The sequence below is a fragment of the Serratia entomophila genome, from assembly GCF_021462285.1.
GTDB lineage: Bacteria > Pseudomonadota > Gammaproteobacteria > Enterobacterales > Enterobacteriaceae > Serratia > Serratia entomophila.
On sequence record NZ_CP082787.1, the window covers coordinates 3,464,653 to 3,520,170 of the forward strand.

57 protein-coding genes (2 of these 57 cut by a window edge) are annotated in these 55,518 nt (G+C 61.2%); 14 read left to right on the forward strand and 43 right to left on the reverse strand.

Annotated features, from left to right (window positions below):
- Positions 1-524, forward strand: the 3' portion of a protein-coding gene (locus tag KHA73_RS16770) for a TIGR01777 family oxidoreductase (protein ID WP_234585515.1). 394 nt of this gene lie to the left of the window's left edge; the window shows 524 of its 918 coding nt (coding positions 395-918); its start codon lies beyond the left edge, outside the window; the stop codon is at positions 522-524.
- A 3-nt stretch (positions 525-527) separates the two neighbouring features.
- Here KHA73_RS16770 and hisP read toward each other — a convergent pair whose 3' ends face one another.
- The 7 genes from hisP to cvpA form a co-directional block, all read right to left on the reverse strand.
- Positions 528-1,301: a histidine ABC transporter ATP-binding protein HisP gene (hisP, locus tag KHA73_RS16775; RefSeq protein WP_234585516.1), complete on the reverse strand. Its 774-nt coding sequence runs from the start codon at positions 1,299-1,301 to the stop codon at positions 528-530.
- A 20-nt stretch (positions 1,302-1,321) separates the two neighbouring features.
- A complete protein-coding gene (locus tag KHA73_RS16780; protein WP_234585517.1) occupies positions 1,322-2,026 on the reverse strand; it encodes an ABC transporter permease in 705 nt (234 codons plus the stop codon).
- Positions 2,023-2,709, reverse strand: a complete 687-nt coding sequence (locus tag KHA73_RS16785; RefSeq protein ID WP_234585518.1) for a histidine ABC transporter permease HisQ — start codon at positions 2,707-2,709, stop codon at positions 2,023-2,025. Before KHA73_RS16785 ends, KHA73_RS16780 begins: the two co-directional genes overlap by 4 nt.
- An 81-nt stretch (positions 2,710-2,790) precedes the next feature.
- On the reverse strand, positions 2,791-3,573 hold the full coding sequence (gene hisJ / locus KHA73_RS16790) for a histidine ABC transporter substrate-binding protein HisJ (protein ID WP_234585519.1): 783 nt from the start codon (positions 3,571-3,573) through the stop codon (positions 2,791-2,793).
- 304 nt (positions 3,574-3,877) lie between these two features.
- Positions 3,878-4,450, reverse strand: a complete 573-nt coding sequence (locus KHA73_RS16795) for a UbiX family flavin prenyltransferase (protein ID WP_234585520.1) — start codon at positions 4,448-4,450, stop codon at positions 3,878-3,880.
- A gap of 131 nt (positions 4,451-4,581) precedes the next feature.
- A complete protein-coding gene (gene purF / locus KHA73_RS16800) occupies positions 4,582-6,099 on the reverse strand; it encodes an amidophosphoribosyltransferase (RefSeq protein WP_234585521.1) in 1,518 nt (505 codons plus the stop codon).
- A gap of 21 nt (positions 6,100-6,120) precedes the next feature.
- Positions 6,121-6,621 carry a colicin V production protein gene (gene cvpA / locus KHA73_RS16805; RefSeq protein WP_234585523.1) on the reverse strand — a complete coding sequence of 167 codons (501 nt, stop codon included), beginning with the start codon at positions 6,619-6,621 and terminating at the stop codon, positions 6,121-6,123.
- Between cvpA and KHA73_RS16810 the strand changes: the two genes are divergently transcribed.
- On the forward strand, positions 6,620-6,943 hold the full coding sequence (locus tag KHA73_RS16810; RefSeq protein WP_234585525.1) for a hypothetical protein: 324 nt from the start codon (positions 6,620-6,622) through the stop codon (positions 6,941-6,943). The two genes, cvpA and KHA73_RS16810, sit on opposite strands and share 2 nt — an antisense overlap.
- Before the next feature lie 33 nt (positions 6,944-6,976).
- Here the strand turns inward: KHA73_RS16810 and dedD are convergent, their stop codons facing one another.
- From dedD to KHA73_RS16850, 8 genes are all read right to left on the reverse strand, one after another.
- Positions 6,977-7,744: a cell division protein DedD gene (gene dedD, locus KHA73_RS16815; RefSeq protein ID WP_234585526.1), complete on the reverse strand. Its 768-nt coding sequence runs from the start codon at positions 7,742-7,744 to the stop codon at positions 6,977-6,979.
- Entirely contained in the window at positions 7,745-9,010 is a 1,266-nt protein-coding gene (gene folC / locus KHA73_RS16820) for a bifunctional tetrahydrofolate synthase/dihydrofolate synthase (protein ID WP_234585528.1), read from the reverse strand.
- A 216-nt stretch (positions 9,011-9,226) separates the two neighbouring features.
- The gene (accD, locus tag KHA73_RS16825; protein ID WP_234585530.1) at positions 9,227-10,135 is read right to left on the reverse strand and encodes an acetyl-CoA carboxylase, carboxyltransferase subunit beta; all 909 of its coding nucleotides are present in this window, start codon (positions 10,133-10,135) and stop codon (positions 9,227-9,229) included.
- Positions 10,136-10,368: 233 nt separating this feature from the next.
- A complete protein-coding gene (locus KHA73_RS16830; RefSeq protein ID WP_234585531.1) occupies positions 10,369-11,031 on the reverse strand; it encodes a DedA family protein in 663 nt (220 codons plus the stop codon).
- Positions 11,032-11,109: 78 nt separating this feature from the next.
- On the reverse strand, positions 11,110-11,931 hold the full coding sequence (truA, locus tag KHA73_RS16835; RefSeq protein ID WP_234585532.1) for a tRNA pseudouridine(38-40) synthase TruA: 822 nt from the start codon (positions 11,929-11,931) through the stop codon (positions 11,110-11,112).
- A complete protein-coding gene (locus KHA73_RS16840) occupies positions 11,931-12,941 on the reverse strand; it encodes an aspartate-semialdehyde dehydrogenase (protein ID WP_234585533.1) in 1,011 nt (336 codons plus the stop codon). Before KHA73_RS16840 ends, truA begins: the two co-directional genes overlap by 1 nt.
- Positions 12,942-13,065: 124 nt before the next feature.
- Positions 13,066-14,187 carry a 4-phosphoerythronate dehydrogenase PdxB gene (gene pdxB / locus KHA73_RS16845; RefSeq protein ID WP_234585534.1) on the reverse strand — a complete coding sequence of 374 codons (1,122 nt, stop codon included), beginning with the start codon at positions 14,185-14,187 and terminating at the stop codon, positions 13,066-13,068.
- A gap of 98 nt (positions 14,188-14,285) precedes the next feature.
- Entirely contained in the window at positions 14,286-15,059 is a 774-nt protein-coding gene (locus tag KHA73_RS16850) for an AraC family transcriptional regulator (protein WP_234585535.1), read from the reverse strand.
- Between the two features lie 117 nt (positions 15,060-15,176).
- Between KHA73_RS16850 and KHA73_RS16855 the strand changes: the two genes are divergently transcribed.
- Entirely contained in the window at positions 15,177-16,091 is a 915-nt protein-coding gene (locus tag KHA73_RS16855) for a DMT family transporter (RefSeq protein WP_234585536.1), read from the forward strand.
- Here the strand turns inward: KHA73_RS16855 and KHA73_RS16860 are convergent.
- The 3 genes from KHA73_RS16860 to KHA73_RS16870 all read right to left on the reverse strand — a co-directional run bounded on the left by KHA73_RS16860 (position 16,088) and on the right by KHA73_RS16870 (position 18,660).
- Positions 16,088-17,506: a sensor histidine kinase gene (locus KHA73_RS16860; protein ID WP_234585537.1), complete on the reverse strand. Its 1,419-nt coding sequence runs from the start codon at positions 17,504-17,506 to the stop codon at positions 16,088-16,090. The two genes, KHA73_RS16855 and KHA73_RS16860, sit on opposite strands and share 4 nt — an antisense overlap.
- Positions 17,493-18,167: a transcriptional regulator TctD gene (gene tctD, locus KHA73_RS16865; protein ID WP_234585538.1), complete on the reverse strand. Its 675-nt coding sequence runs from the start codon at positions 18,165-18,167 to the stop codon at positions 17,493-17,495. The genes KHA73_RS16860 and tctD overlap by 14 nt, the downstream gene beginning before the upstream one ends.
- Before the next feature lie 163 nt (positions 18,168-18,330).
- On the reverse strand, positions 18,331-18,660 hold the full coding sequence (locus KHA73_RS16870) for a hypothetical protein (protein ID WP_234585539.1): 330 nt from the start codon (positions 18,658-18,660) through the stop codon (positions 18,331-18,333).
- Positions 18,661-18,951: 291 nt separating this feature from the next.
- Here KHA73_RS16870 and KHA73_RS16875 point away from each other — a divergent pair, with 291 nt between their 5' ends.
- The 3 genes from KHA73_RS16875 to KHA73_RS16885 are packed head-to-tail and all read left to right on the forward strand — an operon-like array spanning position 18,952 to position 21,908.
- Positions 18,952-19,932 (forward strand): Bug family tripartite tricarboxylate transporter substrate binding protein, encoded by a 981-nt coding sequence (locus KHA73_RS16875; protein ID WP_234585540.1) that lies wholly within the window; start codon positions 18,952-18,954, stop codon positions 19,930-19,932.
- 15 nt (positions 19,933-19,947) lie between these two features.
- Positions 19,948-20,379: a tripartite tricarboxylate transporter TctB family protein gene (locus KHA73_RS16880; protein ID WP_234585541.1), complete on the forward strand. Its 432-nt coding sequence runs from the start codon at positions 19,948-19,950 to the stop codon at positions 20,377-20,379.
- Between the two features lie 11 nt (positions 20,380-20,390).
- Positions 20,391-21,908, forward strand: a complete 1,518-nt coding sequence (locus KHA73_RS16885) for a tripartite tricarboxylate transporter permease (protein ID WP_234585543.1) — start codon at positions 20,391-20,393, stop codon at positions 21,906-21,908.
- Between the two features lie 34 nt (positions 21,909-21,942).
- Here the strand turns inward: KHA73_RS16885 and KHA73_RS16890 are convergent, their stop codons facing one another.
- The gene (locus tag KHA73_RS16890; protein WP_234585544.1) at positions 21,943-22,572 is read right to left on the reverse strand and encodes a CatB-related O-acetyltransferase; all 630 of its coding nucleotides are present in this window, start codon (positions 22,570-22,572) and stop codon (positions 21,943-21,945) included.
- A gap of 157 nt (positions 22,573-22,729) precedes the next feature.
- Entirely contained in the window at positions 22,730-23,725 is a 996-nt protein-coding gene (locus tag KHA73_RS16895; protein WP_234585546.1) for a DMT family transporter, read from the reverse strand.
- 168 nt (positions 23,726-23,893) lie between these two features.
- On the opposite strand from KHA73_RS16895, the gene pdxR (KHA73_RS16900) reads away from it, so the two are divergent.
- The gene (gene pdxR, locus KHA73_RS16900) at positions 23,894-25,360 is read left to right on the forward strand and encodes a MocR-like pyridoxine biosynthesis transcription factor PdxR (RefSeq protein ID WP_234585547.1); all 1,467 of its coding nucleotides are present in this window, start codon (positions 23,894-23,896) and stop codon (positions 25,358-25,360) included.
- Here the strand turns inward: pdxR (KHA73_RS16900) and KHA73_RS16905 are convergent.
- Genes KHA73_RS16905 through KHA73_RS16920 form a run of 4 tightly spaced genes read right to left on the reverse strand, consistent with a single transcriptional unit; the run spans position 25,357 to position 29,011 of the window.
- Positions 25,357-25,857, reverse strand: coding sequence for a protein disulfide oxidoreductase (locus KHA73_RS16905; protein WP_234585549.1), 501 nt, complete (start codon positions 25,855-25,857; stop codon positions 25,357-25,359). The two genes, pdxR (KHA73_RS16900) and KHA73_RS16905, sit on opposite strands and share 4 nt — an antisense overlap.
- On the reverse strand, positions 25,850-26,566 hold the full coding sequence (locus KHA73_RS16910) for a DsbA family protein (RefSeq protein WP_234585550.1): 717 nt from the start codon (positions 26,564-26,566) through the stop codon (positions 25,850-25,852). Before KHA73_RS16910 ends, KHA73_RS16905 begins: the two co-directional genes overlap by 8 nt.
- On the reverse strand, positions 26,563-28,599 hold the full coding sequence (locus KHA73_RS16915; RefSeq protein ID WP_234585551.1) for a protein-disulfide reductase DsbD family protein: 2,037 nt from the start codon (positions 28,597-28,599) through the stop codon (positions 26,563-26,565). Before KHA73_RS16915 ends, KHA73_RS16910 begins: the two co-directional genes overlap by 4 nt.
- A 49-nt stretch (positions 28,600-28,648) precedes the next feature.
- Complete coding sequence (locus KHA73_RS16920) at positions 28,649-29,011, reverse strand: copper resistance protein (protein ID WP_234585552.1); 363 nt, start codon at positions 29,009-29,011, stop codon at positions 28,649-28,651.
- Between the two features lie 206 nt (positions 29,012-29,217).
- Between KHA73_RS16920 and flk the strand changes: the two genes are divergently transcribed.
- Positions 29,218-30,246 (forward strand): flagella biosynthesis regulator Flk, encoded by a 1,029-nt coding sequence (gene flk / locus KHA73_RS16925; protein ID WP_234585553.1) that lies wholly within the window; start codon positions 29,218-29,220, stop codon positions 30,244-30,246.
- A 3-nt stretch (positions 30,247-30,249) separates the two neighbouring features.
- Here flk and KHA73_RS16930 read toward each other — a convergent pair whose 3' ends face one another.
- Positions 30,250-30,705, reverse strand: a complete 456-nt coding sequence (locus tag KHA73_RS16930) for a rhodanese-like domain-containing protein (protein ID WP_234585554.1) — start codon at positions 30,703-30,705, stop codon at positions 30,250-30,252.
- A gap of 93 nt (positions 30,706-30,798) precedes the next feature.
- Here KHA73_RS16930 and pdxR (KHA73_RS16935) point away from each other — a divergent pair, with 93 nt between their 5' ends.
- Entirely contained in the window at positions 30,799-32,232 is a 1,434-nt protein-coding gene (gene pdxR, locus KHA73_RS16935) for a MocR-like pyridoxine biosynthesis transcription factor PdxR (RefSeq protein ID WP_234585555.1), read from the forward strand.
- A gap of 1 nt (position 32,233) precedes the next feature.
- On the opposite strand, the gene KHA73_RS16940 is transcribed toward pdxR (KHA73_RS16935), so the two are convergent.
- Positions 32,234-33,130, reverse strand: coding sequence for an endonuclease/exonuclease/phosphatase family protein (locus KHA73_RS16940; protein ID WP_234585556.1), 897 nt, complete (start codon positions 33,128-33,130; stop codon positions 32,234-32,236).
- Between the two features lie 216 nt (positions 33,131-33,346).
- On the opposite strand from KHA73_RS16940, the gene pepT reads away from it, so the two are divergent.
- Positions 33,347-34,579, forward strand: a complete 1,233-nt coding sequence (gene pepT, locus KHA73_RS16945) for a peptidase T (RefSeq protein WP_234585557.1) — start codon at positions 33,347-33,349, stop codon at positions 34,577-34,579.
- A 3-nt stretch (positions 34,580-34,582) separates the two neighbouring features.
- On the opposite strand, the gene KHA73_RS16950 is transcribed toward pepT, so the two are convergent.
- Positions 34,583-35,695, reverse strand: a complete 1,113-nt coding sequence (locus KHA73_RS16950; protein ID WP_234585558.1) for an SLC13 family permease — start codon at positions 35,693-35,695, stop codon at positions 34,583-34,585.
- Between the two features lie 157 nt (positions 35,696-35,852).
- On the opposite strand from KHA73_RS16950, the gene apbE reads away from it, so the two are divergent.
- On the forward strand, positions 35,853-36,884 hold the full coding sequence (gene apbE / locus KHA73_RS16955) for an FAD:protein FMN transferase ApbE (protein ID WP_234585559.1): 1,032 nt from the start codon (positions 35,853-35,855) through the stop codon (positions 36,882-36,884).
- Between the two features lie 55 nt (positions 36,885-36,939).
- Here apbE and KHA73_RS16960 read toward each other — a convergent pair whose 3' ends face one another.
- Together KHA73_RS16960 and fabB are read right to left on the reverse strand one after the other, a co-directional pair.
- Positions 36,940-37,161 (reverse strand): putative periplasmic lipoprotein, encoded by a 222-nt coding sequence (locus KHA73_RS16960; RefSeq protein WP_004936201.1) that lies wholly within the window; start codon positions 37,159-37,161, stop codon positions 36,940-36,942.
- A gap of 209 nt (positions 37,162-37,370) precedes the next feature.
- On the reverse strand, positions 37,371-38,585 hold the full coding sequence (gene fabB / locus KHA73_RS16965) for a beta-ketoacyl-ACP synthase I (protein ID WP_234585560.1): 1,215 nt from the start codon (positions 38,583-38,585) through the stop codon (positions 37,371-37,373).
- A gap of 171 nt (positions 38,586-38,756) precedes the next feature.
- Between fabB and mnmC the strand changes: the two genes are divergently transcribed.
- A complete protein-coding gene (gene mnmC, locus KHA73_RS16970) occupies positions 38,757-40,778 on the forward strand; it encodes a bifunctional tRNA (5-methylaminomethyl-2-thiouridine)(34)-methyltransferase MnmD/FAD-dependent 5-carboxymethylaminomethyl-2-thiouridine(34) oxidoreductase MnmC (protein WP_234585561.1) in 2,022 nt (673 codons plus the stop codon).
- Between the two features lie 43 nt (positions 40,779-40,821).
- On the opposite strand, the gene KHA73_RS16975 is transcribed toward mnmC, so the two are convergent.
- From KHA73_RS16975 to prmB, 6 genes are all read right to left on the reverse strand, one after another.
- Positions 40,822-41,103 carry a YfcL family protein gene (locus tag KHA73_RS16975; protein WP_234585562.1) on the reverse strand — a complete coding sequence of 94 codons (282 nt, stop codon included), beginning with the start codon at positions 41,101-41,103 and terminating at the stop codon, positions 40,822-40,824.
- Between the two features lie 32 nt (positions 41,104-41,135).
- Positions 41,136-41,693, reverse strand: a complete 558-nt coding sequence (locus KHA73_RS16980) for an elongation factor P hydroxylase (protein WP_234585564.1) — start codon at positions 41,691-41,693, stop codon at positions 41,136-41,138.
- Positions 41,694-41,761: 68 nt separating this feature from the next.
- Positions 41,762-42,562, reverse strand: coding sequence for a sulfite exporter TauE/SafE family protein (locus KHA73_RS16985; protein ID WP_234585566.1), 801 nt, complete (start codon positions 42,560-42,562; stop codon positions 41,762-41,764).
- 3 nt (positions 42,563-42,565) lie between these two features.
- On the reverse strand, positions 42,566-43,393 hold the full coding sequence (gene mepA / locus KHA73_RS16990; RefSeq protein ID WP_234585568.1) for a penicillin-insensitive murein endopeptidase: 828 nt from the start codon (positions 43,391-43,393) through the stop codon (positions 42,566-42,568).
- Between the two features lie 5 nt (positions 43,394-43,398).
- Positions 43,399-44,484, reverse strand: coding sequence for a chorismate synthase (gene aroC / locus KHA73_RS16995; RefSeq protein WP_234585569.1), 1,086 nt, complete (start codon positions 44,482-44,484; stop codon positions 43,399-43,401).
- Positions 44,485-44,547: 63 nt separating this feature from the next.
- Positions 44,548-45,480: a 50S ribosomal protein L3 N(5)-glutamine methyltransferase gene (prmB, locus tag KHA73_RS17000; RefSeq protein ID WP_234585570.1), complete on the reverse strand. Its 933-nt coding sequence runs from the start codon at positions 45,478-45,480 to the stop codon at positions 44,548-44,550.
- A 170-nt stretch (positions 45,481-45,650) separates the two neighbouring features.
- Between prmB and smrB the strand changes: the two genes are divergently transcribed.
- Entirely contained in the window at positions 45,651-46,181 is a 531-nt protein-coding gene (gene smrB, locus KHA73_RS17005; protein WP_234585571.1) for an endonuclease SmrB, read from the forward strand.
- A 64-nt stretch (positions 46,182-46,245) separates the two neighbouring features.
- Here smrB and sixA read toward each other — a convergent pair whose 3' ends face one another.
- The 4 genes from sixA to KHA73_RS17025 form a co-directional block, all read right to left on the reverse strand.
- On the reverse strand, positions 46,246-46,728 hold the full coding sequence (gene sixA, locus KHA73_RS17010; protein WP_234585572.1) for a phosphohistidine phosphatase SixA: 483 nt from the start codon (positions 46,726-46,728) through the stop codon (positions 46,246-46,248).
- A gap of 405 nt (positions 46,729-47,133) precedes the next feature.
- Entirely contained in the window at positions 47,134-49,299 is a 2,166-nt protein-coding gene (fadJ, locus tag KHA73_RS17015; protein WP_234591311.1) for a fatty acid oxidation complex subunit alpha FadJ, read from the reverse strand.
- Entirely contained in the window at positions 49,299-50,609 is a 1,311-nt protein-coding gene (fadI, locus tag KHA73_RS17020) for an acetyl-CoA C-acyltransferase FadI (protein ID WP_234585573.1), read from the reverse strand. Before fadI ends, fadJ begins: the two co-directional genes overlap by 1 nt.
- A 178-nt stretch (positions 50,610-50,787) precedes the next feature.
- On the reverse strand, positions 50,788-51,084 hold the full coding sequence (locus KHA73_RS17025) for a YfcZ/YiiS family protein (protein WP_234585574.1): 297 nt from the start codon (positions 51,082-51,084) through the stop codon (positions 50,788-50,790).
- Positions 51,085-51,491: 407 nt separating this feature from the next.
- Between KHA73_RS17025 and fadL the strand changes: the two genes are divergently transcribed.
- Positions 51,492-52,832 (forward strand): long-chain fatty acid transporter FadL, encoded by a 1,341-nt coding sequence (gene fadL / locus KHA73_RS17030; protein ID WP_234585575.1) that lies wholly within the window; start codon positions 51,492-51,494, stop codon positions 52,830-52,832.
- A gap of 116 nt (positions 52,833-52,948) precedes the next feature.
- Here fadL and mlaA read toward each other — a convergent pair whose 3' ends face one another.
- The 4 genes in view from mlaA to KHA73_RS17050 are tightly spaced (at most 32 nt apart) and all read right to left on the reverse strand, a layout consistent with a single transcriptional unit that may run on beyond the window.
- Positions 52,949-53,710, reverse strand: a complete 762-nt coding sequence (gene mlaA / locus KHA73_RS17035; protein WP_234585576.1) for a phospholipid-binding lipoprotein MlaA — start codon at positions 53,708-53,710, stop codon at positions 52,949-52,951.
- Between the two features lie 32 nt (positions 53,711-53,742).
- On the reverse strand, positions 53,743-54,954 hold the full coding sequence (gene ccmI, locus KHA73_RS17040) for a c-type cytochrome biogenesis protein CcmI (protein WP_234585577.1): 1,212 nt from the start codon (positions 54,952-54,954) through the stop codon (positions 53,743-53,745).
- Positions 54,954-55,421 (reverse strand): cytochrome c-type biogenesis protein, encoded by a 468-nt coding sequence (locus tag KHA73_RS17045; protein WP_234585578.1) that lies wholly within the window; start codon positions 55,419-55,421, stop codon positions 54,954-54,956. The genes ccmI and KHA73_RS17045 overlap by 1 nt, the downstream gene beginning before the upstream one ends.
- A protein-coding gene (locus KHA73_RS17050) for a DsbE family thiol:disulfide interchange protein (protein WP_234585579.1) crosses the window boundary here: on the reverse strand, positions 55,418-55,518 show its final stretch. It continues 451 nt past the right edge of the window; the window shows 101 of its 552 coding nt (coding positions 452-552); the start codon falls outside the window, past its right edge — the gene reads right to left on this strand; its stop codon occupies positions 55,418-55,420. Before KHA73_RS17050 ends, KHA73_RS17045 begins: the two co-directional genes overlap by 4 nt.

Sequence of the window (55,518 nt, forward strand, 5' to 3'; positions counted from 1 at the left end):
CGCATGATGAATTCACCCACCAGCTGTGCCAACGCTGGGAATCGCTGGCGCTGCAGGCGCAGAGCGACGCCACCCGGGTCTGCCTGCTGCGCACCGGCGTGGTGCTGGCGCCTCAGGGCGGCGCCTTGGCCAAAATGCTGCCGCCGTTCCGGCTGGGCCTCGGCGGCCCTATCGGCGACGGCCGTCAATATCTGCCGTGGATCCATCTGGAAGACATGATCAACGGCATCGTTTTTCTGCTGGACCACGATACCCTGCAAGGCCCGTTCAATATGGTCGCCCCTTACCCGGTGCACAACGAGCAATTCGCCGCGCAGTTGGCCAACGTGCTCGATCGCCCGGCATTTATGCGGGTACCGGCCTTTGCCATGCGTTTATTGATGGGGGAAGCGGCGGTGTTGGTGCTCGGCGGCCAGCGGGCGGTACCGAGACGGCTGGAAGAGGCCGGCTTCCATTTCCGCTATCTGGAATTGGAGCAGGCGCTGGACGATGTTATCAATCAGCAGCGGGCCGCAGCCCGCTGACTGTCATTTCAACGCGCCGGACAGAAACTGCTGCAGGCGTTGGCTTTTGGGGTTGCCAAACAGCTCGGCCGGCGGCCCCTGTTCTTCAATCAGCCCCTTGTGCAGGAAAATCACATGGTTGGACACGTGGCGCGCAAACTCCATTTCGTGCGTCACCACCACCATGGTTTTCCCCTCCTCCGCCAGCTTTTGCATGATGCGCAGCACTTCGCCCACCAGCTCAGGGTCCAGCGCCGAGGTCGGCTCATCGAACAGCAGCACTTCCGGCTCCATCGCCAACGCACGGGCGATGGAAACGCGCTGCTGCTGGCCGCCCGACAGATGCACCGGGTATTTGCCGCGCGCCCGTTCGTCGATGCCCACCTTGTCCAGGTAGCGCACCGCACGCTCGCGCGCTTCGGCCTTGCTCAGCCCCAGCACCTGCACCGGCGCCTCCATCACGTTCTCCAGCACCGTCATGTGGCTCCACAGGTTAAAGTGCTGGAACACCATGGTCAGACGGGTGCGCAGCAGCTGCAGCTGCTTCTTGTCGAACACCTTAAGCTGGCCGTCCTTGTCACGCACCATGCGGATATCTTCATTATTCAGGCTGATAGCCCCCTCGCTCGGCTTCTCGAGGAAGTTGATGCAGCGCAGAAAGGTGCTTTTACCGGAGCCGGAGGAGCCGATGATGCTTATCACGTCGCCGGCGTTGGCCGCCAGCGATACGCCTTTCAACACTTCGTGGTCACCGTAGCGCTTGTGCAGTTCAGTGACGGCTAATTTATTCTCGGACATCGTTTTCTTCCCGTCAGTTGTCAGTGGCTAACGTGCGCCATCCAGCGCTTCTCGGCCTTGCGGAACAGGCTGATTAACACGTAGGAAATGATCAGATACAGCACCGCCGCAATGCCGAAGGCGTAGAACGGCTGGTAGGTCGCGGCGTTGATGTCGCGCGCGATTTTCAGCAGGTCCGGCACGGTGGCGGTGAACGCCAGCGCGGTGGAGTGCAGCATCAGGATCACTTCGTTGCTGTAGGCCGGCAGCGCGGTGCGCAGTGCCGAAGGCAAAATAATGCAGCGATACATCTTGAAGCGGGAAAACCCGTAGGCGTTGGCCGCCTCGATCTCACCGTGCGGTACCGAGCGGATCGCCCCGGCGAAAATCTCGGTGGTATAGGCGCAGGTATTGAGGGTCAACGCCAAAATGGTGCAGTTCAGCCCGCTGCGGAAAAACGCATTGAGGAACTCGCTGCCGCGCACGATCTCCAGGCTGTACATGCCGGAGTAGAACACCAACAGCTGCACATACAGCGGCGTGCCGCGAAACACGTAGGTGTACAGCCACACCGGGAAGCGCACCCATTTGATGGAGGAGACGCGCGCCACCGCCATCGGGATCGCCAGCAGGCCGCCCATCACCACCGACGCAATCAGCAGCCACAGCGTGACCGCCACGCCGGTGAAGCGATAGCCGTCGCTCCACAGCAGCGATTGCCAGTACTGTTGCAAAATGTCGATCATAATTCGGCCCTCTTGACGCCCAGTGAGTAACGCCGTTCAAGCCACAGCAACACGCCGTTGGAAACGGTGGTGAAGATCAGATAAACCACACCGGCCACGATGGCGAAGAAGAACGGCTGATAGGTGCCCTTCCCGGCCAGCTGCGTGGCTTTCACCACGTCGTTCAGACCGAGGATCGACACCAGCGCCGTCGCCTTCAGGATCACCTGCCAGTTGTTGCCGATGCCCGGCAGCGCGAAGCGCATCATCGCCGGGAACAGAATGCGGCGGAATATCTGCGCCCCGGTAAACCCGTAGGCCGTCGCAGCTTCAATCTGCCCCTTCGGCACCGCCATATAAGCGCCGCGGAAGGTTTCGGTAAAGTAGGCGCCATAGATAAAGCCGAGGGTAATGATGCCGGCGCTGAGGGGATCGATATCGATTTGCGAGAAGCCGAGCAGTTCGGTGATGTTGTTCAGCGCAATCTGCAGGCCATAGAAAATCAGCAGCATCAGCACCAAATCGGGCACGCCGCGGATCAGCGTGGTGTAAGCGCCAAAAATCGTCGAGATCAGCGGGTTATGCGAAAGTTTGCCGCCGGCGCCGATCAAACCAATCACCACCGCCAGCAAAACGGAACTGAGGGCCAGCTCCAGCGTCACTAAAGCGCCCTCGAATATCAGTTGGGAATAGCCTTGCAGCATTTACTTCACCCTGTGGTCTAGGATCCGAACCATCGGGGCCAGCTGGCCGGCCCCGCAGTCACAATATGGAACGGTGCGGCATCAGCCGCCGTAGACGTCGAAGTCGAAGTATTTTTTCGCGTATTTGTCGTAAGTGCCGTCTTTACGCATCTCGGCAAACGCTTTGTCCAGCGCCGCCTTCAGCTCGGTATCGGTCTTGCGCAGGCCCATGCCGGTGCCGACGCCGAAGAATTTGTCATCCTTCACCGATTCGCCGGCGAACGCATAGTCTTTGCCCGGCGGCTGTTTCAGGAAGCCGTCGCTGCCCGCCACCTCATCCTGGAAGGCGGCGTCGATGCGGCCGGAGGCCAGATCGGCATACACCAGATCCTGGTTCTGGTAAGGCACTACCGTGACGCCCTTCGGCTGCCACATGGCGTTGGCGTAAGCTTCCTGGGTGGTGCCCTGCAGCACGCCAACGCTCTTGCCTTTCAGCGCGTCCAGGGTCGGCAGCAGCTTGGAGCCTTTCGGCGCAATCAGGCGGGCATTGGCCGCATAGAGTTTGTCGGTAAAGGCGATTTCCTGCTGGCGTTTTTCGGTAATGGACAATGAAGAAATGATGGCGTCAATTTTCTTCGCCTTCAGGGAAGGGATTAGCGCGTCAAAGTCGCTCTCTACGAAGGTGCACTGGGTATTTATGCGTTTGCACAGCTCTTTGGCCAAATCGATATCGAACCCAACCAGCTCGCCCTGGGCATTTTTGGATTCAAAAGGTGCATAGGTCGGATCGGTGCCAATCTTCAGCGTCGATGGTAAGGCGGCGAATGCGCTGCTTGCTGCGCTCAGAGCCAGAACTAAAGGAAGAGCCAAAAACCGCTTTTTCATAAATTACCCTCAAATTGATTTTTCTGATGCCACTACGGGCATTACTTTCCCCACCAAATCAATTTGCAGTAACCGTGCCACATTAAGTGCGACAGCCGGAGGGAACGGCTCCGGCCTTCACAAAACTGTTTCCTGGGACGATTAACCGCAAAAATAAACCGGCCGGTCAGGGCCGCGCCACTGGCAACCGTGAAATCCCGGCGCCATGAAACAGTGAACGTGATGAAGTGGGATCATTATGGTGCATGCTTCGCCCTAATTCAGTGCGGTGTTGCACAAATGTACCAATTTGGGGATAAATCTGTTAACTCGGGCCTTGCCAGCGGGTGAACAAATCTACCGGCAATTCAATGTCGAACTGATCGATAACCCGGTTGACGGTCTGATCGATAATGTCATCCACGCTTTTTGGCAGATGGTAGAACGCCGGCACCGGCGGCATGATCACCGCGCCCATTTCCACCGCCTGGGTCATCAGGCGCAGGTGGCCAAGATGCAGCGGCGTTTCCCGCACGCACAACACCAGCCGGCGGCGTTCTTTCAACACCACGTCGGCGGCGCGGGTCAGCAAACCGTCGCTGTAGCTATTGACGATGCCGGACAATGTTTTGATCGAACAGGGCAGGATCACCATGCCCAGCGTTTTGAACGAGCCGGAAGAGATGCCGGCGGCGATGTCGCGCGCGTCATGCACCACGTCGGCCAGCGCCTGCACGTCGCGCAGGCTGAGCGAGGTTTCCAGCGCCAGCGTCTGCCGCGCCGCATTGCTCATCACCAAATGGGTTTCCACCTCCGCGACGCCGCGCAGCACTTGCAACAGGCGCACGCCGTAGATAGCGCCGCTGGCGCCGGAAATACCGATGATGAGTCGTTTCATAAAGCTGGCCTCTGCCACGAAAAAGATAGGATCAGGCAGACTTTGCCGCAATGGCGAGGGATAAGCAAGTCAGGAGGGATAATGCACCGCGACGCATGCCGCGGTGCACCTTGGCAGCACAACGCCGGCGCTTAGCCTTCGTTATGCATTTCCAGATTTTCCGCTTCGGTCTGCCCGCGCAGCGCCTTGGCGTCGTCGTTGCGCAGCGACTCCAGGTATTCCAGATAGCTCTGGTCGACGTCTTTGGTGACGTAAATACCGTTGAATACCGAGCATTCGAACTGGACGATATCCGGGTTCTCTTCGCGCACCGCTTCGATCAGATCGTCCAGGTCCTGGAAGATCAGGCCGTCGGCGCCGATGATTTGGCGGATCTCATCCACTTCGCGGCCGTGAGCGATCAGCTCGTTGGCGCTCGGCATGTCGATGCCGTACACGTTAGGGAAGCGAACCTCCGGCGCGGCGGAAGCGAGGTAAACCTTCTTGGCGCCGGCGTCGCGCGCCATCTCGACGATCTGCTCCGAAGTGGTGCCGCGCACGATGGAGTCATCCACCAGCAGCACGTTCTTGTCGCGGAATTCGGCGCGGTTGGCGTTCAGCTTGCGGCGCACCGACTGGCGGCGAGCCTGCTGGCCGGGCATGATGAAGGTACGGCCGACGTAGCGGTTTTTCACGAAGCCCTGGCGGTACGGCTTATCCAGGATACGCGCGATCTCCAGCGCGATGTCGCAGGAGGTTTCAGGGATCGGGATCACCACGTCGATGTCCAGATCTTCCCATTCGCGGGCAATCTTCTCACCCAGCTTCTGCCCCATGCGCACCCGGGCGCTGTAGACCGAAATCTTGTCCATAAAGGAGTCCGGGCGGGCGAAATAGACGTATTCGAACAGGCACGGGTTGGTTTTCGGGTTCTCCGCGCACTGGCGGGTAAACAGCTGGCCCTTGTCGGTGATGTACACCGCTTCGCCCGGCGCCACGTCGCGCAGGAACTCAAAGCCCAGCGTATCCAGCGCCACGCTCTCGGAGGCCACCATATACTCGCTGCGGCCGTCTTCCAGAGTGCGTTTGCCGATTACCAACGGGCGGATGCCGTACGGATCGCGGAACGCCAGCAGGCCGTGGCCGATGATCATCGCCACGCAGGCGTAGGCGCCGCGCAACTGCTGATGCATCGCGGCAACCGCAGTGAAGATGTTGTCGGATTCCAGCGGATAATGTTGGAACCGGTCCAGCTCGCTGGCCAGCACGTTCAGCAGGATCTCGGAATCGGAGGTGGTGTTGATATGGCGGCGGCCGCTTTCAAACAGCTTTTGGCGCAGCTCATGGGCGTTGGTCAGGTTGCCGTTATGGGCCAGCGTAATGCCGAACGGCGAGTTGACATAAAAAGGTTGAGCCTCTGAAGCACTGGAGCTGCCAGCCGTTGGGTAGCGCACATGGCCGATACCCATGTTGCCCTGCAAGCGCTGCATATGGCGTGCCTCGAACACATCTTTCACCAGACCGTTCGCTTTACGCAGACGGAACCCGTTGTGGGCGTCAATGGTGACGATGCCTGCGGCATCCTGGCCACGGTGCTGAAGCACCGTCAACGCATCATAAATCGACTGGTTTACCGGCATAAAACCGGCGATACCGACAATACCGCACATGTTGTCTTTTCCTCATCAGCGCTACCGCCCCGGTAAATGGGTCGGTAAGAAACTCGACGTGCTCTGCAGGTAGTCAAAGAACCACCTGATGATGTAACTGAACTGGGGAATGAGCTGCGACTGTTTCCAGTCTGCGCTTTGCGAAAAGCCGGTAAAGGTATCCAGGAAGAACAGGATCGCCGCAACGATCAGCACCCCGCGCAATGCGCCGAAACAGATGCCCAGCACCCGATCGGTGCCTGATAACCCGGTTTTCTCTACCAGTGAGCTAATCACATAGTTAACAATAGCTCCCACGATCAGGGTCGCGATAAACAAAATCGCGATCGCGATACCGTTTCGCACCAATTCATCTTCAAAACGAGTGAAGTAGACCGCAAGGTAAGAGTAGAAATGGCTGGCAACAAAAAACGCACATCCCCATGTCACAAGTGACAATGCTTCGCGAACAAACCCTCGGATCAGGCTCACCAAAGCCGAAAATCCAATCACCGCTATAATGACGTAATCAATCCAGACCATGAACTATTCCAATAATGAATCGCCCCTGCCCCCTTCATCTTTCAAACCGCATCTGCGTTGGCTGCCTTCACTCATCCCAGTCACTTGGTTGACCAAGCTCTCGGAGATTCGTTCAGTTGCCGCCTTGATGCGACATGAAATCTATCGGGTGATCCAATTCGCGGCGAATTCTAACAGAAAAAGAAAACGTTTGCGTAGGGGATTTCCTACCACGTTACAAATAAAAAGCGGCGATAAAAAAAATCCCTCTCGCCGCGCCTACATAGGTGATTTCGCCTGTAAAAGGCGCAGTTTTTTCAATGATTATGCCAATACTCCTTGATTCAGGGGCACAGCATGCTGCACCCCTGAGGTCTTAGCGTGCGCCGTACGGCTTCACTTGCCCGCTCAGCCCGCTGATGGAATTCAGCGACGGCAGCGCAGACTGCAGTTTCTGCTTCGACGCATCCGGCCCAACGTAAATGCGGGTGATCTGCCCCTGAACCGGCGTTGACGGCACGGTGAAGGCGCGATAACCGGAAAGCCGCAACGAAGCGACGATCTCGCTGGCCTTGGCGGCGTTTTTCAACGCACCAAGCTGCACCACGTAAGCCTGCCCGGCCGGCGCTTTTTCTTCCGCCGGTTTTTGCACCGGTGCGGGTTCTGGTTTCGGCGCGGGTTCCGGCTTCGGCTCAGGTTTCACCACCGGCTTCACCTCTACCGGTTTCGGCTGCGGCACCGGCTTCGGCTTCACTTCCACCGGCTTCACTTCCGCCGGCTTGGTTTCGACCGGTTTAGGCTTCGGCTGCGGCACCGGCTGCGGCCGCGTAACCGCCGGCGGCACCACCACAGGGGCGGGCTGCTGCGCGTTCTGGCGAACCGCCTGTTGAGCCGCTGCTTCGTTGGCCGCCTGCTGCTCAACCAGCGCGCCCGCGCCTTCCGGCGGATGCGCCGGCAACGGCTGGTTTACCGGCGGCAGCACGTCATTTTCCTCTACGTCGCCCGGTTTCGGCACCAATGGTATGGCCGCGAATTCATCCTCGTAGTGCTTCTTTTTGCCGTCCAGCAGCCCTGGCAGGATGATTACCCCCAGCGCCACCAGAATAACGGTTCCAACCAGTCGGTTCTGAAATTTACTTGCCACTCATACTCCCCGCATCTCGTCTAACGCCGCCATCACCTGCGCAACGGTGTGGAACGATCCACAGACGATCACAATATCCTGTTTATCAGCATCCTGCATAGCCTGCCGCCAGGCAGTTTCGACATCGGCAAAGCGCCGCGGTTCCGTTAAATGTTGCGCCAGCTGCTCAGCGCTGGCGCCGCGCGGCCCGTCAAGCGGCGCGCAGTACCATTCATCCACCTGCTCGCTCAGGCAAGCCAGCGTGCCGGCGATGTCTTTGTCCGACAGCATGCCCACCACCGCACGCACCTTGCCGCCGTTGCGCGGCAGCTTCGCCAGGCGCCCGGCCAGATAGCCGGCGGCGTGCGGGTTATGCGCCACGTCGAGGATCAGCATCGGCTCTTGCCGCACCACCTGGAAACGGCCGGGCAACGTCGCCTGCTGCAGCCCAACGAAGATCGCCCGCTCATCGATTTCCAGCGGGGAATAGTTCAGCGCCGCCAGTGCAGTCGCGGCATTGGCCAGCGGCACGTTCGGCGTCGGCAGATCGGTCAGCAGCGTATCGCCGCCCTGCCACTGCCAGCGGTCGCCCTGCTCGCTGAAGCGCCAGGCTTCGTCACGGCGGTACAACGGCGCACCCAGCGTCTCCGCGACCTGGCGGATGCTCGCCGGCATATCCGGTTCGCCCACCACCGCCGGTTTGTCGTTACGGAAGATACCGGCCTTTTCCCGGCCGATGCTTTCGCGATCGTTGCCCAGCCAGTCGGTGTGATCCAGCGCGATGCTGGTGATCACCGCCACGCTCGGATTGACGATATTGGTGGCGTCCAGCCGCCCGCCAAGGCCCACTTCCAGGATAACCACGTCCAACCGCGCCTGCTTGAACAGCTGCAGCGCCGACAGGGTGCCGAATTCAAAGTAGGTCAGCGAGGTGTCGCCGCGCCCGGCTTCGATGGCGGCGAAGGAGCGGCTATGTTCCGCCTCGCTCAGCTCTTCGCCCTGAATGCGCACCCGCTCGGTGTAGCGCACCAGATGCGGTGAGCTGTAAACGCCGACGCGCAGGCCGGCGGCCAGCAAAATGGCTTCGAGGGTGCGGCAGGTGGTGCCCTTGCCGTTGGTGCCGGCAACGGTAAACACCGTCGGTGCTGGGGTCAGCAAATCAAGGTGCGCCGCAACGCGCTGCACGCGTTCCAGGCCGAGTTCGATCGCCTGGCTGTGCAGACGTTCCAGATAGTAAAGCCACGCGCTCAAAGGTGACGTGGCTTGGGGAATTTGGTGGTTTTGCATGAGTCCCATCGCTGAACTTGGGTTCATTAATCCATCAGGGCACCACCCTCACCGCGGTAAAGGCGATGCTCTCCATTATACCCGTCATACTTGAAGTTGCCTCCGCGTTGGCTGCAACTCCAATTATTTAGGGCATATCCCAACCGCCATTTAGCCACAAAATGACAATTGAGCCCCGCACCGGCCTGCGCCCGTGCGGGGTCTTCAGCCTGCGCCTCAGGCGTCGGCCTGATTTTCCTGGGCGATAACCGGCGCTTCCTCATCAAAGTGCGGCTGCGGCTGGTTAGTCAGCTTGGAAAGGATGCTGGCCAGGGTGCGGCGCATTTCCGGGCGGCGCACGATCATGTCGATCGCGCCTTTTTCGATCAGGAATTCGCTGCGCTGGAAGCCCGGCGGCAGTTTTTCACGCACCGTCTGCTCGATAACGCGCGGGCCGGCAAAGCCGATCAGCGCCTTAGGCTCGGCGATGTTGATGTCGCCCAGCATCGCCAGACTGGCGGAAACGCCGCCCATGGTCGGGTCGGTCAGCACGGAGATGTACGGCAGGCCGCGCTCCTGCATCTTGGCCAACGCCGCGCTGGTTTTCGCCATTTGCATCAGCGACATCAGCGCCTCCTGCATGCGCGCGCCGCCGCTGGCGGAGAAGCAGACCAACGGGCAGTTGTCTTCCAGCGCCTGCTCGACCGCACGCACGAAGCGCGCGCCAACCACCGACGACATGGAGCCGCCGATAAAGGCGAATTCGAACGCGGCGGCCACGACAGGCATGCCGTACAGCGTGCCTTTCATCACCACCAGCGCGTCTTTCTCGCCGGTCGCTTTTTGGGCGGCGACCAGGCGATCTTTATACTTTTTGGAATCCTTGAACTTCAGAACGTCTTTCGGCTCCAGTTCGCTGCCCAGCTCCACTTCGCTGCCTTCGTCCAGCAGGGTATGCAAACGCATACGCGCAGACATGCGCATGTGGTGGTCGCATTTAGGACACACTTCCAGATTACGCTCCAGCTCGGCGCGATAGAGAACCTGGCCGCAGCTGTCGCATTTGGTCCAGACCCCTTCAGGAATGCTCGCCTTACGGGTTTGTGTAATATTGCTCTTGTTAAGAATTCGTTCAATCCAGCTCATCGATGACCTTTCTGTTTGAACCTGGCAGACGCCAGTCTGCTGTTCATGCTTTAACAATCCCCCCGTAAACAAACCCAATGAAAAAGTGCCCGAGCAAAGCGCGGCAGGCGCGCGACCGAGGCACTGGCTTCAGGGTTGTTCGCAGGAACAGACCATAAATGTCGCTCATTAAACCATATCGGCCCGACACTGTGGATAAAAAACTGGTCGAACCGATAGGTTAGGCGATGTTTTTACTGTTTTTGCTGGCGGGCAGCCGCGCGCTTGTGGCGCCAAATTTCAATGATGCCCGGCAGAATCGAAACAATGATGATAGCAACGATCAACAGTTTCAGGTTTTCCTGCACAATCGGCAGATCGCCGAACAGGTAGCCAGCATAAGTGAACAGCAGCACCCAAACCAGTGCGCCAATCACGTTATAGGCGGCGAAATGGCGATAGGACATGTGCCCCATACCGGCGACGAATGGCGCAAAGGTACGCACGATCGGCACGAATCGCGCCAGAATAATCGTTTTTCCACCGTGCTTCTCGTAAAACTGATGCGTCTTGTCGAGGTAGCTGCGGCGGAAAATTTTGGAGTTCGGGTTGCTGAACAATTTCTCGCCGAACAGCCGGCCGATGGTGTAGTTGACCGCATCGCCGATAATCGCCGCCACCGCCATCAGCGCCACCATGGCGTGCACGTTCAGATCGTTGGTCGGCAGCGCCGCCAGCGCACCGGCGACAAACAGCAGCGAGTCCCCCGGCAGGAACGGCGTCACCACCAACCCGGTTTCGCAAAACAGGATCAGGAACAAAATAGCGTAGACCCACATGCCGTATTGTGCGACCAGCTCGGCCAGGTGCACATCAATATGCAGAATAAAATCAATAATAAACTTGATGATGTCCATAGGTTCTCTCTTTAATACCGGGTGTCTCACTCACCCGGCAGAAGCACAAGGGAACAACGCGTTCAGGCGCGCCGGCGTTCAATCGTCGGGTAAAAACAGCGGCCCCATCGGCGGCCGCGGAATGCCAAAGTGTTCGGGGTAATCGACGGACACCAGGTACAGCCCCTCGGCCCGCGCCGTCGCCGCCGCCAGATTGCGATCTTTCAGCGCCAGAAGTTCGGCCATCCAGTTTTCGCCCTGGTTGCCGCAGCCGATTTCCATCAGGCTGCCGACGATGTTGCGAACCATATGATGTACAAAGGCATTCGCCTTGATATCTACCACAATATATTCACCGTGGCGCGTAACCTTAACGTGTTTTACGTTACGCCACGGCGTACGCGACTGGCATTGCACCGCGCGGAACGACGTGAAGTCGTTCTCGCCCAGCAACGCCTGCGCCGCCCGTTGCATCCGTTCGGCGTCCAGCGGGTGATAATAATGGGTCACCCCCTGCTGCAACACCGCCGGCCGGTAGCGATGGTTGTAGATAATATAGCGATAGCGGCGCGCGGTGGCGCTGAAACGCGCATGAAAATCATCGGCCACCGCGCTGACCCAGCGCACGGCGATATCCGGCGGCAGATGCGTGTTCACGCCCATGGTCCAGGCGGCATCCTTGCGGCGCGCCGTGGTTTCGAAATGCACCACCTGCCCGGTGGCGTGCACCCCGGCGTCGGTGCGCCCGGCGCACAGCACGTTGATCGGCGCATCCGCCACCTTGCTCAACGCCTGCTCCAGGCAGGCCTGCACGCTGGCCACTTCTTGCTGCCGCTGCCAGCCGTAATAACGGCTGCCGTCGTATTCGATACCCAGCGCGACCTTCAGGAGCGGCTGGGCGGGCAAAGCAACCTCGGACATCAGTACATCTGCTCCTGCACCAGGCGCTCTGCGGTTTCAATGGCCATCAACGCGCCGCCGAAGCGCACGTTGTCCGCCACCGACCAGAACTGCAGCAGCTCAGGGATGCCGTAGTCGTTGCGCAGGCAGCCGACGCTCAGCGCATCGCTGCCGGAGGCCTCGGTCACCTGAGTCGGGTAATCGTCTTCCTCGCTCAGCTGAATGTCGGCGATCTGCTCCAGCTCACCGCGCGCTTCCTCCGCGGAAATCGGGCGCAGCGCTTCCAGATGCACCACCTGCGCATGGCCGTAAAATACCGGCGACTGAATGCAGCTCACCGAAATCGGCAGCCCTTCGTCCTGCAGCACCTTGCGCACCTGATCGACGATCAGGCGTTCTTCCCGCACGCTACCCTGTTCGTCCGCCAGCAGCGGCAACAGGTTAAACGCCAACTGCTTGCCGAACACGCCCGGCTCGGCCGGAATGCCGTTGAGCAAGCGCGCGCTCTGGCCGGCCAGATCGTCCACCGCTACCTTGCCGCGCGACGAAGCCGACATCAGCGTGGTGACGTGCAGCCGCGAGAGGCCCGCCTGTTCGGTCAAGGGTTTGATCGCCGTCAGCAGTTGGCTCACCATGCTGTCGGCGGTGGCGACGATATTGCGGTTGCGGTAATCCGCCAGCACCTGCGGGTTAACCCCCGGCACCACCAGCGGCACATCCGGCTCCATGGCGAACAGGCCGCTGGTGTCGATCACCAGGCAGCCCATATTGCCGGCTTCTTCCGCATAGCGGGCCGACGCTTCGGTACCGGCCACGAAGAACGCCAGCTGCGCCTGCGACCAGTCGAACTCTTCGGCGTTTTGTACCAGGACCGATTTGCCGTTAAAGCGCAGAGTTGCGCCGGCGCTGCGTTCGCTGGCCAGAGGATAGAGCTCACCCACCGGGAACTGGCGTTCCTGCAACAATTCCAGCAACGCTTCACCTACCGCGCCAGTGGCGCCAAGCAGAGCGATATTCCAGCCGTCAGACATTGGGTTTTCTCCAGAGTATTTCATGTAAAAGCAGACGGGCAGTGCCGCCACCGCCCGAAAATTCTTTGCCGCTGACTATAGCGGCGATTGCTTAAGGCAACCTTACGGTTGACGCGCTCGCCCTTTACTGCACGCCGAAGCCCAGCTTGAGCAGCAGATCGGCGCTGGCGCTGTCATCGCACTGAACGCGCAGCGAAGACCATTCGCGGCGTTCCTGATAATGCTTGCGCAGGCGGTCAAACTCACCCGCCTGCCCGGCGACTTTGCGCAGCGGCGCATCATCGCGGCGCACATCATACACCAAGTGCATCAATCGTTTTAATTTGCCTTCATCCAGCGGCCCGTTGAGCCGGATCTGGCTGAATTCGGGCACCGGCAGCAGCGAGGCCAGCGCGATGTGCTGCGGCTGCCCCAGGTGGCGGCTAAAGGCTTCGAACACCTGGGTGGTGCCGCGCGCCTTGCCCTCCAGCGTATAGCCGGCGATGTGCGCGGTGCCGATATCCACCCGCGCCAGCAGCGGCAGGGAAAGGTCGGGTTCCGGTTCCCAGACGTCCAGCACCGTGCTCAGCTTCTTGCCCTTTTCCAACGCCTGCAGCAGCGCCGCGTTGTCGACCACCGGGCCGCGGCAGGCGTTGATCAGAATACGGTTGTCCGGCAGCGCCGCCAGCAGTTCGGCGTCGGCCAGGTGCAGTGAGTTGTAAGGCCCCGACTTATTCAGCGGCGTATGGAAGGTCAGCACGTCGGCTTCCGCCACCAGCTTCTCCAGCGGCCAGAACTCACCGGCGTCGCCGCGTTCGGCACGTGGCGGATCGCACAACAGGGTGCGCACACCCAGCGCTTTCAAGCGCGCATCCAGCCGCGAGCCCACGTTGCCCACGCCGATGATGCCGACCGTTTTGTCGCGCAGCTGGAAACCGTCGCGCTCCGCCAGCAACATCAGGGCGGAGAACACGTACTCGACTACCGCAATGGCGTTGCAGCCCGGCGCGGCGGAAAAACCGATGCCCTGCTGCCGCAGCCAGGCGTCATCGACGTGGTCGGTGCCGGCGGTGGCGGTGCCGACAAAGCCGACGCCGGTGCCGGCCAACAGCTCCGCATTCACCTTGGTGACCGAACGCACCATCAGCGCGTCGGCATCCGCCAGCGCATCGCGCGGGATCGGGCGACCGGGCACCGCCCGCACCTCGCCCAGGCGGCTGAACAGCTCGGCCGCATAGGGCATATTTTCATCAACCAGAATTTTCACTTGTTGCTCCGACGATTTACGGCTATTTGTTCCCAATCATTGGCGCGGCATCAAGGCGGCAATATGAAGGGATATCTGCGAAATAGTGTGCCACTGAATCAGGCACGGCGAAAGCGCTCCGGGGTGCTGCCGGCGATCTGCTGAAACATGACGATAAACGCCGAGGCGGAGCTGTAACCCACCTCCAACGCTACCTCCTGCACGGTTTTTCCCTGTTCCAGCAGCGAAACGGCGTGCAGGAAGCGCAGCCGCTGGCGCCATTCGCTGAACGACATGCCCAGCTCCTGCCGGCAGCGGCGCGACAGCGTGCGTTCGGTGGTGTACACCCGGCTGGCCCAGACCGCGAGCGGGGTGTTGTCCGAAGGACAGTGCTCCAGCGCCTCCAGCACCGGCGCCAGGAACTTGTCCTCGGACGACGGCAGATAGGCCTGCTGAATGGGAGACTGCAGCAGTTGATCGATCAGCACGCGGCACAGGCGCAGATCCTGTTTGCTTTGCGGGATATATTGTTTGCGCGCATAGAAATCTTCGGCGATGGCGCGGAAAATCGGCGTCACGCTAACCAGGCAAGGATCGGCCGGCATGCCCGCGCACAGCGACGGCGCGATGTCCACCATGCGGCACTGCGCCAGCCGCTGGTTGTAGCAGGAGTGCTCGATGCCCGCCGGCGCCCACAGCACGAACTCCGGCGGCGCCAGAAACCGCTGGTCGCCGATGCGCAGCACCATCACTCCGGCCTTGACCCACATCAGCTGGCCCCAGCGGTGGCTGTGCGGCTGGAACTCGGTGCGGGCGTTAAACTCCTCGCAGCGGAACTGCACCGGGCGCGGCGCCGGGATCAGCGCCTCGGGGAAATGTCGGATTTCTGGCATGGTTTCGCCCCGTTATTTGTCTTGTTTAGGGTAAATGTTGTCTGGATATCGCTATATATAATAAATCGGACAGGCGTAGACTAGCCAGCATGTTACAGGCTATTGAGAATGATTATCATGAATATGTTATTTCCGTTGTTGGCGGTACTGATCTGGTCAGTCAACGCCGTCGTCAGTAAGCTCTCCGCCACCGCCATCGATCCGGCGGCCATCTCCTTCTATCGCTGGCTACTGGCGCTTATCGCCCTGACGCCGTTCGTGTTGCCGGGCGTTCGCCGCAACTGGCCGCTGGTGCGCGCCAACTGGTGGAAGCTGATGGTGCTGGGGCTGCTGGGCATGGTGCTCTACCAGAGCCTGGCTTACTATGCGGCGCACAGCGTCAGCGCGCTGTTTATGGGCATCATCGTGTCGCTGATCCCGCTGCTGACCATTCTGATCAGCATCGTGCTGCTGCGCATCGCGCCGACCGTCGGCGTGGCCATCGGCAGCCTGTTGTCATTCGGCGGATTGATCTGGCTGGTGAGCGCCGGGCAGCCCGGCGAGCTGCTGCAGCACGGCATCGGCAAGGGGGAGCTGATGATGTTGGCCGCCACCGCCTCTTACGCGCTGTATGGCGTGCTGACCAAGCGCTGGGCCATCGCCCTGCCGAACTGGCAGTCGCTGTACGTGCAAATCTTGTTTGGCGTGGTGCTGTTGCTGCCTAATTTCCTGATGGCGAAAGACGTCGGGCTGAATGCGCAGAATATCCCGCTGGTGCTGTTCGCCGGCATTCCGGCCTCGATCATCGCGCCGTTCCTGTGGATCCTGGGCGTGATGCGTCTGGGCGCCAACACCGCCTCGATCTTTATGAACCTGGCGCCGGTATTCACCGCCGCCATTGCCGTGCTGTTCCTGCATGAGCAGCTGCACAGCTACCACCTGATCGGCGGCGGCGTCACCCTGCTCGGGGTGATCTTGTCCCAGCGCTTGCGCACGCCGCTGAGCCGCCGGGCAAAAATGCCGGTCGCCGACGTGGAGTCTTGCAAAGACTAGGGCAAAAGCGGGAAACGCACCCGCACCAGTAAACCGCCCAGTTCGGCCGAACTCAGCAGCTCCGGGCGGGTGCCGTGATAAGCGGTAATGTCTTTCACCAGCGCCAGCCCCAGCCCGGCGCCCGGTTGGTCACCCACGTTGTCCAACCGGTGGAACGGCTGCAGCGCCTGGGCCTTGTCTTGCAAGGCGATGCCCGGGCCGCTGTCTTCGATCTCCAGCACCCCTTCCCCCGCCGATTTATTCAGCGTCAAACGCGCGGTGACCACGCCATTATGCGGTGTATATTTGAGCGCATTATCCAACAGGTTGGCGCACAGCTCAGTCAGCAACAGGGCTTCCCCGCCCACCCGACATACCGCCTCGCCCTCATAGCCTAAATCGATCCGCTTGCTGCGCGCCTGCGGCAGGCGCGAGAAACAGGCGTCGCGCAGCACCTGCGCCAAATTGACCGGTTCAAGCTTGCGATCGGCATGGCGCTCATGCGCTTTGAGGCGTGAGAGATAAAGCAGGCGATCGGTTAACGCCACGGTATGATCCAGCGTGGCGCTCATCGCCAGCAGGCTTTCTCGCCACTGCTGCGGCCTGTCGCTGGCCAGCGCGACGCCGACCTGGGTTTTCAACACCGCCAGCGGCGTGCGCAACTGGTGTGAGGCGTCGGCGCTGAAGCGCTCCTGGCGCGCCACCATTACCCGCAGCCGCTCGATGTAACGGTTAAACGCCAACAGCAGCGGCTGCATCTCCGACCAGGGCAGCACCCTAGGCAACGGCGTCAGTTCGCCCGGATCGCGCCGCAGCATAATGCCGGACAGCTTGCGCATCGGCTTCAATACCCGTTTGAGCAAGGCAAACGCCAGGATCAGGGTTAACATCACCACCGTTCCCTGGCTCAGCAACGCCGCAATCATCATCTGGCGCGCCAGATAGCGGCGCGACTCCAGCGTTTCCGCCACCAGAATGGTCGCCATACCGTTAACCCCGGACTCGTTGACCGGCTGATACAGTGCCGCCACGCGTATCGGCCGGCCCAGATATTCCGCGTCATAGAAATGCACCAGCGCCGGATAGAGGCTGGAGCGCGGGATATGTGGCGGCAGCGGCGGCAGATCGTCATAGCCCGAAATGCTTTTGCCCTGTGGGGAAATCACTTCGTAATACAGCTGGTCATTCATATTGCGTTCGAAGCTGTCGAGCACCACATAAGGCACGTCCACCGCCAGGCGGCCTTCGCGCACCACCAAGCGCTCCGCCACGGTGCGCGCCGACGCCAACAACGTGCGGTCATAGGCCAGCGTCGCGGCGCTCATCGCGCTGAAATAATGGGTGTAAATCGAAATGCCGCCCAGCACCAACAGCGGCAGGCCAAAGAACAGCAGCAACTGATAGAACAGCGAACGCGGCGCGTTAAACCACCGCATTGCACAATTCCAGACTGTAACCCAGCCCGCGCAGCGTCACGATCGCCACATCGCCGCCCTGCAGCTTTTTCCGCAGCCGGTGAACGTAGAGTTCAATGCTTTCCGGGTTGGCTTCATCGGACAGGGTAAACACCTGCTCGAACAGCTGCTGTTTGGCCACCGGCCGGCCGCGCCGATGCATCAGCGCCGTCAACACCGCCAACTCCCGCGGCGTCAGAGCCAAGGGTTTTCCCTCCAGCAAGAAATAGCCTTCGTCATGGTAGGTCAGCGCACCATACTGCAGCGTCAGTTGGGCAACGCCGGCGCTGCGGCGCAGCAACGCGCGAATGCGCGCCTCCAGTTCATCCAGCTCGAACGGCTTGGTGAGATAATCGTCGGCCCCGAGGTTCAACCCTTTCACCCGATCGGCGACGTCGGTGCGCGCCGTCAGCAGCAGCACCGGCAGGTCTTGCCCGCGCTTGCGCAAGCGCGCCAGCAGATCCAGACCGTTCAGGCGCGGCAGCGCCACGTCCAACACCACCAGGCCATAGCATTCATTCAGCAGCAGATGATCGGCCGCCAGCCCGTCCGGGGCGACGTCCACGGCAAAGCCGGCGCCGGTCAGCGCCTTCTGCAACCAATGGGATAACTCGGGGTGATCCTCAACCAATAACAGACGCATTTTTCCATTCCATTGATTCCGCTGCATAAGCAGGCGCCGACATGGCGCCCGTTAACAGTTCGATAACAGAAGAATGGCATGGAAAATAAATGGATAGAAGAGTGGTTCAGCGCCAGTTTTGAGAGCTGTCACATAATTATGCAGCGCCAGCCCGGCCGCTGTTTTAGCTATGCGTCATTGCGCAGCCCACCAACGCGATATCAAACACCGGTCGCAGTTTAGCGGGGCTGAACGGCGGTGAAATCAGCACCGAGCGGTTATTCGCGGCAAACACCACGTCCAGGCCGGTGACGCAGGCGGTCATTTGGCAAATGTGTTTCTCACCGCTGTCGCTGGTGAAGTGCAGTTCAAAAAAACCGATCTCCGGGCGGAGATGCTTCAGCCGGCAGCGGCCTGAGCCGCCGGCCATTTCAGCATAGGCCTCCGGTAACATTTTTATGGCCCTTACTTTTTCGCTATTCCTGCCACCGAATAACTTCCCTAATAAAAACATAGCAATGCGTCCGAAATCATTTTAATTTTTGTTATTTTACCCCAAAAAGAATGAGATAAAGCTGATATTACACAGGTTTTAATTGAGATTTAAGGCCTGTTCTTGCACCGGCATATATGCTAGCGCTGCGCAATCTGCGCCAGTCTGCCGCGTTTTCCCCCGGACAGGCGACGCATATCACATCCTGCAAACTTTCCCGACGGCTGAAAGCTAAATGAAAGGTTATTGATTTAACAATCCAGCAACCGCACCCGGCGGGATCGATAACCAGACAATACCGAGGGGAAGACAATGAAAAAAATAATTACCCGTACTCTGACCGCGACCGCGCTGCTGCTGGCTGCCGGTCAGGCCTTTGCCCTGGAAGCGCCCAAACGCACCGAATGCATCGCCCCCGCCAAGCCCGGCGGCGGCTTCGATCTCACCTGCAAGCTGATCCAGGTTTCGCTGCAGGAAACCAAGGCTATCGACAAACCGATGCGCGTCACCTATATGCCCGGCGGCGTTGGCGCGGTGGCGTATAACGCCATCGTCGCGCAGCGGCCGGCGGAGTTCGGCACCGTGGTGGCCTTTTCCGGCGGTTCGCTGCTCAACCTTTCACAGGGCAAGTTCGGCCGCTACAGCGTGGATGACGTCAAATGGCTGGCGGCCGTCGGCACCGACTACGGCATGATCGCGGTACGCGCCGACTCGCCGTACCAGACGCTGAAAGACCTGATGGAAGCCTTTAAAAAGGATCCCAACAGCGTGGTGTTCGGCGCCGGCGCGTCTATCGGCAGCCAGGACTGGATGAAAACCGCTCTGCTGGCGCGCGAGGTCGGCGTTGACCCGCACAAGATGCGCTACGTGGCGTTTGAAGGCGGCGGCGAGCCGGTTACCGCGCTGCTGGGCAACCATATTCAGGCGGTCTCCGGCGATCTGAGCGAAATGGTGCCCTATCTGCAGGGCGATAAAATCCGCGTGCTGGCGGTCTATTCCGAGCAGCGCCTGCCGGGCCAGTTGGCCGAGGTGCCCACCGCCAGGGAGCAGGGCTACAACCTGGTATGGCCGATTATCCGCGGCTTCTACGTCGGCCCGAAGGTCAGCGACGAGGAGTACCAATGGTGGGTCGACACCTTCCAGAAAATGATGACCACCGAAGAGTTCAAAAAACAGCGCGATCTGCGCGGCCTGTTTGAATTCAACATGACCGGCAAAGAGCTGGACGCCTACGTCAAAAACCAGGTCAACCAATACCGCGAGCAGGCGAAGGTCTTCGGCCTGGCCAAGTAACACGAGGGGAAAAGCATGAGCGATCGTATTTTTGCCGGCTTCTGGCTGCTGCTGTGCATCGGTGGCCTGTTCATCGGTTGGGGCATCCAGAGCGAGTACAGCTATGAGCCGCTGGGGCCGCGCCCTTTCCCGCTGGCGATCCTCGGCCTGATGGCGCTGTGTGCGGCGTTGCTGTTGCTGAACAGGCCGCAGACGGTGGAGTGGCCGCACAATAAGGTGATGCAGCGGCTGCTGGTGCTGGTTATCACGCTGGTGCTGTACGCCTGGGGCTTTGAATGGCTGGGCTTCCCGCTGGCGACCGCGCTGCTGACCTTCAGCATCGGCCTGCTGTTTCAGGCCAGCCTGCCGGCGGCGGCGATATCCGGCGTCATCATGGGCGTTGCGCTGTATTACGCCTTTGACCAATTACTTGATGTCACACTGCCGCTCGGCGTTTGGCTGAGCTAACGGGGACGATGATGGAAACCTGGATGTATTTGACCCAAGGGTTCGAGGTGGCGCTGGTGCCGCAGAACCTGATTATCGCCCTGATCGGCTGCTTCGTCGGCACCATCGTCGGGCTGCTGCCGGGCCTGGGGCCGATCAACGGCGTGGCGATCCTGCTGCCGCTGGCGTTCGCCCTCAAGCTGCCGGCCGAGTCTGCGCTGATCCTGCTGGCGACGGTGTATATCGGCTGCGAATACGGCGGGCGCATTTCCTCGATCCTGCTCAACGTGCCGGGCGACGCGGCGGCGATCATGACCGCGCTGGACGGCTACCCGATGGCGCAGCAAGGGCGCGCCGGCGTGGCGCTGTCGATTTCGGCGGTCAGCTCTTTCGTCGGCTCAATGATCGCCATCGGCGGCATCATCCTGTTCGCCCCGCTGCTGGCGCGCTGGTCGCTGGCCTTCGGCCCGGCGGAGTACTTTGCCCTGATGGTGTTCGCCATCGCCTGTCTCGGCAGCATGATGAGCCAGAACCCGCTGAAGTCGCTGCTGGCTGCCCTGATCGGCCTGGGGCTGGCGACGGTGGGCGTGGACGCCAACACCGGCGTGTACCGTTTCACCTTCGACAGCGTGCACCTCTCCGACGGCGTGCAGTTTATCGTGGTGGTGATCGGTCTGTTCTCGGTCAGTGAAATCCTGCTGATGCTGGAAAGCACCAGCGCCGGGCAAAAGCTGGTGCGCAAGACCGGCCGCCTGCTGTTCAACCGCAAAGAGGCCTCCGAGTGCGTGGGCCCGACCCTGCGCTCGTCGGTGATCGGCTTCTTCGTCGGCATCCTGCCGGGCGCCGGCGCCACCATCGCCAGCGCGTTGACCTACATGACCGAGAAAAAAATCAGCGGCAACAGCGACAGCTTCGGCAAGGGCGATATCCGCGGCGTAGCGGCGCCGGAAGCGGCCAACAACGCCTCGGCCTGCGGCTCGTTTATTCCGATGCTGACGCTGGGCGTGCCGGGTTCCGGCACTACCGCGGTGATGATGGGCGCGTTGACGCTGTACAACATTACCCCCGGCCCGGCGATGTTCACCGAACAGCCGGATATCGTCTGGGGGCTGATCGCCGCATTGCTGATCGCCAACGTCATCTTGCTGATCATGAACCTGCCGCTGGTTGGCCTGTTCACCCGCATGCTGACCATTCCGCTGTGGTTCCTGGTGCCGGCGATCGCCGCCGTCTCGGCGGTTGGCGTCTATGCGGTGCACAGCACCACCTTTGATCTGCTGTTGATGGTGGGACTAGGGGTGTTCGGCTACATTTTGCGGAAAATGCATTTCCCGATGTCGCCGCTTATTCTGGGCTTCGTGCTGGGTGAAATGCTGGAGCAGAACCTGCGCCGCGCGCTATCGATCAGCAACGGCGAGTTCGGCATTCTGTGGAGCAGCGGCATCGCGCAAACGCTGCTGGTGCTGGCGGTGGCGGTTTTGGTGCTGCCGCTGTTGCTGCGCGGGGTACGCAAGCGCCGCCGGCTGGCGGAAACGGCCAAGGCCGAATAGCAAAACGGGCGGGATGATACCCCGCCCGTTCTTTTTAACGGCGCATGGCCGCCATCAACCCCTCTAACGCATCGATATCATCATCGGCCAGCGCCGGCTGGATCTGCGCAAACGCTGCCTCAGATAGTTCATAAACCTGCAGGGCCAGCAAACGCGCGATGGTTTCCGGCGCAAATCGCCAACGGATAAAGCGCGCCGGATTACCGCCGACGATGGCATAAGGCTCGACATCGCCGGTCACCACGCTGCCGGCGGCGACGATCGCCCCCTCGCCAACGCTGACGCCCGGCATCAGCATGGCCCGCATGCCGATCCAGCAGCCGTCGCCCAACCGGGTATCCCCTTTGGGCTGGTAAGCCTGCTGAATACTGGCCATAAACGGATACAGGCTCAGCCAGTCGATGCGATGGGTATGATTGCCGCCCATCAGGATCACCGCTTCGGCCGCGATGCAGACGTAATCGCCGATCAGCAGTCGGTCTATCGGCCCCAGCGGCTGCCATTGCCGGCTGACCGCATCGCCGTGCAGATAGCGCACCACCGAACGTTCAAAGCCGCTATCCCAGCAGTGGCTGTAATAGCTGTGGGTACCCTTGACGATAATGTTGGGGTTGGTCACCGTCTGGTGCAGCAGCTCGGTTTTGGACCAGTGTTTTTCTGACATGGCGCTTTCTCTTGTTTCAGGAATAAGAGCCACGGAACTGAATGTCTGTGGCCGTGTTTTCGTTCACCAAACACGGCCCGATTAAGCGATGAGCGCCCGTTTCAACCTTGGGTTATCGATCATTGTTGTTTCTCCTTCAGGGCCCGATGGTAACAAATCAGGCCTGTGCCGTCTTGCTCTTCAGCAACAACACCCCACCCATCACCAGCGCGCTGCCCAACAGCTGCAGCTGATTCATGCTCTCCCCCAGCAGCAGATAGGCGATCGCCGCGGTGAACACCAGCTCCAGCGACAGGATCAGGTTGGCCACCGCCAACGGCAGGGTTTTCAGGCTGATATTGTAGAGGCCAAAGCCGAGCAGCGTCGGCCCGGCGGCCAGCGTCAACAGCAGCAGCCAACCGCCCCACTGTACGCCCTGCGCGCTGTGCGACAGGAACCACAGATCGCCCGCCATACCCTGAAACGCCGCCAGCGGATACGCCGTCAGCGCCGCATTGAACAGCAGCTGATACAGCGCAGAAAAGCCAAAGACGTACAAAATGGTGTTCCATACCGGGTAGCCGCGTTCGCTGGCGACGCGCCCGCCCAGGGTATACAGCGTATAGCCGATGCCGGACAGCATGCCCACCAGCAGCCCCAGCAGATCAAAACGGCTGTGGCCCATGCTGTCGCCGTTGCTGACCAGGAAGCAGCCGCCCAGGCTGATGACGATCACCAACAGCTGGCGCAGCGTCAGGCGCTCGCTGTACATCACCCAGCCGAGAAACACCGTAAAGCCTACCGAGCAATAGGTCAGAATGGTCGCCACCGACGCGCCGTTCAATGCCACCGACAGCGTCCACAGGCTGTTGAACAGCGCCAGCAACAGGCCGTAAATCGCATAAAACGCCACCTGCTCACGCCGCAGGCGCGCCCACTGCGGTTTCACCAGCAACAGCAGCGGCAACAGCACCAGCGCTACCAGCGCCGCGCGCCAGAAAGCCAGTACGAAAGTCGGCAGATGATAGTACTCGGTCAGCGCGCGGATAATGATGGCGGTAAAGGCCAACAGCATGGCGCTGATAATGGCGATCGCATAGCCCTGGCTGCTGCCCTGGAAAATACGCGCGCCGGGAAACGCCGGCCGGGCGGAAACACCTGACGGTAATGACATGACATCCTCAAAAACTACGGGAAAACGCTCAGGGGCAGATTCTAGCGCGGCGTTTTTTTACCGCCATAGCCACTTTACCCCAATGTTATGCAGGCCACTTTTCTCCGTTTTAAGCCCGCCAGGCTTGGGGTATAGTAAAATTTATCACCACGACCGGGCCAATTTCACATGCATATCCCGTTAGACCGCCGCCAGGACGTTCCGCTGTATCTGCAAATTGAAGAGGCGCTGCGCCGCGCCATCCTCACCGGCGTATTCGTCGACGGCGACAAACTGCCCTCGACGCGCACGCTGGCGGCCGAACTGGCGGTCAGCCGGCTGACGGTGGACAACGCCTACGCCGAGCTGGCGGCCAAGGGCTTTTTACGCCAGCGGCGCGGCAGCGGAGCCTATGTTCAGCACCCGCTGGCGCAGCCGCGGCCCGCCCGGCCGGCGGCGGACGCCCCCTTTCCGCCGGACAGTTTCACCACCCTCACCTCACGCCTGGATGGCCATGCCGACGTACCGCTGCCGGGCCATATCATCAATTTCGCCGCCGGCGTCGGCAGCCCGAAGGTTTTTCCGCTGGAAGAATTTCGCAAAATCCTGCTGTCGGTGCTCAGCCGCCACGCGGAAGAAGCGTTCAGCTACGGCGAATACTGCGGTTACTACCCGCTGCGCGATACGCTGGGGCGGATCCTCAGTGCGCAAGGCATCCCCACCCATGCGGAACAGGTGCTGATCACCAACGGCTCGCAGCACGCCATCAGCCTGATCGTGCAAAGCCTGCTGGCGCCGGGCGACACGGTGATCGTCGAAGAGCCGACCTACGCCGAAGCATTGGGGTTACTGCGCCTGCACCGCATCAATATCGTCACCATTCCCAGCGATCGGCACGGCATGCAGGTCGAGCTGCTGCCGGCCCTGTTGGAACAACATCGGCCCAGGTTGATCTACACCATCCCCAACTTCCACAACCCAACCGGCCGTTGCCTGAGCGAAGCCCGCCGCCGGCGCCTGCTGGCGATCGCCCAGCAGGCGGGCGTGGTGATCCTCGAAGACGACTTTGTCGGCGATTTGCGCTACCGGGGCAAGCATCTGCCCGCGCTGCGCTCGCTGTCCCAACCCGGCGCGGTGATCTACGTCGGCACCTTCTCCAAAATGCTGCTGCCCAGCATGCGCATCGGCTATCTGGTGGCGGACGCCGAACACTATCAACGCCTCGCCCGGTTGAAGCACGTCGACAGCTTTACCAGCTCCAGCCTGATCCAGCGGGCGTTGGACGCCTTCGTCACCGTCGGCCGCTACGACAAACAGCTGCGCCGCGCCGGGCGGGTTTATCGGCAACACCTGGAGGTGATGGCCGGCGCCCTGCTGCGGCAGCTGCCGCCGGGGTGCCGTTTCGAAACGCCGGAGGGCGGGCTGTTCATCTGGCTGACGCTGCCGCCGGGGGTGACTACCGCCGCGCTGATGCCGGTGGCCTGGCGCCACGGGGTGACTTTCGCCCGCGGCGAATGTTTTTATGCGCAGGAACAGCGCGGTGCGCAGGGGCTACGGCTGAATTTTGCCGCCAATACGCCGCCGCTGATTGAGGAAGGCATCGCCCGGCTGGGCCGGGCGATAGAAGAGGTGATGGCGCAGGGCGCGGAAGGCTAAAGCGCCGCCCACCACAGCCGCAGCTTCAACCCCCAGTAGCTGGTCCAGCCGGTGGTGCTCTGCACCACCTTGCCCTGAGAGATCACCACAAAGGTGGGAGTAACGCCGACCTGCCACTGCGCCGACAGCTCACCGCGCGAGTCGTTAACCACCGGCAGCGAAAGCCGCTTGCGCGCCAGCCACTGCGCTACCTGGCCGTCGTCGCCCGAACGCAGCGCCACGGTCAGCACGTTGCCGCCCTCCGCCTGCAGCTGCGCGACGTCCGGCGTAGTGAAACGACACACGCCGCACCAGCTGGCCCAGAAATAGACCAGCAGCGGCCGCTCCCGGCTGAGCTGGGCCAGCGAAACCGACTCGCCGTCCAGCGTCGCCAGCATTTGGCTATCAAAGGCGGCCGGCGCCTGCGGGGCGCGCAGCCAATCCATTGCCGCCGCTATCGCCAGCACCATCAGCAGCAGCATCAACAGCTCGCGCCCCCAGCGCCGCAGCTTAGCCATTGTTGGCCTTCGCCAGCTGTTCTTTCACCACGGCTTCCAGCTCCTCGTAAGACACGGCGCCCGGCAGCATCCGATCGCCGATCAGCGTCGCCGGCGTGCCCTGCACCCCCAACTGTTCCGCCAGCTGCATATTGGTGCGCAAGGTGGCCATGCTCTGATCGCTTGGCGCGGCCTCTTTAACGCCGGTTTTTTGCCGTGCGGCGGCAATGCTGGCGTTATCGTGGAAGCCTTTTTTCGCCATCAGGCGCTGGTGCAGGGCCCAGAACTGATCCGGGTGCTGTTGCCAGGTGGTCAGCGCCACGCGCGCCGAACTGACCGAGCTCTCCCCCTTAAACGGCAGCAGTTTCACCACCAGCGCCACGTCAGGGTATTGCCCGACGATTTTCTCCAGCATCGGGTCAAAGCGCTTACAGTATGGGCAGTTGTAATCGGTGAAGGTCACCAGCGTCAGTTTGGCGTTGGCCGCCCCCATGCGCGGGCTGGCCGGATCCTGGTACAGCGTTTTGGCGTTCTGTTTGATCGCCTGGTCGATCTGCTGGCCGGCGGTCTGCTGCTGCCAGGCGTCGACCGCCTGCGCCAGAATGTCCGGATTGGATACCAGCGTCTCGCGGATCATCTCTTTAATCCGCGCCTCCTGCTCCGCTGTGAAAGGCGCTGCGGCCCAGACCGGGGTGACGATCAGCATCAGTAATGCCAGTAATTTTTTCATTGTTCGGTTCCTTTGGCGTTGGAAAGCGTTTGCAGCACGGCGTCGCGGGTCAACAGCGGGGACAACACCACGCCGCCCGGGCTGCCGGGGCCATAGATTTGATTGAAGGGCACGGCAACGCTGCCGCGCCGCTGCAGGAAAGCGCTGATGTCGGCCGACGGCCGGCTCCAGTCGCCGCGCAGCGCCACCACATCGTCGGCGCTCAGCGCCTGTTGCACATCATCGCGCAGCAATACGTTGAATTTGTTGGCTTTGCAGGTAACGCACCAGTCAGCGGTAACGTCGACAAACACCCGCTTACGCTGGGCCAGCGCCTGGGTTATCGCCCGTTCGCTCAACGGCTGCCACTGCACCTTATCCTGCAGCGGCTGCCGCCACAGCCCGGCGGTCAACGAACCGCCCAACAGCGCCGCGCCCACCAACACCAGCGTGCCGGCGGCCAGCTTGCCGGCCAGGCGCGCACCCCGCTGCCGCCACGCCGCCAGCAGCAGAGCGAGCAGCATCAGCCCCCCCAACCACAGCGTTGGCCGCACGCCGATATGATTGGCCATCAGGCTCAGCAGCCACAGCGACGACGCCAGCATCAGCAGCCCCATCGCCAGCTTCAGGCTGTTCATCCAGCGGCCTGGGCGCGGCAGGCGCAGCGCCAGCGCCGGCCAGGCGGCGATCAGCAGCCACGGCAGGCTCATGCCGATACCCAGCGCGACGAACATGCCCCACAGCACCGGCAGCGGCGCCGCCAGCGCAAAGGCCACCGCAGTGCCGAGGAACGGCGCGGAACAAGGGGTTGCCAGCAGCGTAGCGAAGGCGCCCTGCCAGAAATGGCCGCTCAGGCCGTGGCCGTTGTGCGTCGCCAGGGTGGTATTCAACGAAGACGAGAGGCGCAGCTGGAACAGGCCGAACAGGTTGGCGCTAAATAACAGCGTCACCAGCACCATAAAGCCGATAAACCACGGATTCTGGAACTGAATTCCCCAGCCCAGGGCGTGGTTGCCGAGCCGCAGCAGCGTCATCAGCAGCGCCAGCGCCATAAACGACGCAACGATGCCGAACGACGAAGCCAGAAACTGCAGCCGCACGCTGCGCCGGTCGCGCTGTTCCACCTGCAGAATCGAACCGAGCTTGATGCCCAGCACCGGCAGCACGCACGGCATCAGGTTAAGAATCAAACCGCCCGCCAGCGCCATCAACACCGCCTGCCACAGCGAAAACGCCGCGCTACCGGGCAACGCCGGCGGCTCGCCGATCGGCAGCGTCACCTGCTGCGCCATACCGCCATCGCTGACCACCAGCGTCAGGGTCTTGCCGCGCAGATCCGGCGCGGCATCCCCCCAGCCGTCACTGACCGGCACTCGCGCCAGCAGCTGGGCGCCGTCGGTATTTATCTGCGGTTTGCCGAGATCGGCGTCTTCCAGCGTATCGAAAAACAGCGCGGGCCGTTGCCAGCCGGCGGCGCGTTCGGCGACGATCTGCAGTTCGCCGCGCTGATAGCCGGCCTTGATGCTCTCCGCCAGGCCAGAGGCTATCGGCACCTGCCCCATCGCTTGGGCAAAGTCGTGGTTAAACTGCGGATCGTTCGGCGCGCCCAGCTCCAGACTGAACGGGTAGTCGGTCAGTATGCAGACGTTGCTGCAGGTGGACAGCGTCAGGGTGCCCGCCAGCGGACCGGACGCCTGGCCCTGCATCACGATCGGCAGCCTGACCCGATCGTGATAACCCTGGGTGGAAATGCCGGCAACCTCAAAACGCTGCGGCGTAGGCCAGTGCCAGATCGCCGGCGGCGGATTGCCCTGCCAGGCGATAGACGGCGCAATGCCGCCCTCTCCCGGGGAGCGCCAGTAGGTCTTCCAGCCTGGTTGCAGTTCCACCTCCAATAGCAGCCGGGTTTCGCCGGGCTGCGAGGTGTCGGCGCGCAATCGCACCTTGGCGTGGTCGTTAGCTGGATTTTGCAGCCAACCGCTGTCCGCCGCCTGTGATGCAGGCAGCCACAGCATGAGCAGGCAGGCAAAAGCCAACCTGATGACATTTAACATGTTAACTCTCCATAAATGATTAATTCACCGCAAAGGACGGGCGATTAACTCATTCACGGAAGACGCATAATCGAAGATGCACCCTGAGGGTGGGCGGGGAAATGACTCGGGGAGGAGGAATGCGCAAGCGCGCGGCCACGGTCGGCGCCAACAGCGTCAGCAGCAATCCTAAGCCGAACAGCAGGGTTTCAAACATCACCGGCGGCGACGCCAGCAGAGATTTGGCGCTCAGCTCACAGGGCGTGGGCTGCGCTTCGGCGCTGTCGTCACCGATGGATTGCGCGGCAAGGGCCGGCAAGCCCAGCGTTTGCTGCAGCGCATGCACGCCCGCCATGCGCTGGGTCATGCAGGTCAGCACCACCAGGCAAGCCAGGCATAAAAACCATTTTGCGATCCGCTGCCGTTTAACCATCTCATCCTCAAATCCAAGTCTGGGCTTATCTTAGCGGCGCATGCGCGATTAGCAACGTTTTGCCTGTAAAGAAATGTCTGAGTGACGGTATTGATGGCGGTAATTTACAGGTATCATAGTCGCCAAGCCTGCGCTTTTCGCCGGGTACGATAATTATTCGCCCCCAATGACAAATCAGCGGGGCTACACAGCGAAGGACTGGTGATATGCAACCTTTGAGTGGACCGGGCGCACCGATCGCCAGCGATCGCCCTCCGACCCCGGGCAAAACCACAACCACCGACGATCAACCCCTTTCCCCGGCGCAGCGCACTACGCTGGAGAAGCTGATCGTGAAAATCATGGCGCTCAGCCCGGCTAAGTCGGCGGAGATCTGGGCCACGCTGCGCCATGACCTTGGCGCCGACAACAGCAGCGAGCTGCAGGCGCGCCATTTCCAACCGGCGGAACAGCTGCTGCAAAGCCGCCTGTCGCAGGCGCAGCAAAACCATGCCAGCCGCCAACTGCTGCTGCAGCTCACCGAACTGCTGCCGCAGGGCAATAATCGCCAGGCGGTCAGTGATTTTATCCGCCAGCAGTTCGGCCATACGGTGCTGAGCCAGCTGAGCCACCCGCAGCTGCAGCAGGTGCTTAATTTGCTGCAGACCGGCGGCCTGACCATTCCGCAGCCGCAGCAGACCGTCACCCGCGATCGCCCGTTGCTGCCCGCCGAGCATCAGAGCCTGCAGCAGCAAGTGACCAAACTCAGCGCCGCCACCGGCGAATCACCGGCCAAGATCTGGCAGACGCTGTTCGATCTGGCGGGGGTGAAAACCAACGATCCGCTGCCGGTACGCCACTTTCAGTTGCTGAACCAGTTTTTACAGGCCAAGGTGGCGCTCAGCACGCAGACCGCCCCTACGCTGAACAGCCTGCTGGCCTCGCTTAAGCAGCCGGCGGACCAGCAGGAACAGCAGCAGTTGAACGACTATTGCCAGTCGCGTTTCAACTGCGGCGCCGCGGTTCCGCTGACGCATCCGCAGATGAGCGACGCCATCCACCAGCTGTTCGCCCGCCGGCTGGACAAGGCCGGCCAGGCACAGCCGATCGTCGCCCAGCACGCCGAACCGCAGCCGCTGCTCAACCCGCTGATCGCCGCCCTGCCCCTGCCGCTGCAAAAAGCGCTGAGCAAGCCGGCGGTGGCGTTTATTCTGCTGATTGCGGTGCTGGCGGCAATACTGGCGCTGGTATTCTAGCCCTCAGGCGCAGCCGCAGTCTTTCGCGGCGGCCCGATCCCGCAGCGAGCCCGGCAGCTCGCCGGTGGCCAACGGATGGCCGTCGCGCAGCCAAAAATCCAGCCCGCCGATCAGCTCCTTGACCCTGAACCCCAATTTCGCCAGCTTGTAAGCCCCTTTGGTAGAGCCGTTGCAGCCGATGCCATCGCAGTAGGTAACGTAAACCGGCCGGCGATCCCACTGCGCGGTGGAGGCTTCATCCATCAGACGATGCGGGAAGCTCAGGGCGCCGGGAATATGGCCGGCGGCGTACAGGGCTTCCGCTCGGGTATCGATAACCACGACCCCCTCAATGCCGTTGCGCAGATCCTCCGCCACGTCCCAGGCGTCGGCGTAATGGCTCAGCTTGGCCGCCAGGTAATCCAGGCTCTCGCTCGGCGCCGCCGGGGGAAAGGCCAAAACCAACGAACTGACTGTCATAGTGCTCACTCCGTTTTATCAAGAATGATGACAATAGTGCCCGATTTTGGTCTTATCATTGATACCAATTATTATACGAAGACAAGACCCATTATGAGCCATGCCCTGATCGCGTTGTTTCAGCAGCCAGAACGCAGCGGCGGCACGCTGCGCGATCGCCTGTGCGGCGCACTGCGGCAGGCTATCCACCACGGCGCGCTCAGCTGCGGGCAGCGCCTGCCCTCGAGCCGGGTTTTGGCCAGCGATCTGGGCGTCTCGCGCGTCACCGCCGAAGCGGCCTATGCCCAACTGGAAGCCGAGGGCTATCTGCAGCGCCGGGTAGGCCAAGGCACCTTCGTGGCGGTTAACCTGGCCAAACCCGCCGCGCCCGCGAAAGGCAGCCTGCTGCCCCGCCTGTCGCTGCGTGGGCAGCAGATCGTGCAAACCGGCGGCTGCCAGGATCCGCAACGCCCGCTGCCGTTTGCCGCAGGCTCACCGGACCTGCGCGCCTTTCCGCTTAAGCTGTGGAAGCAGCTCACCGCCCAGCGCCTGCAGCAACAGGGCGAAAGCCTGCTGCGCTACGGCGATCCGCAGGGGTATCCGCCGCTGCGCGAAGCGATCGCCGCCCACGTTAGCCAAACGCGCGGCGTGCGCTGCGATGCGCAGCAGGTGATCGTGCTGACCAGCTCACAGCAGGCGCTGCAGCTGGTCGCCACCCTGCTGTTGGACAACGGCGATCGGGTCTGGATGGAAGAACCGGGCTATGGCGGGGCGAGAAACGCCTTCGTCAGCGCCGGGGCGGAATTGGTGGCGGTCAACGTGGATGAAGCGGGCATGAGGCCAGATGCCTGCCTGCCCGACCCGCGGTTGATTTATCTGACGCCTTCGCATCAGTACCCCACCGGCAGCGCACTCGGCCTGGAGCGCCGGCTGGAACTGCTGGCCATCGCAGAGCGCCGGCAGGCGTGGATTATTGAAGACGACTATGACAGCGAGTTCCATTACGACGGCCTGCCGATGCCGGCGCTGCAGGGGCTGGATCCCCGGGGCAAGGTACTGTATATCGGCACCTTCTCCAAGGCGCTGTTTCCTTCGCTGCGGCTGGCGTATGCGGTAGTGCCGCCCGCACTGGTCGCCCCTTTTGTCACCGCGCGCACGCTGTACGACGGGCATAGCGCTCAATTGATGCAGGCGGTCACCGCCGAGTTTATCCTGCAGGGGCATTTTGCCGCCCATATTCGCTATATGCGCCAGCTGTACCGCAGCCGCCGCGACGTGTTGCTGGCCGAGGTGCGAGACAAGCTGGGCCACTTCGCCACCCCGCAGCAGGCGAGCGGCGGGCTGCAGCTCAGCGTCTGGCTGCCGCCCGGTCAGGAGGCCGCACTCAGCGGCCAGGCGCAGCGGCTGGGCGTGGTCACGCCTGGGCTGGCGGCGCAGTACCAAACGGCGCAGGCGCGGCGCGATGGCTGGCTGCTGGGTTTTTCCGCCCTGACGCCGGGGGAAATCCGCGCCGCCGTGGCGCAGCTGGCGCGGATCGTCACGGTTTAACTCACTGCTCGGTCAGCCGCAGTTCGGCAACCAATGGCAGATGATCGCTCACCGCCGGCCAATGGATGCCATTCCAGTCGCCGCTGGCGTTCGGCACCGTCAGGCTGTCCAGATGCCAGCGCTGCGCATTGCCGCTGAAGATGTAATCCACCTTGATTTCGGCGTTTTCCGCCGGCCAGCTGCGGCCATCCTGCTCGCGCGGCATGATGTCGTTCCAGTAACGGCTCAGCTCCGTCCAGGTGACGCTACCCGGCACGTCGTTCATGTCGCCGAACAGCAGCTTGATACCGCGCATTTCGATGGTGCGATCGTTCAGCTCCCGCACCTGTTCAAGCCGCAGCGCCGGATCTTCCTTGGTGTCCAGATGGGTGTTGATCAGGGTGATCGGCACCGGGAACTCAGGTACGTCGACCTGTACGCTGAAGGCAATGCGCTGCTCGCGCTGGCCGGATGGCAGCGGATAGATATTGCTGTCATGCAGCGGGTATTTCGACAGGAACGCCAGGCCGTATTCGCCGCCGTCAAAGTCGATCGCCCGGCCGAACACCACCTGCATGCCGGTCAGCTTCGCCAGCTCCGCCGCCTGATCGACCTTGCCGCTACGGCCGGTCAGCTTGTCCACCTCCTGCAGAGCCACCACGTCAACGTTCATCGCACGGATCGCCTTGGCGATGGCGCTCATGTCGCTGACTTTGCCGGCGGCGATATTAAAGCTGGCGACGCGAATCTGCGGCGCCTGCTCCAGCGCGTAGGTTTTGTTCTTCAACCCGCCAAGCGCGCTGGCCACCTCGCGGCTGTTGGCGTTGCTGTTGGCATGGCCGCCGTCGCTGGACGCCCAGGTGCCCTGTGATATTCCCAAAGATAACAAAGTGATAAGTAAAGCATGACCGGTATTCATGTATTCTCCTTGCGGTTCGGATTTTTTATCGCGGGCGCTCCCCGGCCCACAGCTAATACCGATTCTGCCGCAGATGCCTGCGACTATTTCCTGGTTGCGCCGCTATTTTTCGATTCTGCGCACTGTCTCGCATTCCGGCGGCGAAAGCATTGTGCGGTTGGACAAACGGCTGATTTAGTTTTAAAACCGATAGATTGCCAACCGTGAGGAACCCTGATGACCAGCCCGATTGCCGAACAGCTTACCGAACGTTTTTTCCGCTATCTGGCGGTGACCAGCCAGAGCGACGCTTCCGCCACCACCCTGCCCAGCACGCCCGGCCAGCACGAGATGGCGAAGCTGCTGGCAGAAGAGCTGCGCCAGCTGGGGCTGGAGAACGTGCAGATCGATGAGCACGCCACCGTCACCGCCCGCAAACCCGGCACCCAGCCAGGTGCGCCGCGCATCGGGTTTATCACCCATATCGACACCGTCGACGTAGGGCTGGCACCGGAGATCCATCCGCAGCGCCTGCGCTTCAGCGGGCAGGATTTGTGCCTGAATGCCGGGCAGGACATCTGGCTGCGCACCGCTGAACATCCGGAGATCCTCGCCTACCGGGATGAAGAGATTATTTTCAGCGACGGCACCAGCGTGCTCGGGGCAGATAACAAGGCGGCGGTCACCGTGGTGATGACCCTGTTGGCGAACCTTACCGCCGCCGATCGCCACGGCGATATCGTCGTGGCGTTCGTGCCGGACGAAGAAATTGGCCTGCGCGGCGCCAAAGCGCTGGATTTGAAACGTTTTGAGGTGGATTTCGCCTATACCATCGACTGCTGCGAACTGGGCGAAGTGGTGTACGAGAACTTCAATGCGGCGGCGGCGGAGATCCGCATCGAAGGCGTTACCGCCCACCCGATGTCGGCGAAAAACGTGCTGATTAACCCGATACGCGTCGCTACCGACATCATCAATCAGTTCGATATCAAAGACACGCCCGAGCATACCGAAGGCCGCGAGGGCTATTTCTGGTTCAACGATCTGACGGCCAACGCCAATCAGGCCACGCTGAAGCTGTCGATACGCGATTTCGATCTGGCGGCGTTCAACGCGCGCAAAGCGCGCATTGCCGAAGTGGTGCGCCAGGTCGCCACCCAGTACCCGCGCGCCAAAATCAGCTGCAGCGTCACCGACATTTACAGCAATATCAGCAACTCTCTCGGTGAAGATCGGCGCGCCATTGAGCTGATTTTCGGCGCCCTCGCCGCCCACGGCATCCCGCCCAAGGTGATCCCGATGCGCGGCGGCACCGACGGCGCCGCGCTGTCCAGCCGCGGCCTGGTGACGCCCAACTACTTTACCGGCGCCCACAATTTCCACTCGCGCTTCGAGTTTCTGCCCGTCAGCGCCTTTGTGAAATCGTATCAGGTCACGCGCAGCATCTGCCTGCTGGCGGCGCGCGGCTGACCTCTAGAGCAGCAGCCAGCCGAGCAGCGCGCTCCAGGCCAATAGCGGCAACGAGTAGTAATGGAAGGCCAGCCAGATTTTACGCTCACCCGACATGCGCAGCGCAATCAGGTTGGCCAGCGAACCTATCGCCAACCCGAAGCCGCCGGCGTTGACCGCATAGGCCAACAGCGCACCGGAAGGCACATAATTGAGCAGCAAAATGGTAGCCGGCACGTTGCTGACTATCTGCGACAACCCAATGCCCAGCGCGTAAACACCGCCATCGCTCAGGTTGGCGATGGCGGCGAACCAGGGCTGAACCGCCGGCAGCCGGGTAAACAGGCCGACGTCGATAAACATGGCAATAAAAACGAAGATCAGGCTCCAGTCGATCTGCAGCAGCACGCGCCGCGCCAGCAGCAGAAAACCGGCGAACACCGCCAGCAACCCATATAGCGCCAGGTTGAAGTCGAGGCACAGCAGAAAAACCGCATACAGCGCCACGCAGCTCAGCAGTAGCGGCCGCTGGTAGGGGTATCCTTCGGTGTGCGGGGTTTTCACGATATCGCGCGCCGGGAAGCAGAACCAGGTCAACGCCAGCAGGCTGAGCATCATCGCTGCGCCAAAGGGCGCCATCTGGCCGATGAAACCGGCAAAAGACAGGGAAGAACGGCTCCACAGCAGGATGTTTTGCGGGTTGCCGATCGGCGTCAGCAGCGAACCGGCGTTCACCGCCAGCGCCTGAAAGACGATCAAGCGGCCAATCGGCAGCGCCGACAGCTTTTTCAGCGTGATGGTCAGCGGGATCACGATAAACAGCGCCACATCATTGGTAAGAAACGACGACAGCAGCGCGGCGGAAAACACCAGAAACAGCGCCAGCCGCCGCTCGCTGCGCAACCCGGTGATGATCCTGCGGCCGATAAAATCGAAATAGCCGCTGACCTCCACGCCCTTGGTCAACAACATCAGTCCCAGCAAGGTGATAATGGTGCGCCCGTCGATAAAGCCGGCCAGCGCCGACGCCGGTTGTGGGTGCCAGGCAAACATCGCCACGCCGGCCAGCAGCAAGACATGCAAAAAACGATCGTTGAGAAACGGCCGGATAAGCCGGGAAATGGCGGTTGAACTCATGTTGGCTGCTTGAAAAAATAACCGGAAATGGAGAGCCCAGACGTTAGCTCAGGCGCGGACCGAACGCCAGCAAAATGCTATTTTTGCCTTTCTCCGCTTTTCATTTGCCGCGCTTTCCTTTATTTGTAGCGCCTTTGATGGCTCCAAAGGATATTTTATGGCTAACGTTTTCGCCAGAGGGCTGCTGCTGAGCGCAATTTTCGGCCTGCTCGCCGCCTGCAACGACCCGCAACCCCGCCCGCAGCTCGACATAGAAGGCAAAACCATGGGCACCTTCTACAGCGTGAAGGTCAGCGGCGATATCGCGATCGGCAAACAGCAATTGCAGCAGCAAATCGACGCGGTGCTCGAACGGGCCAACGACGATATTTCCACCTACCGCGCCGATTCGGTACTGTCGCGCTTTAACCGGTCGCGCAGCACCGATCCCTATGCTGTTCCGCGCGGCATGGCGGATATCATCCTGATGGCGCAGCGCATCGGCCGCGATACCGGCGGCGCCATGGACATCACCGTCGGCCCGCTGGTGAACCTGTGGGGCTTTGGCCCGGACAAACGCCCGGTCAAGATGCCGGACCCGCAGCAAATAGCCGCCGCGCAGCAAAATATCGGCCTGCAACATCTGAAACTGCTCAGCGACAGCCGGGGAGAATGGCTGCAGAAAGACCTGCCGGAGATGTACGTCGATCTCTCGACGCTGGGCGAAGGCTATGGCGCCGACGAGCTGGTGCGGCTGATGGCGCGTAACGGCATCACCAACTATCTGGTGTCGGTCGGCGGTGCGGTGTCTTCACGCGGCGTTAACGGCCAGGGCAAGCCCTGGCGAGTGGCGATCCAAAAACCGACCGACCGTGAAAATGCCGTGCAGGCGCTGGTCGATCTTCAGGGTTATGGCATCAGCACCGCCGGCAGCTACCGCAATTATTTTGAACAGAACGGCCAGCGTTATTCGCACGTTATCGATCCAACCACCGGCCGGCCAATCAACCACCGGTTGGTGTCCGCCACGGTGATCGCCCCCACCGCGCTGGAGGCCGACGGTTGGGATACCGGGCTGATGGTGCTGGGCACGGAAAAAGCCTTGAAGCTGGCGGAAGAAAAAGGGCTGGCGGTCTATCTGATCAGCAAAACCGACGATGGCTTCAGCGCCGTGATGACGCCGCAATTCAGAGCATTTCTGGTGCAGTGAGATAAAAAAAGCCCGGCAACGATGGCCGGGCTTTTTACGGACTGAGCGAATAACCTTATTTGGTCAGCGCAATGATGCCGAGAGTCAGGCCGGCAACCGCCGCCGCGCCGCCGGCGATGGCGCCTGCGGTTTCCCAGTTATCCTGCGTGGTGCCTTTCATACAGGTATTGGTGTGCACCAGGCGCCCCTGGTCATCATAGACCGGCACGCAAGGAGAATCGGTAGCGCATCCGGCCAGCACAGCCGACAGTAACCCAACCGCAATTAACTTTTTCATACTTATTGCCTCAATGTTCGATCACTCCGAAAAACGCTACGCCGAGTGATGATCGCGTTATGGAGGCTATTGTATGCTCAAAAAGCCGAATAAAGCGTTAATGATCCGTCAACAGATGTAATTTGAGATAACTCCGAACGCCCGCCCGGCGGGCGACGAGCAATAAAAAAGCCCGCGCAAAGGCGGGCTTGATCGGAAAGCGCAGCAGGTTATTTGGCCAGCTTGCGCATCACCAGGGTGGCGTTGGTGCCGCCGAAGCCGAAGCTGTTGGACATCACGGTGGTCAGCGCGCGCTTGGTCGGCTGAGTCACGATGTTCATGCCGGCAGCCTGCTCGTCCAGGTTGTCGATGTTGATGCTCGGCGCGATAAAGCCGTGCTCAACCATCAGCAGGCTGTAGATCGCTTCCTGCACGCCTGCGGCGCCCAGGGAGTGGCCGGTCATCGCCTTGGTGGACGAGATGGCCGGGGTATTGTCGCCAAACACTTCGCGGATAGCGCCCAGCTCTTTCACATCGCCAACCGGCGTGGAGGTGCCATGCACGTTCATGTAGTCGATCGGGGTGTCGACGCCCTGCAGCGCCATCTTCATGCAGCGCACTGCGCCTTCGCCCGATGGGGCTACCATGTCTGCGCCGTCGGAGGTCGCGCCGTAACCGACGATTTCCGCATAGATGTGCGCGCCGCGCGCCAGTGCGTGCTCCAGTTCTTCAACCACGACCATGCCGCCGCCGCCTGCGATGACGAAACCGTCACGCGCGGAGTCATAGGTGCGGGACGCTTTTTCCGGAGTGTCGTTGTAACTGGTAGACAGTGCGCCCATCGCGTCGAACTCACAGGCCATTTCCCAGCACAGCTCTTCGCCGCCGCCGGCGAATACCACGTCCTGCTTGCCCAGCTGGATCAGTTCCACCGCGTGACCGATGCAATGTGCGGAGGTCGCGCAGGCGGAGCTGATGGAATAGTTAACGCCGCGGATTTTGAACGGGGTCGCCAGGCAAGCGGAAACGCCGGAAGCCATCGCCTTGGTCACCATGTAAGGGCCAACGCCGCGCAGCCCTTTGGCGCGCATGCCGTCGGAGCCGGCAACCTGGTTGCGCGGCGAGCCGCCGCCGGAGCCGACCACCAGGCCGGTACGATCGTTAGACACCTGATCCGCAGCCAGGCCGGAATCCTTGATAGCTTCTTCCATGGAAAGATAGGCATAAACGGACGCGTCGCTCATAAAGCGCATCACTTTGCGGTCGATCAGACCCGTGGTGTCCAGTTTAACATCGCCCCATACGTGACTACGCATGCCGGAATCTTTCAGTTCCTGGGAGAAAGTGATCCCAGAACGACCTTCCTGCAGGCTCGCCAGGACCTCCTGCTGGTTGTTACCAATGCTGGAGACGATTCCCAGGCCAGTAATCACTGCACGTTTCATTCAATACCTCTTCCACTATTAACCTACGGGATTTTGCCTCGCACTTTAGCGTACAGATGTACGCCGAACAAGTCCGATCAGCGTTTTTCAGCTTTATTCTTATCCAGTTTGCGCCACGGCGCCAGCACCGTTAGAATTCGCGACATCCCTTGAGTTACGAGCAACTTGACCGTGAGCCATGCCCCCATCCAAACCGCAACGCTAACCTGGAACGAACAGGGTACACCTGTTTCGAAACAGTTTGATGACGTCTATTTTTCTAATCAGGATGGGCTGGAAGAAACCCGTTATGTATTTCTCGGCGGCAATCAGCTGCCGCAGCGCTTTGCCGAACACCCGCGCGCGCTGTTTATCGTGGCGGAAACCGGCTTCGGCACCGGGCTGAACTTTCTAACGCTATGGCAGGCTTTCGCCGCTTTTCAGCAGGCGCAGCCCCAGGCCCGGTTGCAGCGCCTGCACTTTATCAGCTTCGAAAAATTCCCGCTGCAGCAGGCCGATTTGGCGGCGGCGCACGCACGCTGGCCGGAGCTGGCGCCCTACGCCGACGAGCTGCGCGCCCAGTGGCCGTTGCCGCTGCCGGGATGCCACCGCCTGCTGCTGGCCGGAGGCCGCATCACGCTCGATCTGTGGTTCGGCGACGTCAACGAACTGCTGCCGCATTTCGACGCCAGCATGAATAACCAGGTCGACGCCTGGTTCCTCGACGGTTTTGCGCCCTCTAAAAATCCCGATATGTGGACCGAACGGCTGTTCGCCGCCATGGCGCGCTTTGCCCGCCCGCAGGGCAGCTTCGCCACCTTCACCGCCGCCGGCTTTGTGCGGCGCGGGCTGCAACAGGCCGGTTTTCAGGTAAACCGTTGCAAAGGCTTCGGCCAGAAGCGCGAAATGCTCGCCGGTGAACTGCCGGCCGACGCGCCCGCTGCGCCGCACCCTGCCCCCTGGCTGCAACGGCCGGCGGCGCAAAACACCGCAGATATCGCCATCGTCGGCGGCGGCATCGCCAGCGCCCTGACCGCGCTGGCCCTGCTGCGGCGCGGCGCCCGCGTCACGCTGTACTGTGCGGATGCGCAGCCGGCCGAAGGCGCCTCCGGCAACCGCCAGGGGGCGCTTTATCCACTGTTGAACGGCCGCGGCGATGCGCTGGAGAGCTTCTTCAGCGCCGCTTTCCCCTTCGCGCGTCGCCAGTACGACGACTTGCTGCGCCAGGGCGTGAGTTTCGCTCATCAATGGTGCGGCGTCAGCCAACTGGCCTATGACGACAAGAGCGCCGCCAAGATTGCCAATATGCTGAAGGTGGAACGGCCGGCGGCGCTGGCCATGGCGGTCGACCGCCCTGCGCTCAGCGAACTGTGCGGCGTCGACAGCGGCTTTGGCGGCATTACCTACCCGCTGGGCGGCTGGCTGTGCCCGGCCGAACTGACCCGCAGCGCCATCGAACTGGCGCGAAAGCAGGGCATGGCCTGCCGGTACCAATATGACGCGCAGGCGCTGAGCCGCGAAGACGCAAGTTGGCGAGTCGAGTTCGCCAACGGCGAAAGCGCCCGGCATGCGACGGTGATCCTGGCCAACGGCCATCGTCTGGCCGAGCTGGCGCCGACGGAGGCCCTGCCGCTGTATGCGGTGCGTGGCCAGGTTTCTCATATTCCCACCGGCACTGCGCTCGGCCAACTGAAACAGGTGCTGTGCTACGACGGCTATCTGACGCCGGTGAACGTCGATAACGGCCAGCACTGCATCGGCGCCAGCTACCAGCGCGGCGATACCGCTACCGACTACCGAGAAGAAGAACAGCAGGACAACCGGGCACGCCTGCTGCGCTGCCTGCCGGAGCAAGACTGGCCGCAGCAGGTGGACGTCAGCGCCCGGCAGGCGCGCTGCGGCGTGCGCAGCGCCACCCGCGACCACCTGCCGATGGTCGGTGCGCTGCCGGACTATCAGGCCACGCTGGCGCAGTACCAGAACCTGCAGCAGCAAAACCAGCGCGGCGAAGCCGTGGCCGATGCGCCGGTGTACCCGGGTTTGTTTGCCATCGGCGGATTGGGATCGCGCGGGCTGTGCTCGGCGCCGCTGGCGGCGGAAATTCTGGCGGCGCAGCTGTTCGGCGAGCCGCTGCCGGGCGACGCGCAGACGTTGGCGGCGCTGAATCCCAACCGGATGTGGATACGAAAATTACTGAAGGGGCGGGCGGTATAATCTCATCACGGGGCGCACTGAACGGCGCCCCGGAAAACGACGCTTAGGCGGTTGGCAATGCGGTCTGGTACAGATTTTCCCACATGCCGCGCACCAATACCTGATCCGGCGGCGACAGCTCCCCGGCGGTGATGGCTTTGTTCAGGCTGCTTTCAACCCGCGCTTTCAGCGCTTCGGCGGTGTGCTCGCCCTGCTCTTCCGCTTCGGCTACCGCCAGCGTCAGATGACCGCGCAGGTAGCCACCGGCAAACAGTTCATCATCGCTGGCGTGCTCTACCATGTCATCAATCAGCGCCAGAATGCGCGCTTCGAATTCTGCGATCATCAAATTTCCTCATAAAATAACAAGCATTGGCGTCAGTTGAGATCTTCCGGGTAGGGAAAATGCTCGGCCGCCAAGGGGGGCGTATTGTAAAACGATTGCAGCGCCTGAATAAAGCGCGCGGGCCTTGTGGGTATTCCCTGCTCCAGCAGGTGCAACACCCGGGCGCGCACCTTGCGCTGGAACGCGATGCGATCCGGCTCGCAGTCGCCGTTCAGGTTGTCGCAGCTGACGTTGAACGGAAAACCGGCCGCCGTGCAGAACATCCACTCCAGCGCCTGCGGTTTGATCTCCACCGCTTCGAACTCGCTCTGCGTTTGCGCGTCGCGGCCGTCCGGGCAGTACCAATAGCCGAAGTCCATCAGCTTGCGGCGCGCCTCGCCGGCGATGCACCAGTGCGAGATCTCATGCAGGCCGCTGGCGTAAAAACCATGGGCGAAGACGATGCGGTGGTACGGCAGTTCGTCATCGGCCGGCAGGTAAATGGGTTCGTCATCCCCCTTCACCAACCGGGTATTGTAATCATCGCTGAAGCACTGATTGAAAATAGCGATCAGCTGTTCGTATTGATGGGTGGTCTGCGTGTCCGACATAAATAAAAAACTCTATAACCACAAAAATAAAGTGGCGATTATTCCACGTTAATGCTCTTCTGGCACTGCTAAATATGCAACGCCAGCCACTGCTGAATTTCTGCGCCGTGATTGTCGTACAACAGCTTGCAGCTCATCACCAGCGAGACGATGACGATCATCGGCCGGATCAGCTTTTGCCCGCGGGTCAGCACCATGTGCGCCCCGAGGCGCGCGCCCAGCACCTGCCCCACCAGCATCACCAACCCGATGCTCCACACCACCTTGCCGCCGATGATAAACAGCGCCAGCCCGCCGACGTTGGAGGTGAAATTCAGCACCTTGGCGTGCGCGGTGGACTTGGCCAGATTAAAACCGCACAGCGTCACGTAGGCCAACGCATAGAAAGAACCGGCGCCGGGGCCGAAGAAGCCGTCATAAAACCCAACGCAGCCGCCGGCCACCAGACCAAAGGGCAAAGCGCCCAGGCGGCGTTGGCGATCTTCCTCGCCCAGCCGCGGCATCAGCAGGAAATACAGGCCGATGCCGATCACCAGCAGCGGCAGCATCTGCCGCAGCAGATCGGCGCGCATGTGCTGCACCAGGATCGCCCCGATGATCGAGCCAATCAGCGTCAGCAGAATGGTCAGTTTCTGTTCTTTGAGGTTCACCGCGCCGCGGCGAATAAAGTACAGGCTGGCGGAGAAGGAACCGCCCACCGACTGCAGCTTGTTGGTCGCCAACGCCTGTGCCGGGGGAACCCCCACCGCCAGCAGCGCCGGCACCGTCAGCAACCCACCGCCGCCGGCGATGGAATCGATAAATCCCGCCAACAGCGCCACGGCAAACAAAACCCCGAGCATCTCGGGGCCAACGACTAACCAGTCCATTTATTATTCCGCTGCGAAATGATTATCCAGCAATGCCTGACAGGTAGGCGGTAACGGCGGCGGCACCGGTTTACCCGGTTTGGCGCTCGGTTGATGCGGCACGAACCAGCTCGCCAGCTCGGCACCGCAGCCATCGCCCGGCGGCGGCGTATCCTGCTCTTTACATTCAAGGCTGCCCGCCGGGCAGCGCAAACGCACGTGCATGTGCGCGCGGTGGCCGAACCACGGCCGCACCTTGTGCAGCCAGTCGCGGTCGGCGCCGGCATCCAGACACAGGCGCTGTTTGATCGCCGGGTTGACGAAGATGCGCGTCACTTCGGCATCCTGCGCCGCCAGTTTAATCAGAGAGGCAATCTGCGGCTGCCACTGGCGCGCCACCACCTGCTTGCCGTCGCCCGAAACCAGATCGATCGGCTGCGGCTTCAGCAACTGCTGCGCACTCCAGCGCTGGCGCGGCAGCTGCAGCCAGATGTCGACGTCCAGCCCCGACTGGTGGCTGGCGTGACCGCTGCTGAAGCGCCCGCCGGCCGGCATCGCCATATCGCCGATCAGCACCGTGCCCAGCGATTTCTGATTCGCCTTGCTGCTGAGACGTTGAATAAACGCCAGCAGATCCGGGTGGCCGAAATAGCGGCGCTGATCGGTGCGCATCACCTGATAATCCGCTGAGTTCAGCGGCAGCGGCTGGGCGCCGATAATGCAGCCGTTGGCGAAGCCGCCAACCGCCTGCGGCGCGCCGGCCACCGGGTGATCGATTTTCTGCCACGGCGTCAACGCCAAAGCGGAACCAGAGGCCATCAGGGCAGCCAGACCCAACATCCAGTTTTTCATGGCGATTACCAGCGCGGAACGTCGGAAACCACATCACCGTTCTGCGCACGCTGGCGCAGCAGGTGATCCATCAGCACAATCGCCATCATCGCTTCGGCGATCGGCACCGCACGGATGCCCACGCAAGGGTCGTGGCGGCCGCGGGTGACCATTTCCACCGCCTCGCCCTGGCGATTGATGGTGCGGCCCGGCACCATAATGCTGGAAGTCGGCTTGAGCGCCAGATGCGCGATCACCGGCTGCCCGCTGCTGATGCCGCCGAGAATGCCGCCCGCATGGTTGCTCTGGAAGCCTTCCGGGGTGATTTCGTCGCGGTTTTCGCTGCCGCGCTTGGTCACCACGCCAAAACCGTCGCCGATTTCCACGCCTTTTACCGCGTTGATGCTCATCAGCGCGTGGGCCAGATCGGCGTCCAGGCGGTCAAAGACCGGCTCGCCCAGGCCAACCGGCACGTTTTCGGCGATCACGCTGACCTTGGCGCCGATAGAGTCGCCCTCTTTCTTCAGCGCACGCATCAGTTCGTCCAGTGGCTCCAGCTTGTCCGGATCCGGGCAGAAGAACGGGTTTTGCTCGACCTGATCCCAGTCTTTCAATTCACAGGTCACGTCGCCAATTTGCGCCAGATAGCCGCGCACCCGCACGCCGAACTTCTGCTGCAGATATTTCTTGGCGATCGCCCCGGCCGCCACGCGCATTGCGGTTTCGCGCGCCGAAGAGCGGCCGCCGCCGCGGTAGTCGCGCAGGCCATATTTTTGTTCGTAGGTGTAGTCGGCATGTCCCGGGCGGAACACGTCTTTGATGGCGCTGTAGTCCTGGGAGCGCTGGTCGGTATTTTCGATCATCAACCCGATGCTGGTGCCGGTGGTCACCCCCTCAAACACGCCGGAGAGGATACGCACCTGGTCCGGTTCGCGGCGCTGGGTGGTATAACGCGAAGTCCCCGGACGGCGGCGGTCCAGATCGTGCTGCAAATCGGCTTCAGTAAGCGGGATGCCTGGCGGCACGCCGTCGACGATACACCCCAGCGCTATCCCGTGAGATTCACCAAATGTGGTGACGCGGAAAATCTGCCCAATACTGTTTCCAGCCATCACGGCTCCTTACCCTTGGTCATTATCGTTATGGGGCCCGGCCTTGCGGGCCCGTCATTATGCTTAGCTGCGGTAGAGGCTGAAGTGCGCCTTGCAATCCACCAGCTGTTGTTTGGTCAGCATGAATACGCCGTCGCCGCCGTTTTCGAACTCCAGCCAGGTGAACGGAATATCCGGATATTGTTCCATCAGATGTACCATGCTGTTGCCCACTTCACAAATCAGCACCCCGTCGTCGCTCAGGTAATCCGGCGCGCAGGCCAGGATGCGGCGCACCAGCTTCAGGCCGTCGCTGCCCGCCGCCAGGCCCAGCTCCGGCTCGAAGCGGAACTCCTGCGGCAGGTCAGACATGTCTTCCGCGTCCACATACGGCGGGTTGGTGACGATCAGATCGTATTGGATCGCCGGCACGTCGCGAAACAGATCGGAACGGATCGGGATCACCTGATGTTCGACGCCGTGTGCCTGAATGTTGCGCTCGGTCACCGCCAGCACGTCGCTGGAAATGTCCACCGCGTCCACTTCCGCCTCCGGGAAGGCGTAGCCGCAGGCGATGGCGATGCAGCCGCTGCCGGTGCACATGTCGAGAATATGGCGCGGCGGGTGCGGGATCAACGCGCTGAAGCGATCGTTGATCAGCTCGCCAATCGGCGAACGCGGCACCAGCACGCGCTCGTCCACGTAGAATTCCATGCCGCAGAACCAGGCTTTGTTGGTCAGGTAGGCGACCGGGATGCGCTCGTTGACGCGGCGGATCACGCGCTCAACGATGCGGTGGCGCTCGCTGGAGGTCAAACGTGCGGTGTGCATGTCCTCTGGAATATCCAACGGCAGGAACAGGCTTGGCAGCACCAATTGCACCGCTTCGTCCCACGGATTATCGGTTCCGTGACCATAGTAGATATTGGCGGCGTTGAAGCGGCTCACCGCCCAGCGCAGCATATCCTGAATGGTGTGCAGTTCGTTCACTGCTTCGTCGACGAAAATTTTGTCCAATTTGCCCTCCGGCAGGCACTGTGATTCATGATTTAGCCGCATAGTTTGCCATGAAGCCCGCGACAAATCACGCTAACCCCTTGCGCTTTTCATTCTGGCCCGAGTTTTGCGTCGACAGCGCTCATTCACAAGGTAAACTAGCGTGATAAATGATTTCCGGTGAATGAAGAATGAAGAACAAGCACCCTCTGAGCAAAGATGAACTGCAGCTCTTCAGAGAGTCGGTTGCGGGCGCGAAAAAACTGCGACAGGACACTATCGTCCACCGCCCGCCCAAGCCAAAGATAAAACAGGCGGCGCCGCAGCGCCTGCTGCAGGAGCAGGTCGACGCCAGCTATTATTTCTCTGATGAATATCAGCCACAGTTGGAGGAGGAAGGCCCGACGCGCTATGTGCGCCCGGGTTACAGCCCGTTCGAGCTGAAGAAGCTGCGCCGCGGCGACTATTCGCCGGATCTGTTTCTCGATTTGCACGGCCTGACCCAAATGCAGGCCAAGCAGGAGCTGGGGGCGCTGATCGCCGCCTGCAAGCGCGAACACGTGCACTGCGCCTGCGTGATGCACGGCCACGGCAAACACATTCTCAAGCAGCAAACGCCGCTGTGGCTGGCGCAGCACCCCGACGTGCTGGCGTTCCACCAGGCGCCGAAGGAATGGGGCGGCAACGCGGCCATTCTGCTGCTGGTCGAGCTGGCGGAATAACGGCCAGAAACGACAAAGGGCGATGTCAGACATCGCCCTTTTTATCGGTACCGCCACCGGCAGCTCAGACCTTGGCCATCACCTGCGATGGGCTCACCTGCCATTCGAACTTGCCGTAGCTGCCGTCGGCCGCCAAATCGACATTGGCGATCGCGGAAGTGGCGAACATCGGCGGGCACTCGCCCGGGCACAGTTCGGCCACCAGGTACCCCACCAGCGGCAAGTGAGAGACGATCAGCACCGAGCTCACCCCTTGCATCGCCAACGCCTGCAGGTAGCTGCCGACATGCCCGGCGTCGCCGCCCGGCGTCAGCTCGGGCAACACCTCTTCGCCTTCCGGCAGCGTCAACGCTTCGCGCACCGTCGCCAGCGTCTGTTCTGCCCGCAGATAAGGGCTGACCAGCACGCGTTCAATATCCAGAGACTTGGTATTCAACCAGGCCGCCATCTGACGAGACTCATCACGACCGCACGGGGTAAGGGGCCTTACCGCATCGCTGGCCGCATCGAGTGCCGCCTCTCCGTGACGCATAATCAAAACTTGCATATTGCACCGCTGTTGTTGACAAAATAACGCTATACAGAAACGCCGTGCGTGCTGTACCGCCGAGTTTTACAACCCCAAAGCCGAAGCCTTGAAACGATAACGCGCCGTCTCTCTATGGCGGCCGGGCATTTTGCCTGAAAGTTTACGTAAAGAAAACGCTGTTTTTTACATCAACCGCGTCCGGATACGAATCACCTGCTCACATAACAATCAATTCAACGGGTTAAATTTTAACCTATCCAGCATGAAATTTATTGACGGCGGTCAGTCTTTTGCCGCCACCGGCCTAACTTACCCCTCCCCTATCTCCCTGTACAGGGTCCGGAATTGCAAGCTTTGCAAGGAGTGATGACGATCACAATGCGGCCCTGTTGCAACTATAGTGCAAATCGGGCCGCCCTGCGTTCAGCTCCCCTGCGGGTAAAAGCGCTCCCCCTGCTGCGCCATGCGCCGCAGCTTTTCACAGGGGGCGAAGTGCTCGCCGTAGCGCTGCTGCAGGTATTCCAGCGTTTTCACCACCGTCCCGGCGCCAAGCTCATCCATATAGCGGAACGGGCCGCCGAGGAACGGCGGGAAGCCGATGCCGAACACCGCACCGATGTCGCCATCGCGCGCGCTGCATATCACGCCTTCGTCCAGGCAGCGCGCCGCTTCGTTCAGCATCATCATCACGCAGCGCTGGGCGATGGTCGCCGGCTGCAGATGCGATTTCGGGGTCACGCCCAGCAGGAGGTACACCGAGGTGTCGGCGCGCTTGCGCCGCTGGCGCTGTTGGCCTTCGCTTGGGTAGAGGTAGAAACCGCGGCCGTTCTTGCGGCCCTTGCGCCCGTCCTTCAGCACCGCGTCAAACGCGGCCGGGGCGGCAAAACGTTCGCCCAGCTCCGCCACCAGCACCGGAATGATCTTGGTACCGACGTCGATGCCCACCTCGTCCAGCAGGGTGATGGGCCCCACCGGGAAACCGAAGTCCACCAGGGCTTTGTCCAGCGACTCGATCGGCTCGCCTTCCAGCAGGCAGCGCGCCGCTTCATTAATATAAGGCGCCAGAATGCGGTTAACGTAGAACCCGGCCCGGTCGGCCACCACGATGGCCGTTTTACCCTGCTTGTGCGCCAGCGCCACGGTGGTGGCGATAGTCTCTTCGCTGGTGCCGGCGTGCGGGATCACCTCCACCAGCGGCATTTTATCGACCGGGCTGAAGTAGTGCAGCCCAATCACCTGTTGCGGCCGCTGCGCCTTGGCGGCGATATGGCCAATCGGCAGCGACGAAGTGTTGGAAGCGAAAACGGTGTGCGGCGCGGCATGCTGTTCAATTTCAGCGACCATCTGCTGCTTGAGCGCCAGATCCTCAAACACCGCCTCCACCACGATATCTGCCTGTTCAAAACCGGTATAGTCGGTCGAGCCGGAGATCAGCATCATCTGCTTTTGCCGCTCCGCCGGGCGCATGCGTTTGCTGCGCACCCGCTTGCCGAGAATGTCCCAGCTGTATTTCAACGCATGGTTGATGCCGGTTTCGTTAATGTCTTTGATGCGCACCGGCAATCCACCGCGGGTGGCGGTCACGCAGGCGATGCCGCCGCCCATCAGGCCGCCGCCGAGAATGCCGACGCGATGCAGCGCGTGTGGCTGCGCGTTGCCGCCCCGCTCTTTTTTCAGCGCGGTGGAGGCGAAGAACAGGCTGCGCAATGCCGCCGACTGCGGCGTCATCGCCAGCTCGCCGAAGGCGCGCGCTTCCGCTTCATAACCGCTGGCGCTGCCCTGATCCAGCCCGGTGCGCACCACCTGAATGATCCGTTCCGCCGCCGGGTAATTGCCGTGGGTTTTCTCCAGCGTTTTCTTGCGCACTATGCTGAACAGCAGGCTGCGGCCCAGCGGGCCATTAAGCAAACGCGCCTGCCACGGCAGCTCGCGCTTGCTTTGCCAGCCCCGCTTCACCCGTTCGATGGCGGTTTGCAGCAAAATCGACTGCGGCACGGCGTCGTCCACCAGCCCCATGCGCAGCGCCTGGCGCGCCCGGACGTGCCGACCGGTCAGGATCAGATCCAGCGCCTTGTCGGCGCCGATCAGCCGCGGCAAACGTTGGGTGCCGCCAGACCCAGGCAGCAGCCCCAGCTGCACCTCCGGCAGCCCGAGCGCGGTTTTCTCGTCCAGCGAGCAAATGCGGCTGTGGCAAGCCAGCGCCAGCTCCAGCCCGCCGCCCAGGCAGGCGCCGTGAATAGCCGCCACCACCGGCACCGGGAAAGCGGCGATCTGCGCCAGCGTGCTTTGCCCTTTCTTCGCCAGCGTTTCAGCCTCTTTGGCGCTGGTGCAGGCGGCAATCATGGTGATGTCGGCGCCGGCGATAAACGAATCCGGCTTGCCGGAGATGATCACCAGCCCTTCCAACGCGGTGTGCTGCTGCGCTTTGAGCAGCACGTCATTCACCTGTTCGACAAACTCGGCCTTCAGCGTATTCACCTTTTCGCCCGGGACGTCGATGGTGATCACCCCGATATTGTCCGGGCGCAGCGTCAGCTGAAAGGCTGAAGGTTTGGCGCGCTGTTCGTGCAATGCATTTTCGAAGCTCATCATTCCACCTCCACGATCATTGCGGCGCCTAACCCTCCGGCGGCGCAGGCGGTGGTCAGGCCCAGCCCGCCGCCACGGCGTTTCAGCTCATGCAGCGTCTGGGTGATCATGCGGGCGCCGGTAGCGGCAAACGGGTGGCCGTAGGCTATCGAGCCGCCCAGCACGTTGAACTTGTCCATATCCACTTCGCCAATCGCCTGGCTGCGCCCCAGCTTTTGCCGCGCGAACTCATCGCTGGCGAACATTTTGAGGTTGGCCAGAGTCTGCGCGGCGAAGGCTTCGTGCATGTCGATCAACGTCAGGTCGGCCAGGCCGATGCCGGCGCGATCCAGCGCCAGCGGCGTGGCGTAAGACGGGCCAAGCAGCATGTCTTCCCATACGTCGATGGCGGCGAAGGCGAAGCTGCGCAGGTACCCCAGCGGCTGCAGCCCCAGCTCTTTGGCGCGCGATTCGCTCATCATCAGCACCGCGGCCGCGCCGTCGGTCAATGGCGTGCTGTTGGCCGCGGTCACGCTGCCGTGTTTGCGATCGAACGCCGGTTTCAGCTTGGCGTAAGAGGCCAGGCTGGAGTCTTTGCGGATATTGTTGTCTTCGGTCACCTGCGCGCGGTACGGCGGCACATAGGCGGTCATCACCTCATCATGCAGCAACCCCTGTTCCCAGGCTTTGGCCGCCAACTGGTGCGAACGGTGCGCCAGCGCGTCCTGCTCCTCGCGGGTGATGCCGTGGCTTTTCGCCATTTGCTCGGCGGTGTCGCCCATGCGCAAGCCGGTGGAGTATTCCGCCACCGCCGGCGGCACCGGCATCAGATCGCGGAATTTCAGCCGGCTGAACAGTTTGAGGCGCTGAGAAAGGGTACGCGCCTTGTTGACGTCCACCAGCGTGCGCGCCAGCGCCTTGCTGACGCCGATCGGCAGCACCGAAGAAGAGTCCGCGCCGCCGGCGATGCCGATGCTGATGCTGCCGGCCATGATGCTTTCCGCTACGTTGGCGATAGCCTGGAAACTGGTGGCACAGGCGCGCGACACGCTGTAGGCGTCGGTATGCACGCTCATGCCGGTGCCGAGCACGATTTCACGCGCGATATTCGGCGCCTCAGGCATCTGCACCACCTGGCCGAACACCAGCTGTTCAATCAGCGCCGGGTCAATGCCGCTGCGGGCCAAGAGCTCGCTCACCGCCGTTTTTCCCAGATCCACCGCCGGAATGCCGTGATAGGCGGTCGCCTGTTTGGCAAAGGGGGTACGCAGTCCATTTACAATCGCGATACGGTCACCGTGACGGGTCACCAACGGCAGTGCCTTACTCATAAACGCTCCTGAAGAAAATAACGCCAGCGCAACGGGCAGAAAGAGGTCTGACCTGATGAGGTCATTGTTAACTAAATGGTTACATTTGGCAAACCGCCAGAGATCAAAACTGCGAGCAGGAGCAACTTTCTATCGGGGAAGCGGCGCGGCAAACCCGCGCCGGGGTTTAATGCGGAGATTAACGCAGGCCGAGCTGGAAAATCAGGGTTTCCGCCTGGCAGGCGAAGGTAAAATCGGCCGCCAGTTGCACGCCGCCGTCAACCGATTTAATGCTACTGCTGATGTCGCACGGGTCGGACTCCACCGCACGCGCCTTTTCGGTCAGCGCGGCCAACATGGCTTGCGCATCTTGCTGATTGCTAAACATCTGGCTGTAGGATGCGGTGCAATCGGTATTATCCATTACGGTGCCGACATCCACGCAGCAACAGGCTGCGGTTTCCTGGGCGCTGCATTTATTAATTGCATCTGACATAGTTGATTCTCCTCAGGGGCCCCTCTTCAGGCGGGCCCAAACGGCCATTTACTTTCCGGCGCAAAGCCGCAAATTTCTGCGGCCATTTTACTCCGCCGGGCAATCAATCACTAGCACTTACTTTTTATAGGTGTTTTAAGTGATGGAAATCACAAATAAAATTGAGCGTCTGCTAAGGAATGGTCAGAATTTTGTTATAAGGTGCTGGCTTTTTGTTAAGCAGATCTCTTTTTTGATATCAAACAGGAAATATTTGAAAAACAAAGTTGCAACATTTTCACAGGTCGGACCTATAATTCAGCCACTGGTCTGATTTGTCTGAACGATAACGGACCCTACAATCCCGCGCTCCTTGTTACCTCGTGTAACAATAGTTTAAATAATAAACACATAATGAGGTTTTGGTCATGAGCCAGAAAAACCTATTTACTAAATCAGCTCTCGCAGCTGCAGTGGCAATTATTTCTTCAAACGTGTCTGCCGCAGGATTCCAGCTGAACGAGTTTTCAGCAGCTGGTTTAGGACGTTCGTATTCTGGCGAAGGCGCCATGGCGGATACCGCGGCTTCCGCCAGCCGTAACCCGGCTCTTCTGATGATGTACACGCGCCCGGAATTCTCTATCGGCGCAGTATTTATCGATCCCGACGTAGACATTTCAGGCAAATCGCCATCCGGTGCCAGCCTGGACGCCAAAAACATCGCACCGACCGCCTGGGTGCCGAACCTGCACTATGTTCACCCGATTAACGATCAGTTCGCGGTCGGCGGCTCGGTCACCAGCAACTTCGGCCTGGCCACTGAATACAACGACGGCTATGCCGCAGGCTCCATGGGCGGTAAAACCGACCTGGAAACCCTGAACCTGAACCTGAGCGGCGCTTACCGCCTGAACCAGCACTTCAGCTTCGGCCTGGGCTTCGACGCCGTTTACGCCAAGGCCAAGCTTGAGCGTTATGCCGGCGACCTGCCGAAACTGCTCGCAGCTCAGGGTTTGCAAACCGGTAAACTTACCCCACAGCAAGCCGGGCAGATTGCTCAAATGCCTGCCGACACCCAGATTTCACACCTGAAGGGTGATAAATGGGGCTACGGCTGGAACGCCGGCATCCTGTACGAAGTGGACGAAAACAACCGTTACGGCTTCACTTACCGCTCCGAAGTGAAAATCAAGTTTGACGGCGACTACAAAAGCAGCCTGCCTACGGCATTCAACCCTATTTCACAAGCTCTGGGCGCCGGTCTGCCTTGGGGCACCAGCGGCAACACCATCCCCGGCTCTCTGGACCTGAACCTGCCGGAAATGTGGGAACTGTCCGGTTACAACAAAGTGGCGCCGCAGTGGGCTATTCACTACAGCCTGGCCTACACCAGCTGGAGCCAGTTCCAGGAGCTGAAAGCCACCGGCAACAACGGCCAGACGCTGTTCCAAAAGCATGAAGGCTTCCGCGACGCTTATCGCATCGCGCTGGGCACCACCTACTTCTACGACGACAACTGGACCTTCCGCACCGGTATCGCCTTCGATGACAGCCCGGTGCCGGCACAGAACCGCTCCATTTCCATCCCGGATCAGGACCGTTTCTGGCTGAGCGCCGGTACCACCTATGCGTTCAACAAAGACGCGTCGGTTGACGTCGGGGTTTCCTACATGCACGGCCAAAAAGTCAGCATCAAAGAAGGCCCATACAGCTTCGATTCTGTGGGTAAGGCCTGGCTGTACGGCGCCAACTTCAACTACCGTTTCTAAGCGCTTTTATCGGCATAGAAACCAAAGCGCCTCACGGGGCGCTTTTTCTTTTCCGATTATTGAGCCATAAAAAAAACCCGCCGGACGGCGGGTTTTCATATTCGTTCGCTCGCGGCTTATTGCGCCGAGTCGATCTCGTCCAAATCGCCCTGAATCGCCTTGGCGTTCGGGTTTTCTTCCGGCTTCAGCGAGCCGCCGTTGGCGATAAAGTCGTGACGCTGGAAGTAAGCTTCGCGCACCATGACGTAAGGATCGGACGAGTTGTGCAGCAGGCCGTCGGAATCCAGCAACTGGGCGCGGGTTTCAATGCCTTCCACCACCCATTTGCCCGCCGACATCCAGAAGGTCAGGTAGCTCAGCATCGGATAGAGTGTATCGGCAAAGTCGCCGCCGTCTTCACGCAGGGTAAAGCTGCCGTAGCCCGGCAACATCACGTACGGGCCGTAGCCGACCTTGTAGTGCCCCAGGGTGCTGCCGAAGCGGTTTGGTTCTTCGCGCGCCAGTTTCGGGTTGGCCATGCCGGCCACGTCGATCAGGCCGCCCATCCCCAACAGGGTGTTCAGGAAGAAGCGGTTAAAGTGGATCATCCCGCGGTACGGATCCCCCTTCAGGAAGGCGTTGACCATGCTGGCCGGCTCTTCCAGGTTGGAGGTGAAGTTGCTCAGGCCGTTGCGCGCCGGCATCGGCACATAATCGCGCCAGGCTACCGCCACCGGGCGCAAGACGTAAGGATCCAGGACGTTGTAGTTGAAGTCGAACATCGTCCGGTTAAACCCTTCCAGAGGATCGGAGCGCCCTTGCGATTCATTGTCCGGCGCGCTGGCGCAGCCCACCAGTAACACCGTTGCGAAAGCCAGCCCAGTCAGGCGAAAATTCATATTTTTCTCCATAAAAACACGTTCGGTCTTTTTCAGGGAACCTGCTTATTTATTTGAACGTCAACCTGCTCTTTGCCGCTGAAGTTTTGCGGCGCACTCTCGCCGAACCAGTCGCCCGCCTGCGGCGTGGCCAGGCCGTCCTGAGAAATACGCACGCGCACCTTCACCTGATGCTGAGCCGAAAGTAACCGCTCGGGCATCATGGCATTGCTGTCATCCAGAGAAAAAGACAGCGGAAAACGGCTCAGGGGCAGTTGTTTCACCGCAACCGGCACCGGGCTAACGCCGTCGGTAACCGAAATGACCAGCGTCCCCTGCTGCGGCAGCGCGTGACTCGCCTCCGGCGATAACGTCACATTAACAGCAAGTTTAACAGTTTCTTCGCCAGACTGTGCTTTTGCTTGCGCAATGCTGCGCGCAATCACCTCGGCGCGCGGATCATTGGCCGGCAGCAGTTTCAACATCACCTGCCAGGCGCCGATGGCCCGTTTGAAATCGCCCTGTTCGAAAGCGTTGAACGCCAACAGGCTCAGCACGCGCGGATTGCTGTGATCCTCCGCGATCATTTGGCGCAACAGCTGCGCGGCCTGCTTGTTATCCTCCGGATCGTTGGAACGCGTCAAGACCTCAGCATAACCGAGGCGCACTTCCAGACTATTCGGATCCAACCGGTATGCGTGGGCAAACGCCTGAGTGGCGGTGGTGGCGTTGTTCAGCGCCATGCCGACGCGCCCCAGCATCATCCAGTCATTGACGTTGCGGCTGTCCTGCTGCAGCGCGGTACGCAGGCCCAGCCCAAGGCGAGCGATCTCTTCCATGCTCAGCGGCCTGGCGCGTTCGTTGGCGACGCGCGCGCGCAGCTCCGGCATCTGCGCCTGCACCTGACGCCAGTCCAGCACCTGCGCCAGCCCGCCGGTTTTCAGATAAAAGCCCAGGGTCACCACCAGCAACAGCAACACGCCCGGCACCAGCGCCCAGCGGTTGATCGGCTTCGCCTGGGCCTCCTGCCGGCCGGGAATATCGTTCAGCAGGTTCTGCTGCAGCTCTTTCACCAGCTCCGGGCGCTCGGCGATCACCCCCTGCTGTTCATCCTGCTCCAGCTCGTTGAGGCGGTCCTGATAAAACGCTTTGTTGAGCGCATCGCGACTGGTGGCGGCATGTTGCTTGCCGTGGCGCATCGCCGGGATCACCAGCAACGCCGCAGCGCCCACCAATAGCACAATAATAGTCAGCCAAAAAGCCATTAGGGTTTCTTCCTGTCAGTCTCGTTCAGCAGCGCAGCCAGGCGCTGCTGTTCCTGGGCGGAGAATGCGTCGTCCACCGCCGCGTCGGGCCGGCGCCGGGTGCGCAGGATCACCACCGCGCCGCCGATCAGCACGAACAGCAGCGGGCCGAGCCACAGGATCAGCGTCGCCGGCGTCACCGGCGGCTCATAGGTGACGAAATTGCCGTAGCGCGCCACCATATAATCGATGATCTGCTGCTTGCTTTGCCCCTGCATCATCAGCTCATACACCTTGGTGCGCATGTCGGCGGCGATGATGGCGTTGGAATCGGCAATGCTGTTGTTCTGGCATTTCGGGCAGCGCAGCTGTTCGGTCAGCTCACGATACTGCTGCTCCTGCTCCACCGAGTTGAACCGATAGGTATCGATAGCCGCCGCCGCGCTCCAGCTCAGCAACGCGGCGAACATCAGGACCGCCAGCCTCACGCCTCACCCCCATACTTTTTATACAGCGGCAGCACTTCCTGCTGCCAGACGCGCTCGTTCATATCGCCGGCGTGGCGGTAGCGAATAATGCCCTGGC

Coding starts and splice junctions, on each gene's coding strand:
- KHA73_RS16880 (WP_234585541.1), top strand. CDS start 19,948: ATGAGCGATCGTATTTTTGCCGGCTTCTGGCTGCTGCTGTGCATCGGT.
- fadI (WP_234585573.1), bottom strand. CDS start 50,609: ATGAGTAAGGCACTGCCGTTGGTGACCCGTCACGGTGACCGTATCGCG.
- KHA73_RS16905 (WP_234585549.1), bottom strand. CDS start 25,857: ATGGCTAAGCTGCGGCGCTGGGGGCGCGAGCTGTTGATGCTGCTGCTG.
- mepA (WP_234585568.1), bottom strand. CDS start 43,393: ATGAAAAACTGGATGTTGGGTCTGGCTGCCCTGATGGCCTCTGGTTCC.
- KHA73_RS16980 (WP_234585564.1), bottom strand. CDS start 41,693: ATGTCGGACACGCAGACCACCCATCAATACGAACAGCTGATCGCTATT.
- KHA73_RS16855 (WP_234585536.1), top strand. CDS start 15,177: ATGAATATGTTATTTCCGTTGTTGGCGGTACTGATCTGGTCAGTCAAC.
- KHA73_RS16920 (WP_234585552.1), bottom strand. CDS start 29,011: ATGGTTAAACGGCAGCGGATCGCAAAATGGTTTTTATGCCTGGCTTGC.
- KHA73_RS16830 (WP_234585531.1), bottom strand. CDS start 11,031: ATGGACATCATCAAGTTTATTATTGATTTTATTCTGCATATTGATGTG.
- fabB (WP_234585560.1), bottom strand. CDS start 38,585: ATGAAACGTGCAGTGATTACTGGCCTGGGAATCGTCTCCAGCATTGGT.
- folC (WP_234585528.1), bottom strand. CDS start 9,010: ATGCAAAACCACCAAATTCCCCAAGCCACGTCACCTTTGAGCGCGTGG.
- tctD (WP_234585538.1), bottom strand. CDS start 18,167: ATGCGTCTGTTATTGGTTGAGGATCACCCCGAGTTATCCCATTGGTTG.
- KHA73_RS16895 (WP_234585546.1), bottom strand. CDS start 23,725: ATGTCATTACCGTCAGGTGTTTCCGCCCGGCCGGCGTTTCCCGGCGCG.
- sixA (WP_234585572.1), bottom strand. CDS start 46,728: ATGCAAGTTTTGATTATGCGTCACGGAGAGGCGGCACTCGATGCGGCC.
- KHA73_RS16940 (WP_234585556.1), bottom strand. CDS start 33,130: ATGAATACCGGTCATGCTTTACTTATCACTTTGTTATCTTTGGGAATA.
- fadL (WP_234585575.1), top strand. CDS start 51,492: ATGAGCCAGAAAAACCTATTTACTAAATCAGCTCTCGCAGCTGCAGTG.
- purF (WP_234585521.1), bottom strand. CDS start 6,099: ATGTGCGGTATTGTCGGTATCGCCGGTTTTATGCCGGTAAACCAGTCG.
- fadJ (WP_234591311.1), bottom strand. CDS start 49,299: ATGAGCTTCGAAAATGCATTGCACGAACAGCGCGCCAAACCTTCAGCC.
- KHA73_RS16795 (WP_234585520.1), bottom strand. CDS start 4,450: ATGAAACGACTCATCATCGGTATTTCCGGCGCCAGCGGCGCTATCTAC.
- pepT (WP_234585557.1), top strand. CDS start 33,347: ATGACCAGCCCGATTGCCGAACAGCTTACCGAACGTTTTTTCCGCTAT.
- cvpA (WP_234585523.1), bottom strand. CDS start 6,621: ATGGTCTGGATTGATTACGTCATTATAGCGGTGATTGGATTTTCGGCT.
- KHA73_RS16910 (WP_234585550.1), bottom strand. CDS start 26,566: ATGAAAAAATTACTGGCATTACTGATGCTGATCGTCACCCCGGTCTGG.
- smrB (WP_234585571.1), top strand. CDS start 45,651: ATGAAGAACAAGCACCCTCTGAGCAAAGATGAACTGCAGCTCTTCAGA.
- hisJ (WP_234585519.1), bottom strand. CDS start 3,573: ATGAAAAAGCGGTTTTTGGCTCTTCCTTTAGTTCTGGCTCTGAGCGCA.
- KHA73_RS16870 (WP_234585539.1), bottom strand. CDS start 18,660: ATGTTTTTATTAGGGAAGTTATTCGGTGGCAGGAATAGCGAAAAAGTA.
- ccmI (WP_234585577.1), bottom strand. CDS start 54,954: ATGGCTTTTTGGCTGACTATTATTGTGCTATTGGTGGGCGCTGCGGCG.
- aroC (WP_234585569.1), bottom strand. CDS start 44,484: ATGGCTGGAAACAGTATTGGGCAGATTTTCCGCGTCACCACATTTGGT.
- KHA73_RS16810 (WP_234585525.1), top strand. CDS start 6,620: ATGAACTATTCCAATAATGAATCGCCCCTGCCCCCTTCATCTTTCAAA.
- KHA73_RS16890 (WP_234585544.1), bottom strand. CDS start 22,572: ATGTCAGAAAAACACTGGTCCAAAACCGAGCTGCTGCACCAGACGGTG.
- KHA73_RS16885 (WP_234585543.1), top strand. CDS start 20,391: ATGGAAACCTGGATGTATTTGACCCAAGGGTTCGAGGTGGCGCTGGTG.
- accD (WP_234585530.1), bottom strand. CDS start 10,135: ATGAGCTGGATTGAACGAATTCTTAACAAGAGCAATATTACACAAACC.
- truA (WP_234585532.1), bottom strand. CDS start 11,931: ATGTCCGAGGTTGCTTTGCCCGCCCAGCCGCTCCTGAAGGTCGCGCTG.
- KHA73_RS16960 (WP_004936201.1), bottom strand. CDS start 37,161: ATGAAAAAGTTAATTGCGGTTGGGTTACTGTCGGCTGTGCTGGCCGGA.
- KHA73_RS16915 (WP_234585551.1), bottom strand. CDS start 28,599: ATGTTAAATGTCATCAGGTTGGCTTTTGCCTGCCTGCTCATGCTGTGG.
- pdxR (WP_234585555.1), top strand. CDS start 30,799: ATGAGCCATGCCCTGATCGCGTTGTTTCAGCAGCCAGAACGCAGCGGC.
- pdxR (WP_234585547.1), top strand. CDS start 23,894: ATGCATATCCCGTTAGACCGCCGCCAGGACGTTCCGCTGTATCTGCAA.
- KHA73_RS16860 (WP_234585537.1), bottom strand. CDS start 17,506: ATGCGGTGGTTTAACGCGCCGCGTTCGCTGTTCTATCAGTTGCTGCTG.
- KHA73_RS16785 (WP_234585518.1), bottom strand. CDS start 2,709: ATGCTGCAAGGCTATTCCCAACTGATATTCGAGGGCGCTTTAGTGACG.
- KHA73_RS16975 (WP_234585562.1), bottom strand. CDS start 41,103: ATGATCGCAGAATTCGAAGCGCGCATTCTGGCGCTGATTGATGACATG.
- mlaA (WP_234585576.1), bottom strand. CDS start 53,710: ATGAATTTTCGCCTGACTGGGCTGGCTTTCGCAACGGTGTTACTGGTG.
- KHA73_RS16950 (WP_234585558.1), bottom strand. CDS start 35,695: ATGAGTTCAACCGCCATTTCCCGGCTTATCCGGCCGTTTCTCAACGAT.
- flk (WP_234585553.1), top strand. CDS start 29,218: ATGCAACCTTTGAGTGGACCGGGCGCACCGATCGCCAGCGATCGCCCT.
- KHA73_RS16930 (WP_234585554.1), bottom strand. CDS start 30,705: ATGACAGTCAGTTCGTTGGTTTTGGCCTTTCCCCCGGCGGCGCCGAGC.
- KHA73_RS16850 (WP_234585535.1), bottom strand. CDS start 15,059: ATGCCAGAAATCCGACATTTCCCCGAGGCGCTGATCCCGGCGCCGCGC.
- KHA73_RS16780 (WP_234585517.1), bottom strand. CDS start 2,026: ATGATCGACATTTTGCAACAGTACTGGCAATCGCTGCTGTGGAGCGAC.
- KHA73_RS16840 (WP_234585533.1), bottom strand. CDS start 12,941: ATGTCTGACGGCTGGAATATCGCTCTGCTTGGCGCCACTGGCGCGGTA.
- hisP (WP_234585516.1), bottom strand. CDS start 1,301: ATGTCCGAGAATAAATTAGCCGTCACTGAACTGCACAAGCGCTACGGT.
- KHA73_RS16985 (WP_234585566.1), bottom strand. CDS start 42,562: ATGGACTGGTTAGTCGTTGGCCCCGAGATGCTCGGGGTTTTGTTTGCC.
- apbE (WP_234585559.1), top strand. CDS start 35,853: ATGGCTAACGTTTTCGCCAGAGGGCTGCTGCTGAGCGCAATTTTCGGC.
- KHA73_RS17025 (WP_234585574.1), bottom strand. CDS start 51,084: ATGTCAGATGCAATTAATAAATGCAGCGCCCAGGAAACCGCAGCCTGT.
- KHA73_RS16875 (WP_234585540.1), top strand. CDS start 18,952: ATGAAAAAAATAATTACCCGTACTCTGACCGCGACCGCGCTGCTGCTG.